The 57671-nt window shown below is 35.1% G+C and carries 53 protein-coding genes, 1 pseudogene and 2 other annotated features (1 of these 56 running past the window's edge); of the genes and pseudogenes, 37 read left to right on the top strand and 17 right to left on the bottom strand.

The window, feature by feature from the left end; all coding sequences use genetic code 11:
* Together COL05_RS13620 and COL05_RS13615 are read right to left on the bottom strand one after the other, a co-directional pair.
* Positions 1-400 carry the start of an MBL fold metallo-hydrolase gene (locus COL05_RS13620; protein ID WP_142337479.1) on the bottom strand. The gene continues 575 nt to the left of window position 1, outside the view, so 400 of the gene's 975 nt are visible here — the first part of the coding sequence; the start codon lies at positions 398-400; the stop codon falls past the left edge of the window.
* Positions 401-500: 100 nt separating this feature from the next.
* Complete coding sequence (locus COL05_RS13615; protein WP_000844978.1) at positions 501-710, bottom strand: DUF3925 family protein; 210 nt, start codon at positions 708-710, stop codon at positions 501-503.
* A gap of 224 nt (positions 711-934) precedes the next feature.
* On the opposite strand from COL05_RS13615, the gene bsaA reads away from it, so the two are divergent.
* Positions 935-1417, top strand: a complete 483-nt coding sequence (gene bsaA / locus COL05_RS13610) for a glutathione peroxidase (RefSeq protein ID WP_098668998.1) — start codon at positions 935-937, stop codon at positions 1415-1417.
* A gap of 83 nt (positions 1418-1500) precedes the next feature.
* Here bsaA and COL05_RS13605 read toward each other — a convergent pair whose 3' ends face one another.
* The 5 genes from COL05_RS13605 to COL05_RS13585 all read right to left on the bottom strand — a co-directional run bounded on the left by COL05_RS13605 (position 1501) and on the right by COL05_RS13585 (position 7275).
* The gene (locus COL05_RS13605; protein WP_098668997.1) at positions 1501-3729 is read right to left on the bottom strand and encodes a transglutaminase TgpA family protein; all 2229 of its coding nucleotides are present in this window, start codon (positions 3727-3729) and stop codon (positions 1501-1503) included.
* A complete protein-coding gene (locus COL05_RS13600) occupies positions 3726-4940 on the bottom strand; it encodes a DUF58 domain-containing protein (RefSeq protein WP_098668996.1) in 1215 nt (404 codons plus the stop codon). The genes COL05_RS13605 and COL05_RS13600 overlap by 4 nt, the downstream gene beginning before the upstream one ends.
* Entirely contained in the window at positions 4940-5902 is a 963-nt protein-coding gene (locus COL05_RS13595; RefSeq protein WP_098668995.1) for an AAA family ATPase, read from the bottom strand. Before COL05_RS13595 ends, COL05_RS13600 begins: the two co-directional genes overlap by 1 nt.
* Before the next feature lie 626 nt (positions 5903-6528).
* A complete protein-coding gene (locus COL05_RS13590; RefSeq protein ID WP_000066138.1) occupies positions 6529-6747 on the bottom strand; it encodes a hypothetical protein in 219 nt (72 codons plus the stop codon).
* 27 nt (positions 6748-6774) lie between these two features.
* On the bottom strand, positions 6775-7275 hold the full coding sequence (locus tag COL05_RS13585) for a hypothetical protein (RefSeq protein WP_098668994.1): 501 nt from the start codon (positions 7273-7275) through the stop codon (positions 6775-6777).
* A gap of 360 nt (positions 7276-7635) precedes the next feature.
* On the opposite strand from COL05_RS13585, the pseudogene COL05_RS13575 reads away from it, so the two are divergent.
* The 8 genes and pseudogenes from COL05_RS13575 to COL05_RS13540 form a co-directional block, all read left to right on the top strand.
* Positions 7636-7954: pseudogene (locus COL05_RS13575) on the top strand (hypothetical protein); the annotation flags it as partial.
* A 409-nt stretch (positions 7955-8363) separates the two neighbouring features.
* Positions 8364-12047, top strand: a complete 3684-nt coding sequence (locus COL05_RS13570) for a nitrate reductase subunit alpha (protein ID WP_098668993.1) — start codon at positions 8364-8366, stop codon at positions 12045-12047.
* A complete protein-coding gene (gene narH, locus COL05_RS13565) occupies positions 12037-13512 on the top strand; it encodes a nitrate reductase subunit beta (protein WP_098668992.1) in 1476 nt (491 codons plus the stop codon). The genes COL05_RS13570 and narH overlap by 11 nt, the downstream gene beginning before the upstream one ends.
* Before the next feature lie 19 nt (positions 13513-13531).
* Positions 13532-14062: a nitrate reductase molybdenum cofactor assembly chaperone gene (gene narJ, locus COL05_RS13560; RefSeq protein WP_098668991.1), complete on the top strand. Its 531-nt coding sequence runs from the start codon at positions 13532-13534 to the stop codon at positions 14060-14062.
* A 17-nt stretch (positions 14063-14079) separates the two neighbouring features.
* Positions 14080-14769, top strand: a complete 690-nt coding sequence (gene narI / locus COL05_RS13555) for a respiratory nitrate reductase subunit gamma (RefSeq protein WP_046197563.1) — start codon at positions 14080-14082, stop codon at positions 14767-14769.
* A gap of 332 nt (positions 14770-15101) precedes the next feature.
* A complete protein-coding gene (locus COL05_RS13550; protein WP_033691642.1) occupies positions 15102-15488 on the top strand; it encodes a GntR family transcriptional regulator in 387 nt (128 codons plus the stop codon).
* Positions 15485-16351: an ABC transporter ATP-binding protein gene (locus COL05_RS13545; protein WP_002194298.1), complete on the top strand. Its 867-nt coding sequence runs from the start codon at positions 15485-15487 to the stop codon at positions 16349-16351. Before COL05_RS13550 ends, COL05_RS13545 begins: the two co-directional genes overlap by 4 nt.
* Positions 16341-16988 (top strand): ABC-2 transporter permease, encoded by a 648-nt coding sequence (locus COL05_RS13540; protein WP_098668990.1) that lies wholly within the window; start codon positions 16341-16343, stop codon positions 16986-16988. The genes COL05_RS13545 and COL05_RS13540 overlap by 11 nt, the downstream gene beginning before the upstream one ends.
* A 368-nt stretch (positions 16989-17356) precedes the next feature.
* Here the strand turns inward: COL05_RS13540 and COL05_RS13535 are convergent, their stop codons facing one another.
* Positions 17357-18049 (bottom strand): Crp/Fnr family transcriptional regulator, encoded by a 693-nt coding sequence (locus tag COL05_RS13535; RefSeq protein ID WP_098668989.1) that lies wholly within the window; start codon positions 18047-18049, stop codon positions 17357-17359.
* A gap of 278 nt (positions 18050-18327) precedes the next feature.
* Between COL05_RS13535 and moaA the strand changes: the two genes are divergently transcribed.
* The 8 genes from moaA to COL05_RS13490 all read left to right on the top strand — a co-directional run bounded on the left by moaA (position 18328) and on the right by COL05_RS13490 (position 25572).
* Positions 18328-19341, top strand: a complete 1014-nt coding sequence (moaA, locus tag COL05_RS13530; protein WP_098668988.1) for a GTP 3',8-cyclase MoaA — start codon at positions 18328-18330, stop codon at positions 19339-19341.
* 17 nt (positions 19342-19358) lie between these two features.
* Complete coding sequence (locus tag COL05_RS13525) at positions 19359-20372, top strand: molybdopterin-synthase adenylyltransferase MoeB (RefSeq protein WP_098668987.1); 1014 nt, start codon at positions 19359-19361, stop codon at positions 20370-20372.
* Positions 20373-20414: 42 nt separating this feature from the next.
* Positions 20415-21704, top strand: coding sequence for a molybdopterin molybdotransferase MoeA (locus tag COL05_RS13520; protein ID WP_098668986.1), 1290 nt, complete (start codon positions 20415-20417; stop codon positions 21702-21704).
* Between the two features lie 44 nt (positions 21705-21748).
* Positions 21749-22219: a molybdenum cofactor biosynthesis protein MoaE gene (locus tag COL05_RS13515; RefSeq protein WP_098668985.1), complete on the top strand. Its 471-nt coding sequence runs from the start codon at positions 21749-21751 to the stop codon at positions 22217-22219.
* Positions 22216-22449 carry a molybdopterin converting factor subunit 1 gene (gene moaD / locus COL05_RS13510; protein WP_098668984.1) on the top strand — a complete coding sequence of 78 codons (234 nt, stop codon included), beginning with the start codon at positions 22216-22218 and terminating at the stop codon, positions 22447-22449. The genes COL05_RS13515 and moaD overlap by 4 nt, the downstream gene beginning before the upstream one ends.
* Before the next feature lie 80 nt (positions 22450-22529).
* Positions 22530-23699, top strand: coding sequence for a nitrate transporter NarK (gene narK / locus COL05_RS13505; protein WP_000841865.1), 1170 nt, complete (start codon positions 22530-22532; stop codon positions 23697-23699).
* Positions 23700-23956: 257 nt separating this feature from the next.
* The gene (locus COL05_RS13500; protein WP_064473971.1) at positions 23957-24154 is read left to right on the top strand and encodes a PspC domain-containing protein; all 198 of its coding nucleotides are present in this window, start codon (positions 23957-23959) and stop codon (positions 24152-24154) included.
* Between the two features lie 500 nt (positions 24155-24654).
* On the top strand, positions 24655-25572 hold the full coding sequence (locus tag COL05_RS13490) for an AEC family transporter (protein ID WP_098668983.1): 918 nt from the start codon (positions 24655-24657) through the stop codon (positions 25570-25572).
* 220 nt (positions 25573-25792) lie between these two features.
* Here the strand turns inward: COL05_RS13490 and COL05_RS13485 are convergent, their stop codons facing one another.
* The 6 genes from COL05_RS13485 to ric all read right to left on the bottom strand — a co-directional run bounded on the left by COL05_RS13485 (position 25793) and on the right by ric (position 32104).
* Positions 25793-26266 carry a precorrin-2 dehydrogenase gene (locus COL05_RS13485; protein ID WP_098668982.1) on the bottom strand — a complete coding sequence of 158 codons (474 nt, stop codon included), beginning with the start codon at positions 26264-26266 and terminating at the stop codon, positions 25793-25795.
* Positions 26259-26969: a sirohydrochlorin chelatase gene (locus COL05_RS13480; protein ID WP_098668981.1), complete on the bottom strand. Its 711-nt coding sequence runs from the start codon at positions 26967-26969 to the stop codon at positions 26259-26261. Before COL05_RS13480 ends, COL05_RS13485 begins: the two co-directional genes overlap by 8 nt.
* The gene (locus COL05_RS13475) at positions 26966-28390 is read right to left on the bottom strand and encodes a uroporphyrin-III C-methyltransferase (RefSeq protein WP_098668980.1); all 1425 of its coding nucleotides are present in this window, start codon (positions 28388-28390) and stop codon (positions 26966-26968) included. The genes COL05_RS13480 and COL05_RS13475 overlap by 4 nt, the downstream gene beginning before the upstream one ends.
* Positions 28391-28448: 58 nt before the next feature.
* Positions 28449-28766 carry a nitrite reductase small subunit NirD gene (gene nirD / locus COL05_RS13470; protein ID WP_087959673.1) on the bottom strand — a complete coding sequence of 106 codons (318 nt, stop codon included), beginning with the start codon at positions 28764-28766 and terminating at the stop codon, positions 28449-28451.
* Between the two features lie 15 nt (positions 28767-28781).
* On the bottom strand, positions 28782-31187 hold the full coding sequence (gene nirB, locus COL05_RS13465) for an NADPH-nitrite reductase large subunit (RefSeq protein ID WP_098668979.1): 2406 nt from the start codon (positions 31185-31187) through the stop codon (positions 28782-28784).
* A 209-nt stretch (positions 31188-31396) separates the two neighbouring features.
* Positions 31397-32104, bottom strand: coding sequence for an iron-sulfur cluster repair di-iron protein (gene ric, locus COL05_RS13460; protein WP_098668978.1), 708 nt, complete (start codon positions 32102-32104; stop codon positions 31397-31399).
* A gap of 256 nt (positions 32105-32360) precedes the next feature.
* Here ric and exsG point away from each other — a divergent pair, with 256 nt between their 5' ends.
* Both exsG and COL05_RS13450 read left to right on the top strand, forming a co-directional pair.
* Positions 32361-32513 carry an exosporium protein ExsG gene (exsG, locus tag COL05_RS13455; RefSeq protein WP_000395678.1) on the top strand — a complete coding sequence of 51 codons (153 nt, stop codon included), beginning with the start codon at positions 32361-32363 and terminating at the stop codon, positions 32511-32513.
* 162 nt (positions 32514-32675) lie between these two features.
* Entirely contained in the window at positions 32676-32885 is a 210-nt protein-coding gene (locus COL05_RS13450) for a hypothetical protein (protein WP_142337477.1), read from the top strand.
* 93 nt (positions 32886-32978) lie between these two features.
* Here COL05_RS13450 and COL05_RS13445 read toward each other — a convergent pair whose 3' ends face one another.
* Positions 32979-33818 (bottom strand): arylamine N-acetyltransferase family protein, encoded by an 840-nt coding sequence (locus COL05_RS13445; RefSeq protein ID WP_098668976.1) that lies wholly within the window; start codon positions 33816-33818, stop codon positions 32979-32981.
* A gap of 549 nt (positions 33819-34367) precedes the next feature.
* On the opposite strand from COL05_RS13445, the gene COL05_RS13440 reads away from it, so the two are divergent.
* A complete protein-coding gene (locus tag COL05_RS13440) occupies positions 34368-35969 on the top strand; it encodes an esterase/lipase family protein (protein WP_098668975.1) in 1602 nt (533 codons plus the stop codon).
* A gap of 145 nt (positions 35970-36114) precedes the next feature.
* Here COL05_RS13440 and COL05_RS13435 read toward each other — a convergent pair whose 3' ends face one another.
* Positions 36115-36699, bottom strand: a complete 585-nt coding sequence (locus COL05_RS13435) for a preprotein translocase (RefSeq protein WP_098668974.1) — start codon at positions 36697-36699, stop codon at positions 36115-36117.
* Between the two features lie 97 nt (positions 36700-36796).
* On the opposite strand from COL05_RS13435, the gene COL05_RS31870 reads away from it, so the two are divergent.
* Positions 36797-36928, top strand: a complete 132-nt coding sequence (locus tag COL05_RS31870; protein WP_257152569.1) for a hypothetical protein — start codon at positions 36797-36799, stop codon at positions 36926-36928.
* Positions 36929-37181: 253 nt separating this feature from the next.
* Positions 37182-37454 carry a stage V sporulation protein SpoVS gene (gene spoVS / locus COL05_RS13430; RefSeq protein WP_000427792.1) on the top strand — a complete coding sequence of 91 codons (273 nt, stop codon included), beginning with the start codon at positions 37182-37184 and terminating at the stop codon, positions 37452-37454.
* Positions 37455-37572: 118 nt separating this feature from the next.
* On the opposite strand, the gene COL05_RS13425 is transcribed toward spoVS, so the two are convergent.
* Positions 37573-38403, bottom strand: a complete 831-nt coding sequence (locus COL05_RS13425; RefSeq protein WP_098668973.1) for a hypothetical protein — start codon at positions 38401-38403, stop codon at positions 37573-37575.
* Between the two features lie 109 nt (positions 38404-38512).
* Here COL05_RS13425 and COL05_RS13420 point away from each other — a divergent pair, with 109 nt between their 5' ends.
* The 15 genes from COL05_RS13420 to ileS all read left to right on the top strand — a co-directional run bounded on the left by COL05_RS13420 (position 38513) and on the right by ileS (position 57558).
* Positions 38513-39160: an HD domain-containing protein gene (locus COL05_RS13420; RefSeq protein WP_098668972.1), complete on the top strand. Its 648-nt coding sequence runs from the start codon at positions 38513-38515 to the stop codon at positions 39158-39160.
* Positions 39157-41052 carry an ABC-F family ATP-binding cassette domain-containing protein gene (locus tag COL05_RS13415; protein WP_098668971.1) on the top strand — a complete coding sequence of 632 codons (1896 nt, stop codon included), beginning with the start codon at positions 39157-39159 and terminating at the stop codon, positions 41050-41052. The genes COL05_RS13420 and COL05_RS13415 overlap by 4 nt, the downstream gene beginning before the upstream one ends.
* Positions 41053-41127: 75 nt before the next feature.
* Positions 41128-41859, top strand: coding sequence for a Bax inhibitor-1/YccA family protein (locus COL05_RS13410; protein WP_001260642.1), 732 nt, complete (start codon positions 41128-41130; stop codon positions 41857-41859).
* 106 nt (positions 41860-41965) lie between these two features.
* A complete protein-coding gene (locus COL05_RS13405) occupies positions 41966-42220 on the top strand; it encodes a DUF4318 domain-containing protein (RefSeq protein WP_098668970.1) in 255 nt (84 codons plus the stop codon).
* 159 nt (positions 42221-42379) lie between these two features.
* Positions 42380-42715 carry a single-stranded DNA-binding protein gene (locus COL05_RS13400; protein WP_098668969.1) on the top strand — a complete coding sequence of 112 codons (336 nt, stop codon included), beginning with the start codon at positions 42380-42382 and terminating at the stop codon, positions 42713-42715.
* Positions 42716-42847: 132 nt separating this feature from the next.
* Positions 42848-43975 (top strand): conserved virulence factor C family protein, encoded by a 1128-nt coding sequence (locus COL05_RS13395; RefSeq protein ID WP_000692577.1) that lies wholly within the window; start codon positions 42848-42850, stop codon positions 43973-43975.
* 3 nt (positions 43976-43978) lie between these two features.
* Positions 43979-44362, top strand: a complete 384-nt coding sequence (locus COL05_RS13390) for a thiol-disulfide oxidoreductase DCC family protein (RefSeq protein WP_098668968.1) — start codon at positions 43979-43981, stop codon at positions 44360-44362.
* 83 nt (positions 44363-44445) lie between these two features.
* Positions 44446-44880, top strand: a complete 435-nt coding sequence (locus COL05_RS13385; protein WP_098387880.1) for a BrxA/BrxB family bacilliredoxin — start codon at positions 44446-44448, stop codon at positions 44878-44880.
* A 49-nt stretch (positions 44881-44929) separates the two neighbouring features.
* The gene (locus tag COL05_RS13380; RefSeq protein ID WP_098668967.1) at positions 44930-45706 is read left to right on the top strand and encodes a class I SAM-dependent methyltransferase; all 777 of its coding nucleotides are present in this window, start codon (positions 44930-44932) and stop codon (positions 45704-45706) included.
* Between the two features lie 40 nt (positions 45707-45746).
* Positions 45747-45961 (top strand) — a binding site (T-box leader).
* A gap of 44 nt (positions 45962-46005) precedes the next feature.
* Positions 46006-47694: an arginine--tRNA ligase gene (gene argS, locus COL05_RS13375; protein WP_098668966.1), complete on the top strand. Its 1689-nt coding sequence runs from the start codon at positions 46006-46008 to the stop codon at positions 47692-47694.
* Positions 47695-47865: 171 nt separating this feature from the next.
* Positions 47866-48195: a DUF2085 domain-containing protein gene (locus COL05_RS13370; RefSeq protein WP_062821093.1), complete on the top strand. Its 330-nt coding sequence runs from the start codon at positions 47866-47868 to the stop codon at positions 48193-48195.
* Between the two features lie 29 nt (positions 48196-48224).
* A complete protein-coding gene (locus COL05_RS13365; RefSeq protein ID WP_098668965.1) occupies positions 48225-48443 on the top strand; it encodes a hypothetical protein in 219 nt (72 codons plus the stop codon).
* A gap of 223 nt (positions 48444-48666) precedes the next feature.
* Positions 48667-49545, top strand: a complete 879-nt coding sequence (locus tag COL05_RS13360; RefSeq protein WP_098668964.1) for a class I SAM-dependent methyltransferase — start codon at positions 48667-48669, stop codon at positions 49543-49545.
* A 318-nt stretch (positions 49546-49863) separates the two neighbouring features.
* A complete protein-coding gene (locus COL05_RS13355; RefSeq protein ID WP_098668963.1) occupies positions 49864-54066 on the top strand; it encodes a bacteriocin-processing peptidase family protein in 4203 nt (1400 codons plus the stop codon).
* A 97-nt stretch (positions 54067-54163) separates the two neighbouring features.
* Positions 54164-54403: a binding site (T-box leader), on the top strand.
* Between the two features lie 53 nt (positions 54404-54456).
* Positions 54457-57558, top strand: a complete 3102-nt coding sequence (gene ileS / locus COL05_RS13350) for an isoleucine--tRNA ligase (RefSeq protein ID WP_098668962.1) — start codon at positions 54457-54459, stop codon at positions 57556-57558.
* The last annotated feature ends 113 nt before the right edge of the window (positions 57559-57671 follow it).

Here is a 57671-nt window from a genome sequence, read left to right as displayed (position 1 = left end):
GTTCTTCTTCTATAGGAAGAATTGGATCAAACAGTTTATCGAAATCTTCTTTGTATACAGCTTTTGCGCCTAAAATGAGTTTTGTTGGATCAATCATATGACGAGCACCGCGAGAATGCACATATAAAGTAGCATTTGGGCACTTTTCCATCATTAAACCAGCAGCCCCGGCGTGATCTAAATGAACGTGTGTAACGATAATGTTTTTTACATCGTTTAAATCAATATGTAATTGTTGTAGGCCGTCTAAAATATACGGAAGAGAAGGGGCTGCACAAGTTTCAATTAAAGTAATATCGTCGTCACCTAATAAAACGTACGTACCTGTTCGTTCATTATGTTGTAAATCGAAATCATCAATAAGATACAGGTGAGAAGATAATTGCTCTACTTTTTTCATCTTTACCACTCCTTATATACGATATGTAACTATTATACGCTAAAAATACAAAAAGGCAGAAAACGAAAGCTCCGTTTTCTGCCTTTTTGTCATATTATTATTATTGCCTTTGTTGTTTATTAATAGACATAACGAACAGTCCAACAATGCCGCCAACTAATGGAAGCATAATTTCTCCTGCTAAATTAAAGTAGGAGCTTAAAAATAAACCATTTACATCGATTACCCAGCCAATCACATACAATAACATCATATATAGTACGAAATAAAACTCGCGATTTGAAATCGTTTCATGTTGTGCAGTTTTCATAATGAACACCATCCTTTTCTTTTATAATGGAATATAAACTGTCACATTTTGTTCACAATTCAATTGTAAAACTTTCCAACATAAGAGTCTAGTAGTTTGTGTCGAATTTTTGAACAGAAATAAAGCGTTATCATTTGTAGGTTTAAGTACGTAATAAGAGCTGTATATTAACGAATGTAGTATAGTATAAACATAGAATGATAGTGAAGATAGGGGGAAGAAGAATGACAGTTTATGATTTTACAGCTAAAACGATAACAGGAGAAGATAAATCGTTAAAAGATTACGAAGGAAAAGCACTTCTTATTGTAAATGTAGCCAGCAAGTGTGGTTTTACACCGCAATATAAAGGATTACAAGAAGTATATGATAAATATAAAGACCAAGGACTAGAAGTACTCGGTTTCCCTTGTAACCAATTCGGAGGACAAGAACCAGGTACAGAAGCAGATATTACTAGTTTTTGTGAATTAAACTACGGTGTAAATTTCCCGATGTTTGCAAAAATTGATGTGAAAGGCGATAAGGCTCATCCTCTGTATACATACATGACAGAACAAGCACCAGGTTTACTAGGTATGAAAGCAGTGAAATGGAACTTTACTAAGTTTTTAATTGGAAAAGACGGGAAAGTAGTAGGGCGTTTTGCGCCGCAAACGAAGCCGGTTGATTTAGAGGTTGAGATTGAGAAGGTACTTGGAGAATAACTAGAAGTTTCACTTTATTAAAAAAAGCCTCAAAGAACAAGGTAGTTCTTTGAGGCTTTTTCTGTGAACTCACATTAACAAGATTAAATCGCTGAATGGAAGTCATTTGATTTTGGCGGAGAAGCTGCTTTTTTCATAAGCGCTTCCCATAAGTGTACTGATTTTTTCCATTCTGCTGCGGCCTGTCCCTTTTGATACATAGCGTTTTCATAACTGAAAGTAAGCTGTTGCATATCATTCGAGTTGTAAAGTGTATCGATGTGGAGAGCATATTCTCGGAATGTTTGACTTTCCCCACGTGGTATACCGATTCGCGCAAATTGTTTCAAAAGTGCGCTGTAAGCCTTGCTATAGACAGCATCATCTTTTCGATATTTATAGAAAAGAATGATAAAAAATGTAATCCATTTCATTCTAGTAGCGAAGAGGGTATAGCCGATGATACTTATTGATATCGTAGAAAGGAATACGTACCACCAAGAAAAATTATTTGTAGAATTTGTAATTTTTTTAGTAGGAGTTTCTTCTGTATCTTCTATTAAACTTTTAAGCTTTGCTTCATTGTTTCTTTGGTGCATTTGCGTGTTTTGAGAGTTAGTTTCTTCGCTATTTTGTATAGTAGGAGCAGGAGTATTATTTGTAAAAGTATAGGGATTCGTAAATCCTTTTGTTGGTTCAAATGGAATCCATCCGTATCCAGGGAAATATACTTCGACCCAAGAGTGTGCGTTATCGTTCGCGATTTTATAAACATCCTCACCTTCAGCACCCACAAGCGTATTATCAAGAGTTCCTTCTGTATAACCTTTTACCCAGCGAGCGGGAATCCCAGCAGAACGAAGTAACACGATCATAGACGTCGAAAAATTATTACAGTAGCCGCTTTTTGTATCGAAAAGAAATTGATCTACATAATCTTGGTTTTTGGCAGGGAACGAGACATTCATTGTTTCATATGCAAAAGAATGGTCGGTAAAGTAGTTTTCAATAGCTAATACTCTATCATATCGGTTGTCTTTATCATTTGTTAGATTAATAGCTAAGTCTTTTACTCGCTGTGGTAATGATTCGGGAAGTTGTGTGTACTTTGTTATGAAATAAGGATTTGTTTCTTGACCTTCATTCGTTTTTACAGCTTTTAAGTTTTCTATGGAAAACTCGGGGACCTCATACGTTACTTTATATGAATGTAAAGTAGTAGAAGAGTCTCCGTCCATCGTATAGATTTTTTCTGAAAATGGATCAACACTGTATGATACATTAGAAGGAGCTTCAACTGATATTAACCCTGCTGGATAGGTAAGGTGAGGATAACTTTTTTGCATGGTAATTGTCGCCTCAGTTGCCTCTGTTTTTGTATTTTGTTCGTACCAGCTCATGACGTCATTTTTATTTTTAAAAGAAATCTTTTTTTGATTTTCAGAAACTTCCCAGCCTTTTCCTGTATAAAAATCTTTCGTTTCGACTCTCCAATATTGTTTGTTTTTTGTTTGTGCTGTGAATACAATTGTAGGATCTGCCTTAAAAGGACCGCCTAATCTCGAGTCATCTAAACCATACCCAATTTTAGAAACTTCTTGTTTCTTACTTGTTTCGGATGTATTGAATTTTAAAAAATCCATTGGGTTTGACCATTGAGGGCCAAATTTTGGAGCAAAGTATGCGATGGTTGCTAACAATACAATAAATATTGTAAGAGGTTTAAGTAATTTTGAGATTTCTCTAGCATAATTTTGTAAGTGTTCCATTTCTTTTATTCGTTCTATGCGAAGAAGACTAAGCATAAAAAAGCCGATGACAACAGTACGAACAATAGCATAGTTTGCATGATATAAATGTAAGTTATGAAAAACAGTGATATAAATAATAGTCAATATAAGAAATAACAACCCACGTTTTTTATGAATCATCCAAAAAGAGATGAAGGCACTCAAAAACCAAAATGATAAAAAAAATAAAAGCGTTGGAAAAACTGGAGAAATATCTAGCAAATTCCCCTGAAATAACAAGGAGGAATTTCGAGAAATATCAGTAAAAAATTTCGTTAGCCAAGATGGATTTATAAAAGTGTTTTTATAATACAGGAAATGAATGATGAATAAAATTGTGAAGATTTTTATTGGAATCTGCCATCTTGTTTGAAAAAAAGAGAGTGTGAAGCAAATCCCTATAAATATTACAAAAATATCTAATCTACCTACGTTTGTAATACCTATAAGAGGCCTTAGCCATTCTAGTAAAAGTAGAAAAGCACATGCATGCATGAAAAATCTAGTCATATCCAATTGCTTTTTTGCCTGTAATGTTATCATTTGCTCACCTCAAAAAACACGTTTGTATACTGGTTTCCATAAACCACATTTACAAATATTTTTCGTTTTTGTAGAGCTTCTAGAATACTAAGTTCTCGATGTGAGAGTTGATTTGCTTTTTCTTTCACGACAAACACCATAAATTTTCTATTTTTTATAGCAGCATAGTCAGCTGTTTTTTGAATATCGGGAGAAAGATCGCTTGTCACGAGTATAATCGTGACGGGCTCATAAATTTTTCTTAATTCCATTTCAACACTCCGGGAGAGCGGGAATGCGCTGTCCGCTTGTACTTTCGCTAAATGACAAAAGATTTGATGTAACTGACTATCTCCATTGTCTAAAGGGAAAAAAGTTCGCTCTTTTCCGAAAGACACGAATGATGCTGGTGAATTTTGTTTCAAGACAGCTCTAACAATAGAGGCAGTAAATGTGACGACTGATTCGAATAGAGGGGATGGGGTTCTGTCCATGAATATCATAATATTATGGCTGCGCTGTTGTTCAAACTCTTTCGTCATAATGTTGTTTGTTCGTGCAGTTGCTTTCCAATCAATCCATGAAAAGCGGTCACCAGGTTTATAGTCTCTCACACCGACAGAAATGGTAGAGTCTTTTGCTAAATTTATATTTGCTGAAAGTGCTCCTTGTTCGAAATGATTTTCCATTGGTCTATACGTTATATCTACATACTGAGGATAGACTAAAAATGTATCTGGAACTGAGAAAGTTATTTCTTTCTCCATCATACCGAATAGATCGCCAGTTTTGACACGTACGCTTGAAAAAGAGTGCTCTCCTCTAGGGATTGTATCAATTGCATATTGAAACGAAATATTTCGTTTTAATCCTGGAAAGAGTATCACTTTATTCATCTTCGTTTGTTTACAATTTGTAAATTGTGATGGCAGTTCATCTTCTATAATTAAATAAAGTAAGGGGAAAGGAAAACTTCTTTTTATTGTAATGGTGCTTAAAAATGGTTCTCCTGCAACATATTCGTCTTGATTTGTTATTCGTTTTACTTCAGCGTTCCGTAAAGCATAGAAGGGGAGTAATAGTGAATAAAGACTAATAGGAATCATACTGTAAAACAAAAACCAACTTACAAATCCTCCTTGAAGCATAGCGTATACAAATGTTAAGACTAGGCATAACGGAATGAGTAATAACTTAGTAAAATGATAGAGTGCTCGTAGTATCCGTTTCATCAAAGGTTCATCTTCCTTTGAGTAGGTACGGTAGTTCGTGCAACGATTTTTGCGATAACTCGTTCTCCTGTAATTCCTTCAAATTTTGCCTCCATTTTTAAAATGAATCTGTGAGCTAACACGTAAGGAGCTAAAAATTTAACATCGTCTGGAATAACATAATTTCTGCCATGGATGAATGCATAAGCTTGTGAAGCTTTCATTAAAGCAATCGAGCCACGTGGACTTGCGCCAAGCTGTATAGAACTATAAGAACGAGTCTGACTAACAAGCTTTACAATGTAATGCTTGATTGCTTTGTCCATGCTTATTTCCCGTACGCTTTGTTGTAAATAAAGTAATTCTTTTATTGTTGTAATTGCTTGTAAATGGGAGAGTGGATTCGTTTTTTCCATCCTGTTTAAAATTTCAAATTCTTCTTCTGGTGTAGGATATCCCATTTTTAGTTTCAATAAGAAACGATCGAGCTGGGCTTCTGGTAAAGGGTATGTTCCTTCATATTCGACCGGATTTTGTGTAGCCATTACAAAGAACGGTTTTGGTAACGGTCTTGTCATACCATCTATTGTAATATTGCCTTCTTCCATACTTTCAAGTAAAGCAGACTGTGTTTTGGGAGATGTACGATTAATTTCATCAGCCAGTATAAAATTCCCCATAATTGGTCCAGGCTTGAACTCAAATTGGAGCTCTTTCGGATTATAAATAGAAACACCTGTTACATCTGATGGCAGTAAATCAGGTGTAAATTGAATGCGCTTGTAATCAGCATCAATAGATTTAGAAAGAGCCCGTACTAACATTGTTTTCCCAACGCCAGGAACATCTTCTAAAAGTACATGACCTTCAGCTAAGAGAGCTGTCAAAGCTAAGATCGTTTCTTTTCGCTTTCCGACCATTAACTTTTCAATATTATTAATTATTTTTTCTATAATAGGATGTAATGAATCAAGCTGGTGCATCGTAATCCTCCTAATATTATTATCATTTTCTAATCTATTTAGTGGAAAATAGGATTTATCTTTCTATTTGCGAGTAGTAAAGATTTCATCTTTAATTCTAAGAATATTCAGATTATTTATTCTGATTACATCTAGTATAATTGTTTCCGTAACTTAGGGCAATATGGTAAATAATGATTTGTAGTTTTCTGTGAAATATGTCTGGATATAAAATAGTATCGTTGGAGAAAATAAATTCCTTATTAAATCAGAGTCATCCTTCGATAACGTTAAGATCCATTGGAATTACTGGAGAACAAATCGAAGACAAATTAAAAACGTTTAAATTATAGTCGGTATAGATACCGGCTGTTTTCTTTAAGGGCGGAGGAGATATTCGGAATTTGTATTTGCCAGGTGCCTGAAACAGCGGCGCAAAATTTTAAATTTCAGGGCTTGAAGTCGAGAGTATACTCGTTGTATTTTGAACTCCTTTCATTTTAAAAAAATAATAACGAAGACTAACGCCTTTTATATTAGTAGTAGCCTTCGTTATCATTTATTATGATATATATTTGTGTTTTATTTTCGTTACACCTTACCTCATTATTTAGATTAAGTATTTAATTTTTTGTAGTTAGTATTTATCATTTATTAATTTTATTAATGATATTATTTATCCCCTCAAATAGTGCATCTTTGACTACTTCAGTATAATTACTATAATTATCATTTTTGTCGATTATTATATCCATGACTTGCTTTAACTTTCCATCAACTATAACTGTTAACCCTTGTAACTTTTCACCAGTCTGCTCATTTTCGAATTCCTCATTTAATATAGTTACTACATCTTTATTACTCATACTATTATCATCCTTATCCCGTTTAAATTATAGTGAAAATAGATTGTTATTAAACTCATCTATCCAATATTTTTCTGATTTAGGTATTAATTTAGTGAAATCTTCATATTTACCATTCCAATCTTTTGGTACATAGTCTTCATATGATGCTGGTTCCGGAAACATTGAATATAGTATTTTATCATCAAAGTTAATTAATAACACCGGACTAAAATCTAATAGATCTTCTCCTGCATGTTTACTTTTAATATTTTCAAGTAGTAAATAATTTAATTCCTCTTTAGTTGTGTTATATTTATTAATCCTTTGTAAAAATACTTCTACATTTTCATTGTCTAATACTTTTATTCCATTTCTTTCTTCAGTTTCTTCATTATCTTCAATGCTTACACCTAAATTTTTATATGCATTGTCTAACTTATTATAATCCAAAAACCATAGTTCTTTATCTGTTACATACCATCTAAATTCATTATTATATATGACGGCTACTATAATGTTTTCTGCATAAAGCGGTTCTAATATCATAATCTACTCCTTTTATTATTACTTTATAGTCCTGCCATTCTTGGCGTATTCTTCTATCCATTCAATCCAAGGTGCTGGCAATTCATAAGAATTTCCTGGCGTTGTTGGGTCAACTATTTTCGGGGCAGTTCCTCCTTGATTTAAAGGAAGAAATAGAGTGTGTATGAGTGAGTAGCTTTCGGTGACGAAAAAACGCAGAGGGATCTACGTGATAAGATTGTAAACATATATCATACGTCTTATGATTTAAATTTATTAGTTAATAGTATGATTAATTACATACTTAGTCACTATTTTGATCACAATTCTATTAAAATACCGCTTTCATCTTCTAGCGAACAATTTGTCTACGATACGTCTTTATTTGATAGATATAAAGAATAAGAGCTAGAAATACTTGGTTTCCCTTGTAATCAATTTGGAGGGCAAGAATCTGGTACGGAAGCTTATATTACAATCTTTTGTGGACTGAACTATGGTGTTCATCCACTGTATACATACATGATGGAACAAGCACCGGTTTTACTTGTCATGAAAGCAGTAAAATGGAAATTTACGAAGTTTTTAATTGGAAGGAATGGGGAAAGTGATAGGACGTTTCGTACCACAGACAAAGCCAGTTAATTTCTATCATATTGCGAATCGCTTCACTATAATTTCATTCGTAGATGACTTTTGAAAGATAATAATTTTCATTGAAAAAAGGAAATGAGTATAACAAACGTATCCTTTGAGCATTCAATATTAGTAGGTGAAATTAGAATAATTAGAAGAAGATGCTGAATAGAACGTGAGAAAAGAGTCTACCAAAAAAGCATAAAAAACTTCTCAATATACTTATAAAGAAAAACGTAGGAGTTTCTCCTACGTTTTTTCTTTTGCAAAATAGTCGATACCTCAAAATACTATTCTCCTAATAATCAAGATTAACCATACATCTTCACAACGGAACAAAAGATCTTCCCTCAAACTGATTTTCTACTGAAATTTTGACAATCTCTTGAACTGTGCGAAATGTCACATCTGTAATTTACAACCTCTCTTATAGTAAGGGTATGTAAGAGAGACGTATTAAAGGAGTGAACAGTATGAAGAAGAAACCTTCAGCACTAATGAGACGTTTAAAATATTTTTCACCAATAGATCGATATAACGATAATCATACACAAGAAACATATGAAGATCGCGAATGGGAAAATGTGTACAGAAAGCGTTGGCAGCATGATAAAGTAATCCGTTCTACACACGGCGTGAACTGTACTGGTTCATGTAGTTGGAATATTTATGTGAAAGACGGAATTGTAACTTGGGAAGGGCAGGAACTTAACTATCCGACTACAGGTCCTGATATGCCTGATTTTGAACCGAGAGGATGTCCACGTGGAGCGAGCTTTTCTTGGTACATTTATAGTCCACTTCGTGTGAAATATCCATATGTACGTGGTGTTCTTTGGAATATGTGGCAAGAAGAGTTGCAAAATAACGAGTCACCATTAGACGCTTGGAAAAGCATTGTGGAAAACCCTGAAAAGGCACGTACGTATAAGCAGGCGCGTGGTAAAGGGGGGTTCATTCGTGCGAATTGGGATGAAGTATTACAACTTGTTTCAGCTTCTTTATTATACACAGTAATGAAATACGGTCCAGACCGAAATGTCGGTTTCTCACCAATTCCAGCAATGTCGATGTTAAGTCATGCTGCAGGTAGCCGCTTTATGCAACTTATGGGTGGACCGATGCTTAGCTTCTATGATTGGTATGCAGATTTACCACCAGCTTCTCCGCAAATTTGGGGCGATCAAACAGATGTACCGGAAAGTAGTGATTGGTATAACTCGGGTTACATTATGACATGGGGTTCAAATGTACCGATGACGAGAACACCAGATGCACACTTTTTAGCAGAGGTTCGATATAAAGGAACGAAAGTTGTTTCTGTCAGTCCTGACTTCGCTGAATCTACAAAGTTTGCGGATGATTGGATTAGTGTAAAACAAGGTACAGATGGTGCACTTGCGATGGCAATGGGGCACGTAATCTTACAAGAATTTTACGTAGATAATCAAGTGGAATACTTCACAAAGTATGCGAAACAATATACTGATTTTCCTTTCTTCGTCACATTGAAACAAAAAGGAGATCAATTCGTTGCTGATCGTTTCTTAAATGCTTCTGATATTGGACGCGAAACGAAGTTAGGAGAATGGAAACCTGTACTTTGGAACGAGAATACGAATGATTTTGCAACACCTCACGGCACAATGGGGTCACGTTGGGATAACGAAAAGAAATGGAACTTACGTTTAGAAGATGAAGAAACAGGTGAAAAGATTGATCCCCGTCTTTCTTTACTTGGAATGGAGGATAGTGTTCAAACTGTACAAATTCCGTACTTCTCTGATGATGGAAACAAAGTATTAGAACGTACAATTCCAGTGAAAAAGGTTATGACAGAAGAGGGAGAAGTATTCGTTACAACTGTATACGACTTAACGTTAGCAAATTACGGTGTGAACCGAGGACTTGGCGGACAAGAGCCGAAAGACTTCAATGATGACGTACCGTTTACACCTGCATGGCAAGAGAAAATGACAGGAGTAAAACGTGAGCTTATTATTCAAATTGCTCGTGAGTTTGCACAAAATGCTGTTGATACGAACGGTCGCTCAATGATTATTGTCGGAGCTGGTATTAACCATTGGTTTAACTCTGATACAATTTATCGCGCAGTTTTAAATCTTGTTCTTCTCGTTGGGGCACAAGGTGTAAACGGCGGGGGGTGGGCGCATTATGTTGGTCAAGAAAAATTACGACCAGCGGAAGGATGGCAAACAATCGCGATGGCGAAAGATTGGCAAGGGCCACCGAAATTACAAAACGGTACATCTTTCTTCTATTTCGTAACAGATCAATGGCGCTATGAAGATACACCAGTTGGACATTTAGCATCACCAGTGGAAGGGAACTCTCGTTATCAACATCACGGTGATTATAACGTTTTAGCGGCGCGACTTGGTTGGTTACCTTCGTATCCGACGTTCGAGAAAAATGGGATTGAATTATATAAAGAAGCTGTTGCTGCTGGTGCAACAACGCAAGAAGAAATCGGAAAATACGTTGCGCAAAAACTAAAAGAAAAAGAACTGAAATTCGCGATTGAAGATCCTGATAATAAAAACAACTTCCCACGCAACTTATTCGTATGGCGTGCAAACTTAATTTCAAGTTCTGGTAAAGGACATGAATATTTCTTAAAACATTTGTTAGGTACAACGAACGGATTAATGAATGATGATAGTGATTCGTTGCGACCAGAAGAAATTAAATGGCATGAAGAAGCACCAGAAGGGAAGCTTGATTTACTCATTAATTTAGATTTCCGTATGGCTGGAACAGCGCTTTATTCTGATATCGTCTTACCTGCTTCAACTTGGTACGAAAAACATGATTTAAGTAGTACAGATATGCATCCATTTGTACATCCATTTAATCCAGCAATCGGTTCACCGTGGGAAGCGCGCTCTGATTGGGATATTTTCACTTCTCTTTCTAAAGCCGTGTCGGATTTAGCGAAGAAAATTAATCTTGAACCAATGAAAGAAGTTGTGGCAACACCACTTCTTCACGATACACCGCAAGAATTAGCTCAACCACTTGGCAAGATTAAAGATTGGAGTAAGGGTGAGTGTGAACCAATCCCGGGTAAAACGATGCCACAAATTCATGTTGTCGAAAGAGATTATAAAACGATTTATGACAAAATGACTGCACTAGGACCAAATGCCGGAAAACAACCGATTGGTACGAAAGGGATTTCTTGGTCGGCGGAAAAGGAATATGAGCAATTAAAGAGCCGGTTAGGAGTCGTTCGAACAGATTCTATCGCGAAAGGTTGTCCAGATATAAAAGAGGCAATTAATGCAGCTGAAGCGGTATTAACGCTTTCTTCTACCACAAACGGTCATATGGCTGTAAAAGCATGGGAAGCACTTGAAAAACAAACGGATTTAAAATTACGTGATTTAGCAGAAGAACGTGAAGAAGAATGCTTCACATTTGAACAAATTACAGCGCAGCCTAAAACAGTAATTACTTCTCCAGCCTTTACAGGTTCTGAAAAAGGTGGACGCCGTTACTCACCATTTACAACAAATGTGGAACGCCTTATCCCGTGGAGAACAATCACTGGACGACAATCTTTCTATTTAGATCATGACATGATGAAAGAATTTGGCGAAGCGATGGCAACATTTAAACCAATTCTGCAACATAAACCGTTCCGTAAATCACGGCCTGAAGTAGAAGGAAAAGAGATTACATTGAACTATTTAACACCGCATAATAAGTGGTCCATTCATAGTATGTATTTCGATTCATTACCGATGTTAACGCTGTTTAGAGGAGGTCCAACCGTTTGGATGAATAAAGAGGATGCTGCAGAAGCAGGCGTTGCGGATAATGATTGGATCGAGTGCTTTAACCGTAACGGTGTTGTTGTAGCACGTGCTGTTGTAACGCATCGTATACCGAGAGGAATGGCGTTTATGCACCATGCACAAGATCGTCATATAAACGTACCTGGTACGAAATTAACAAGTAACCGCGGGGGAACGCATAATAGTCCAACTCGAATTCACGTAAAACCGACGCATATGATTGGTGGATATGGTCAATTGAGTTATGGATTTAACTATTATGGTCCGACGGGGAATCAGCGCGACTTAAACGTAGTAATTCGCAAACTGAAGGAGGTAGATTGGCTTGAAGATTAAAGCACAAGTCGGAATGGTAATGAACCTAGATAAATGCATCGGCTGCCATACTTGTAGCGTAACATGTAAAAACACCTGGACAAATCGTCCAGGTGCTGAATATATGTATTTCAATAACGTAGAAACGAAGCCTGGTATTGGTTATCCGAAGCAATGGGAAGATCAGGAGAAATATAAAGGCGGCTGGGAATTGAAAAATGGTGAAATTCAGCTGAAATCCGGTTCGAAAATGAAGCGTCTTATGAATATTTTCCACAATCCAGATCAACCAACGATTGATGATTACTTTGAACCTTGGAACTATGATTATGAAACGTTAACAAATAGTCCGCAGCGTAAGCATCAGCCAGTTGCTCGTCCGAAATCAGCAATTACAGGTGAATTTATCGATAAAATTGAATGGGGTCCAAACTGGGAAGATGATTTAGCTGGTGGACATATAACAGGATTACAAGATCCGAACGTAAAGAAAATGGAAGAAGAAATTAAAACTGATTTTGAAAATGTCTTTATGATGTATTTACCACGCATATGCGAACATTGTATGAATCCATCTTGTGTATCTTCTTGTCCGTCTGGTGCGATGTATAAACGTGAAGAAGATGGGATTGTTCTTGTCGATCAAAATGCATGTCGTGCATGGAGATTTTGCGTATCTTCTTGTCCATATAAAAAAGTGTATTTTAACTGGCAAACGAATAAAGCTGAAAAGTGCACAATGTGTTTCCCTCGTATTGAAGCAGGTATGCCAACAATTTGTTCGGAAACATGTGTAGGACGTATTCGGTATATTGGGGTAATGCTATATGACGCTGATAAAGTAAAAGAAGCGGCTTCTGTTGAAAATGAAAAAGATTTATATGAATCTCAGCTTACTGTTTTCTTAGATCCAAATGATCCAGAAGTAGCAGCTGAAGCGAAAAAACAAGGGATTCCTGAAGAATGGATTAAAGCGGCACAACAATCACCAATCTATAAAATGATTATTGATTGGAAAATTGCCCTACCTCTTCACCCAGAGTATCGTACAATGCCAATGGTTTGGTATATCCCGCCGCTTAGCCCAATTATGAATATGGTGGAGGGAAGAGGTAGTAACTGGCAAGCAGAAGAGATTTTCCCTGCTATTGATAATATGCGTATTCCAATTCAATATTTAGCGAATTTACTCACTGCAGGAGATGAATCACATATTCGTCTTACATTGAAAAAAATGGCTGTTATGCGAACGCATATGAGAGCACTTCAAATTAATAAAGAACCAAATGAAGCGGTATTAAAAGAACTTGGCTTAACGAAACAGGATGTAGAAGATATGTATCGTCTTCTTGCTATCGCGAAATATAAAGATCGCTTCGTCATTCCGGCATCTCACCGCGAACAAGTGGCAGATTTATATAACGAACAAGGAAGCTGTGGTTTATCCTTCGCAGGTGGCCCAGGTTCTTGTATGACAATTTCTTAAATAATGGAGGCGGAAACATATGAAACAAAGTTTACAAACTGCTTTTTCATATTCTTCATTCCTTCTCTCCTACCCAGAAACCGGGTGGAGAGAAGCTTTAACTGAATTACAAGAAGAGATTGAAGCGATTGAACAGGACGATGTTAAAGCTTCACTTACAGTATTTATAAAACAAGCATTAAATAAAACGGACAATCAACTCATTGATGGTTACGTATATACATTTGATTTTGGTAAAAAGACGAATATGTATCTTACGTATATGAACACCGGTGAACAAAGAGAAAGAGGTATTGAATTACTAGAGCTAAAGCAGCATTATAAAAAATCTGGTTTTAAAGTAACAGATAAAGAACTCCCTGATTATTTACCGCTATTACTAGAGTTTTTTGCAAATGCAAATGAGCAAGATAGTGAACCGATTATGAGTAAATACAAGGAAAACATACAAGCATTACACGTTCAATTAAAAGAAGCGGATAGTATGTATGAACCAATTCTTGCGGCTGTTTTACTCGCTATCGATACATGGGGTGTACAGACAAATTAGAAAGGAGAGTTGTCAAAATGATGGATCAATTTTTATGGGTATTGTTTCCCTATATCATTTTTGCAATCTTTATCGGTGGACATATTTTCAGATACAACTATGATCAATTTGGATGGACATCAAAATCTAGTGAACTATTAGAAAAGAAAATGCTCCGAATCGGAAGTCTATTATTCCATTTTGGGATCATGTTCGTAATTGGCGGTCATGTTATGGGAATTTTAATTCCAGAAGCTGTATACCGTTCAATAGGTATCTCTGAGCATACGTATCACATAATGGCAATTAGTTTCGGACTTCCGGCAGGTGTTGCTTCTATCATCGGTTTAATTATATTAACGTATCGCCGCGTAACAGTAAAACGTATCATTGCAACGAGTACGAAGGGAGATTATATTGCGCTTATATTATTACTAATCGTAATGCTAGCAGGACTTTCTTCAACATTTTTAAACATCGACTCAAAAGGGTTTGATTATCGTACAACAATCGGTCCTTGGTTCCGAAGTCTCTTTATTTTCCAACCGAAAGTTGAGTATATGACGGAAGTGCCAGTATGGTTTAAAATTCATATCATTGCAGGTATGGGGCTATTTGCAGTATGGCCATTTACACGACTTGTACATGTTTTTAGTGCCCCAATTAAATACGTAAGCCGTAGTTATGTAATTTACAGAAGACGTATTCCAAATGAATTGAAAAAATAATACTGGTGTAAATGAACAGGAGTTAGCAGCTAAAACGAAACGAGGTCTCATATGGCAGGCCTCGTTTTTATTCGTATAGGGGAGATTGCTTATGCTCATCAACCTAAGGGTAACAAGAGGAGAGATGTGACTAGATTTCTTTGAAGGTTCTATGACTACAAAAAATATATGTTTCACCAATAAACCTATAAAATAGTTGTTTCTTAAATATTTAATAATTTTGCAGCAACATGTCTTGTTAATTCATTTTTTATAATTTATAATTTTAACTGTGTATGGTGTGTATATTGTATATCATATAACATAACACTTATTGATTGAGAGGTTGTTTAATGAAAATAATTTTAAGTAATGTGTCAAATCAACCTTTATATCAGCAAATAAAGGAACAAATTAAAGAATCAATATTTAACAATGAGTTAAAAGAAGGCGAACAGCTACCATCAATTCGCTTATTGGCCAACGACTTACATGTAAGTGTATTAACTACAAAAAGGGTCTATGCGGAACTAGAAGCAGAAGGTTTTATTATTACTAGGGTTGGCAAAGGAACCTATGTAGCTCCCACAAACCTAGAGTTATTAATGGAATCCAAGCGCCACATGGTAGAAGTCAAACTTGCAGAAGTCTGTCAAATGGCTCGAAGTATAGGAATTCATGCGGATGATCTCCATACAATGATGGACTTAATGTTAGAAGAGGAGGAGAGTGGCAAATGAATGCTGTGCTAGAAGTGAATAAACTAAATAAAGCCTATGGGAATTTTTTGTTAAAAGATGTTACTTTTTCACTAAAAAAAGACTGTATAACAGGTTTTATTGGTACGAATGGTTCTGGAAAAACTACTACAATTAAAGCGATTCTTGGACTCATTTTAAAAGATTCCGGAAATATTAGTTTTTCTGGAAAAGACATGGATAAAAATGAAAGGAAATCTAAAAACAAAATTGGCATTGTGTTAGATGAGGGGTATTTCTATGATGAATTAACATTAAAAGAAATGAAAAATGTGATTGCCCCTTCTTATACTGACTGGGATGAAGCAGTCTTCTTATCTTATATTAAACAATTTAATTTAAATCTAAGACAAAAAATTTCTACTCTATCTAAAGGGATGCGGATGAAATTCGCGGTTGCTTTGGCTTTATCACACCATGCAGACTTACTGATAATGGATGAACCAACAAGTGGGTTGGATCCATTAGTACGGAGTGAATTGATGAATATTCTTTTGGATTTTATGAAGGAACCAGGTAAAAGTGTCTTTTTTTCTACTCATATTACCTCTGATTTAGATAAAATTGCCGATATAATTATTTTAATCGATGATGGGGAAATTTTACTTAATGAGGAAAAAGATATATTAGTAGAGACTCATGCATTAGTAAAAGGTGACAATCGGTTAATTAATGAACAAACTAAATCTCTATTTCTAAATCTGCATCAATCTCAATACGGGTTTGAGGGGATTACTCGTAAAAAAGATGATGTGCATCGCTTAATGCCTGATGTATTAATGGAAAGACCAACTATAGAGAATATTATGCTTTCATACATTGGAGGTAATAATTATGTTAATTAATCTTGTAATGAAAGACTTTATGTTAGTTAAAAAATATTTCTTAATTCTACTCGTTTTTGCAGCTGTCGCTCCTGTTTATGTTTCTTCACAAATACAGTTAAACGATGGCGGTCTTGTGGGGTTTCTTATAACAGTGCTTTTAACAGAGCATATTTTGTTTAGTACGATATCAAAATTCGAGGATCAGTACAAAGGAGCTGCTTTACTTTGTGCAACTCCATACACACGAAATACATTTGTAAAAGCAAAGTATCTCTTTCTCTTTATAATCTTCATTTGTGTCTCCAGCATTCATATTATTACATCAATTATTATGCCATCGGGTATAGAAAAACTCAGCGTAAATGCTCTTGGAATAACACTTTTAATTTTAAGTATTCTATTTGGTATATTACTTCCTATTCAATTTAAATTTGGTTATGACAAAACAAAATTTATATCTTTTTTCACTGTTTTTTTAATACCTTTTGTCGCTCCTACTCTTATAAGAGGAGTTCAATCGATTCACATTGATTTTACAATCACATTTCCATTTCCGCAAATTATTCAAGACTGGATGCTTTGTTTTATTTCACTAGTCATTAATCTTGTCTCAATGATTATATCTCTAAAGATATATGCCAAAAAAGATTTATAAGTAATTTTTAAATATAATAGGGACAATTGTTAAAGGAAATATGTAATACATACGATTCCCTTTCTTTTTAAAATTTAATAACCTTTTTCTTAATTAAGTCAATTTTATGCATATTGAAATAAACTAAGCCTTTGCATCATTAGTTTTTCTAATTATTTTACTAAGCAGAGAATAAAATCCCATTGCCATCAGGTTAAAAAGTGCATTGTTACTTAAAATAATGAGTTGATTTCCTATATATAGCTATGAAAAGGTGAGAATTTCGCTTTTCGAGTATTTCAACATTTTATCTTGATGGCAATGAGGAGATAACTGTTAAATTTACAAAAGAAAATAATATAAAAAAAGATTAGCATCTAAATAAGACGCTAATCAATACTACAAACAGAAGCAGAGCAATCTTCACAAGCAATTTCGCATTTTAAAAATTGTAAATCGTGAATGGTAATCTTTCCTTTATTAATAGAAATTGTACCTTGCTTTTTTAATTCATTTAACATTCGATTTACACTTTCGCGTGAAGTTGCACAGAAATTAGCTAGTTCTTGATTCGTTAACGGTAAATCGATGAGAATGCCATTTTCTTTTAATACACCGTAACTATTTGTCATTCGAATGAGAGTAGAATATAAGGCACCTTTTTTGCCGTGTAAAACTAAATCTCGGAACTTCGTTTGCATTCTTCTTAAATGTTCACTAATCCATTTCATAAATTCAAATACAAGAGCTGGTTTTTGGAGTAATGCTTTTTCTAACGCTTCACGCTTTATAACGCCTACTTCCACATCTTCAAGGCATTTTGAATTTAATAAGTATTTCGCATTGTCCGTGAACAATGTTAATTCTCCAATAATGTCATATTCTGAACAAATTCGAAGTGTTAATTCTTGTCCGTCAGCACTTAGTTTACTAATTTGTACTTTTCCTGAGTGGACGATATAAAGTTCTGTCGCTTCCATACCTTCTTGAAAAATAAAACTTCCCTTTTTTATCTGCATTTTATATTCAACAGATGCAAGTAATTCCTTTAAATCTTGAGATAATGTCATACTGTTTGCCACAGCAATCACCTTTCTTCTTATAAGCAATACATTTCCTATTTTGAGTGTAAGTATGCTGAAAATGCAAGAGCTATTTCAAAATTGATGTAAAATTTCAATGACCGTAAGGAGTAGTGACTGAAGATGTGAACAAAATGCGAACGGATTTGTGAAGAATTTTTGAATGGGGAAAGTAATGTGAGAAAAGTCACATTGAATATGTCGCTTCTTTTTTATAATGAAGGCAAATAAAAAAACGAAAGCTTACTAAGCATTGCAGCAGAAAAGAAGGGATATAGATGCACGAGAAAATGAAAGATTCTTTAGAACGGCCACTTCAAGATTTACGTATTTCAGTTATTGATCGTTGTAATTTTAGGTGCACATACTGTATGCCTGCTGAAGTGTTCGGACCTGATTACGCTTTTTTACAGGAAGAGTTTTTATTATCTTTTGATGAAATAGAGAGACTAGCTAGGTTATTTATAAGTATGGGAGTTGAAAAAATTAGGCTTACTGGCGGTGAACCATTATTGCGTAAAGACTTATCTCAGTTAATAGCAAGGCTTATAAAACTAGAAGGCTTAAAAGACATTGGGCTCACAACAAACGGAATTCATTTAGCAAAACAAGCTAAGGCGCTAAAAGACGCGGGATTAAAGCGTGTAAATATTAGTTTAGATGCGATAGAGGATCACGTTTTCCAAAAAATTAACGGAAGAAATGTAAGTACAAAACCTGTACTGAAAGGAATAGAAGCAGCAAAGGCTACTGGATTAGAAGTAAAGGTAAATATGGTCGTAAAAAAAGGAATGAATGACAGTCAAATTCTTCATATAGCTCGTTATTTTAAAGAACAAGAAATACAGTTACGTTTCATTGAGTTTATGGATGTGGGCAGTACGAACGGATGGAATTTTGAACAAGTTATTACGAAGGAACAGCTAATAGAGAAAATTAATCGTGTGTATCCGATTGAGCCCGTTACACCTCGTTACTTTGGAGAAGTTGCGAAATTGTATCGATATGTAGGGAGCGATGCAGAAGTTGGATTTATTACTTCAGTATCTGAGTCATTTTGTTCTTCTTGTACGAGAGCTCGTATTTCGGCAGACGGTAAGTTTTTTACGTGTCTATTTGGAACGAAAGGAACGGATTTGCGAACGCTTCTTCGAGAAAATATTTCTGATGCATCGCTATTAAAAATTTTACAACATACATGGCGATATAGAACAGATCGATATTCAGATGAAAGAACGGCGGAAAGTACGAATAAACGTCAAAAAGTTGAAATGTCGTACATTGGCGGATAGTGAAAGGAGGATTCCTTATGCAAGAGCGATATTCAAGGCAAGTGTTGTTTTCTAGAATTGGTGAAATGGGACAAAGGAAAATAAGAAAGAAACATGTTCTCTTAATTGGTGCAGGTGCACTAGGGGCTGCGAATGCAGAAGCACTCGCTAGGATGGGGATTGGGAAATTGACAATTGCCGATCGTGACTACGTCGAATGGAGTAATTTACAGCGGCAACAGTTATATACAGAAGAAGATGCAAAGCAATGCAAACCAAAAGCAATTGCAGCAGCAGGACATGTAAGAAAGATTAATTCTGAAGTGGAAATTGTACCAGTTGTAACGGATGTCACAATGCAAGAAATAGAAGAGTTAACAAAAGAAGTGGATCTCATTATAGATGCCACTGACAACTTCGATACGCGCCTACTTATAAATGATATTTCACAAAAAGAAAATATACCTTGGATATACGGTGGATGCATTGGAAGTTACGGTGTAACGTATACAATTCTGCCGGGAAAAACACCATGTTTTCGCTGTCTGATGGATCATCCTATGGGCGGTGCTACATGCGATACAGCCGGAATCATTCAGCCAACTGTACAGATGGTTGTTGCGCATCAAGTTACAGAGGCGATGAAAATATTGGTGGATGATTATGAGTCGCTAAGAGGGACGATGTTATCATTTGATATTTGGAACAATCAATATCTCTCATTAAAAGTAAATAGACAGAAAAAAAGTACATGTCCATCTTGTGGAAAATCACGAACGTATCCTAGTTTAACATTTGAAGAGCGGATGAAAACGGAAGTGTTATGCGGACGGAATACAGTTCAAATCCGTTCAGGAATAAAGAGAGAGCTTAATTTAACCGAAATTCAAAAGCGATTACAAAAAAGTGTACAGGTCAAAAAAACGCCGTACTTACTATCATTTCTAATTGATGAATATCGTTTCGTTTTATTTACAGACGGTAGGGCATTTATTCATGGGACAAATGATGTGAAAATAGCAAAACGATTATACGCCAAATATATAGGATGAACAGAAAGAGCGTTTCTCCTTATTAAAACGAGGTGAAAAAGAATGTTAGATAAACGTATACCAATTCCAGTAGCAGAAGCGGTTGCGCGTGTAATGAAATATGCCCACCAAGGCGAAATAGAAAAGGTTTCTCTTATAGAAAGCTACGGTAGAACGCTTGGAGAAGATGTTATTGCAGATCATGATGTTCCGCATTTTGATCGCTCTCCGTACGACGGATTTGCGATTCGAGCGGAAGACACAAAAGAAGCTAGTAACAGTAATCCCATTCAGTTTGAAGTGATTGGCGAAATTGGAGCCGGGTCTGTTTTTACAGAAGATGTAAAAGCATTTCAAGCTGTCCGTATTATGACAGGAGCCGCAATTCCGAAAGGGTGTAATGCGGTTGTTATGTTGGAGCTAACGGAAGGCTTTGAAGAAAACGAAAAGACTTTTATGGTATTAAAACGCTCTTTCTCTTCTGACGATAATATTTCTTTTAAAGGAGAAGATGTAAAACAAAATAGCATTCTTGTGAAAAAAGGGACTGTTATTAATCCTGGAGTAGCAGCACTTCTTGCTACGTTTGGTTATAGTTCCGTACATGTTGTAAAACAGCCAGTTATTGGAATTGTGACGACAGGTAGTGAACTGCTTGAAGTACATGAACAATTAAAACCAGGAAAGATTCGAAATAGTAATTCCTATATGATTGCTGCTCAAATTGAACGAGCGGGCGGAGTTGTACAGTATTATGGGCAATTTGCTGATGATTTTGAGACGTGCTATAACACTGTAAAAAAAGCGATGAAAGAAGTTGATATTTTAATTACAACTGGTGGCGTTTCGGTAGGAGACTATGACTATTTACCTGCTATTTATGAGAGATTACAAGCTAATGTACTTTTCAATAAAATAGCGATGCGACCAGGAAGTGTGACAACTGTAGCTGAGGTGGAAGGAAAACTATTATTTGGTTTATCTGGTAATCCTTCTGCTTGTTATGTGGGTTGTGAATTATATGTTAGACCAGTCATTCGAACATACTTGCATAGAAAAGATTCACACGTATTTCGTGCTGAGGCGATTTTACAAAAAGACTTTCCAAAAGCAAACCCATTCACTCGTTTTGTGAGAGGAAAAGTGGAAATTGTAAATGGAAAATTGCAAGCGACACCAGTTGGTTTAGATAAATCTAGTGCAATTTCTTCACTTGCAGAGGCGAACGTATTTATTGTCCTGCCGGGAGGAACAAGGGGGTTTGAAGCAGGAATAACTGTTTCAGTACTGTTATTAGAATCAAACGCCGGAAGTGAGTGGCCGTGGGAAGAACCGCTTCGATCGTACAAATAAGAGAAAAATAGATCGCTAACTTATATGAAGATAAGAGGTGCAAGATGACACATCTGTATTATGAAGTAATTGATACACCAATTTCAATTGAGGAAGTTACAAACAAAGTAATTCATCGTGAGTGTGGTGCAGTTACTACTTTCATTGGTACTGTTAGAGAATTTACGAAAGGCCGTCGTACGCTATATTTAGAGTATGTAGCATATAAAACAATGGCAGAAAAACAACTTGAGAGAATTGGCACCGAAGTAGAGGGGAAGTGGCCTGGGACATTTGTCGCCATTACACATCGCATTGGTATATTACAAATTTCTGATCTTGCTGTTGTCGTTGCTGTTTCTACACCACACCGGAAAGCAGCCTATGAGGCGAACGAATATATTATGGAGCGTATAAAACAAATCGTTCCAATTTGGAAGAAAGAGTTTTGGGAAGATGGTGAATCTTGGATTGGTGATCAGTTAGAGAAGTTAGCGTATGAGAATGGCGAACCTGGAAAGGAGATGAAAATATGATTGAAGTACTATTATTTGCACATTTACAAGAAGAAGTAAGCAAACCAGCATTACACATCGATTGTGAAAATATTACAGTTGCTGAACTAAAGAAGGTACTTATTAAGGAATACAACGTAGCGATTTCAAATGAGATTATGGTTGCTATAAATGAAGAGTATGCAAATGAGGATGACATCATTCAAACTGGCGATGTCGTAGCAATGATTCCGTCGGTAAGTGGTGGTTGATTCTTTTCAGCCTAATCATGTTAGGACGTGATTAGGCTGGAGGGAATGAATATAACTATACATACATAGGAGGGAACAGGATGAAAAGTCCTAATTTTCAATTAAGTTTACAAACTTCTAATCTAGTTATCGGTTTTATGGTATGGGTCATTTTATCATCATTAATGCCTTATATTAAAGCGGATATTCCATTAACTGCGGGACAAATTTCTATGGTAACAGCAGTACCGGTTATTTTAGGTTCTGTTCTTCGCATTCCAATTGGTTATTGGACAAATCGTTTCGGAGCAAGAAAATTATTCTTTATTAGTTTTATTCTATTATTATTTCCTGTCTTTTATATTAGTGTTGCCAATTCAATGATGGATTTAATTATTGGTGGTTTATTTGTCGGAATTGGTGGGGCCGTATTCTCCGTAGGTGTAACTTCACTACCGAAATACTTTCCGAAAGAGAGTCACGGTTTTGTAAATGGTATTTACGGTGTCGGTAACGCCGGAACAGCAATTACTTCGTTCTTAGCACCTGTTATCGCAACTTCAGTTGGCTGGAGAACGACAGTACAATGTTATTTAGTTTTACTTGCAGCGTTTGCACTTATGAACTTTTTATTAGGCGATCGTAAGGAGAAAAAGGTGAATACACCATTAATGGAACAAATAAAAGGTGTATATAAAAATGAAAAACTTTGGTTTCTATGTATCTTTTACTTTTTAACATTCGGATCATTCGTCGCATTTACAGTGTACTTACCAAACTTTTTAGTATCTCACTTCGGATTAGAAAAAGTGGATGCAGGTATGCGGACAGCTGGATTCATTGTACTCGCAACAATTATGCGTCCGGTTGGTGGATGGCTCGGTGACAAATTTAACCCATTTAAAATATTAATCTTCGTATTTATCGGTTTAACACTTTCAGGTATTATTTTATCATTTATGCCTAGTATGAATGTGTATACATTTGGTTGCTTATTAGTCGCATTTTGCGCAGGGATTGGTAATGGTACGATCTTCAAACTCGTTCCAATGTACTTCTCTGAACAAGCTGGTATTGTAAATGGACTCGTTTCAGCTTTAGGAGGACTGGGAGGGTTCTTCCCGCCATTAATTTTAACATTACTATTCCAACTAACAGGCCATTATGCAATTGGATTTATGGCATTATCAGAAGTCGCACTTGCTTGTTTAATCATTACAGTGTGGATGTATAGTCAAGAAAAGCTGTTAGTGATGTTAAAAAATCATTAATAAAGAAAAAGAGCCGTCCCGAAGTATTTTGGGATGGTTCTTTTAGTAATAGGCTTCAATATGTTTTTTATTAATATCTTAACAAATGTTCGTTTTCTAAAATAATGTGGTTTTAAAATGAAAAACAGAAGGGTAATGGAATTTTATGTTAAAATATAGATATCAGATGTTATTCAATTAAAGGGCAGGTTAGCTCAGGCACAAAGTTTAAACTAATTTTTAGAAAGCAAATATTTAATTGGATCGGGGTTGTTTAGATGAAAAAGTTATATAAGTCCACTCAAGATAAACAAGTATCAGGTGTGTTAGGTGGCTTAAGTGATAAGTATGGAATTGATGTAAGTATTCTTCGCATAGTAACTGCATTATCAGCTTTTTTTACTAGTGGATTTACAGTGTTACTTTATATAATTGCTGCAATTGTTTTGCCTACAGATAAAGAAATTAAACGATAAATGTATAAAATTAAATCTAATTCCACAATGGGGAACTTTAAAGGAACGAGTAGCTAAAGGTACTTCGCCTCTTACACGTTTCGCGTACTAGAAAGGGAATTTGCCCTTGTCGGAATATATCGAGAACGAAAATAATAACTTTTAAATTAAACGATGACTATTGATCGCTAACGAATCGATAAATAGTCGCTCCTTTCTAAAAGCCGTCTATTAATATGTATAAAAATATATCAATAGCTTGAAATGTTCCGAAATTTAAAAAACATATAAAGGTATCTATAACAAGAAAAAACTGCATATTTTTTAGGCCCAGATTTTTGGGTAAGGCTAATGGATATTGTGAAAAAGTAAACTTAAAATAAAGAATACAGTTTAGGTTGATAAGATAAAATTATGAATTTGTATAAATAATTCATAATTTTCTTTGTGAGTCATGTTTGATATGTTAAAGAAAAGAGAGCGTTTAATCCAACTAAAATATATGTAGAATGAGGTTTTAAATGTTTATTTTCATTATATTAGACGTAATAGTACCAATATTAATATTGATGCTAATTGGTGCAATCTTACAAAGGAAGTTCCAATTTAACTTAAAGCAGCTATCTACACTTATTAATTATTGCTTGATGCCAGCGGCTGTATTTGTGAATATATATGATATTAGTATAGAAACAGGTTTGTTGCTCCAGATCATGTACTATTTAATGCTTTATAGTCTGAGTCTAATGCTAGTAAGTCATTTCATTTCAAAAACATTAAAGTTAGAAAAAGGAGAAAGTGCAGCTCTAAAAAATAGCATTTCGTTAATGAATTCCGGTAATTATGGATTACCAGTAAGTCAATTGATTTTCAGTCACAATCCAGTGGGGATTTCCATTCAGATTTTCATTGTGATTTTCCAGAATCTTTTAACTTACTCATATGGGATATATAACTTACTATCAGAAACAAAAACAATCGGAGGTATTATTCAATCATTTCTAAGACTGCCTGTATTTCATGCGCTCGTACTAGGGATTCTCTTTCAATCGTTTACAATTCAAATACCTAATTCTATCTTTCTACCTCTTAATCAGCTTGCGAATAGTTTTGTTGCCATAGCACTCATATTGCTAGGAGCGCAATTATCCAACATTAACCTTAATTTTTTCCATCGAGTCATAACATGGGCTTTAATTGGAAGGTTATTGATGGGACCATTATTAGCACTTGCCATGATCTACCTACTAAACATTGATGGTATTGTTGCACAATCATTATTTATTGCAAGTTCTTTTCCTACTTCAAGAAATACATCAACTATTGCTATGGAGTATCAAATAGAGCCTGAACTACATGCACAAATCGTTTTATTTTCAACACTTTTCAGCATTATTACAGTAACTGTCGTTATTTATTTATCATATATTTTGTTTTGAATATACGTTTAAAACCGAATGGATTTGAGGCGGTAAATGATGGACGGAAATCCCATCGATATGAGAGGGAAATAGTTTTTGAAATATTAGGTGTTGTTTACAATTGTACTATGTCCGATAATCAAGCAACTTAATTCAAAAAAGAAACCAAAACAAAAAGAACAAACGCTTCTAAAAAACGTTTGTCCAAAGGTAATTCCTATTTTAGCCGAAAAATAGATTATAATTTGTGGGTACGAGAAAGCTTTTTTATAAGATTAGGAAGTATAGATGTTAATTCTTGCTTCAAACGCTTCGTAAACGATGGATCTTTACCTGAAGTTGAAATAGTGACAACATATTCATCATGTCGGATGACGCCAGGGATGTGAAAAGATGATTCTGTACCATCACTTACAACGTTAACCCACTGGAAATCGTGGGCGGCCTGTTTGACCATCAGATTTACAGCATGTTGATTTGTAGCTGCATAAATAAGGTGAGCATCTTTAATATCATCATTAGTAAAGGTTTTTTGCTTCCAAGTAATAAAAGGAAGTTCCTTCATCTCCTCGCAAATTTCTGGGCTGATAACGGTGACAAAAGCGCCTGTATTTTTTAATCCAGACGCTTTTCGATATGCGATTTTACCTCCACCAATAATAACGACCACTTTTTTATTTAAATTAAGCATAAGAGGGTACATGTTATACATACACACATTCCTCCATTCGTCCTAACAATGTTAACTTCATATATGTATCAAACTGAAGACAGTTACAAGTCGTAACGTGATTGTATTTTTTCGTATGCAACTTAATCTTTTGAAGCAACAGTCCGGTAAAGAGAAGGTACGGCATGACATATACATGGGAGGCAGTCGATGTTATAGTCTTCAGCTCAGCAGTAAAAGAGGGTGTTCCTTTCGTTAAAAAGGAACACGATACTGGCATGCCGAGTTTTCGTTCGACAATTGCTCCGATTTGTTGTAACTCATGTATCGGCTGTGTATCACTGCTGCCTCGTCCTACGAGTAAAATACTACTACCTTGTATTGGCATAGCTTCACGTATTTTTTTCACTACAAGTTCCACCATATGTGGATGCGTACTAAAAGGAGGTACAACTGAAAATGTTATTTGTGGACATTTCTTTTGTAGTTGTTCTATTTCAAAAGGAATATCACGTTTATAGTGAGTTGCTGCAAATAATAAAACAGGTACAATCATGATTTCAGTTGCTCCCTCTAGTATCGTTTCTGTAACTGCATCCGAAATGGTAGGTGTTGTTAGTTCTAGAAAAGCTATTTTTTGAATTCTTTCGTTACGTTCTTTCATAACAGATTGAACAAAATGAATGAATTGTTCATTACCTTCTTGCAAGCGACTCCCGTGTCCAACATATACAATTCCTTTCATCGTATCACCAAATCTTTCTTCATAATCATATTTTGTAATTGCTCATCGACATGATGAAAACCAACTTTATTCGCATAGTGTAAAGTTGGAACGTCGGTATACGAGAAAGGAAGAGTAAGGATATCGATAAAGCCAAGTCTTTTTATTTCTGATAAAAATGTATCAATTGAGGCACGTCCTTCAAACACAATACTATCCCATGAGAATTCAGAAAACATCCGAGAATGGACTTCATCGAAGCGATGATCAATTGTATATTCATGAGTCATCATATAGGAGCCAGCACCAATTTTCTCTTGAATAAAAGCAATTCGGTTAATATTTCGTCCTAAATAAACAGTTGTATCGGAAGAGAACTCTGCTTGTTTACTTAGTAGCCCATATCGTATAAGTTTTTCTTGAGTGGCAACGTTCATATGTTGCAGCCCTGCCTGTAAAGAACGAATATCTTTTTGGTGTTTACTACATGATTGCATCAATATTTCTACACTTTTAGCTGAACAAAAAACAAGACGATCAACGTTAAAAATTTCATTGATTTGTTCAAGTGTTAATATGTATTCTACCTTTTTGAAAGTAGGAATTTGATATATTTCTGCACCGTCTTCTTGTAACTTTTGTTTCATTGAACTTGTTTTATTCGTTGCGGATGCAAATAAAACTTTTTTCCCATGTAATGGTTTACGTTCTTTCCAAGCGATTTGATCCCGTAAGGAAACGACATCACCAACAATTGTCATTGAGGGATTGGAAATGTTTTCGTTTTTGACGATAGAAACAATGGTTGAAAGTGTTCCTGTGACAACGCGCTGCTTTCCAGTTGTACCCCATTCAATGACTGCTACTGGCGTATCTTTTTTCTTTCCTGCTTGTAGTAAGTTTTCACAAATTGTAGGTAAGTTTTTTATACCCATGTAGTAGGCAATTGTATCGCTATTGTGAGATGAATTATATTTTCCATAATCGGTTAAAGGACCTTTCGCATGCCCAGTTAGTAAAGTGACGCTATTACTGTAGTTACGGTGGGTGAGGGGGATACCTGCATAGCTACTAGCGGCGATGCTAGATGTAATACCTGGTACAATTTCATATGGAATGTTCGCTGCTGCTAAAGTTTCTGCTTCTTCACCAACCCGGCCAAAAATAGATGGATCTCCACCCTTTAAGCGGACAACGATTTTTCCTTCTTTCGTAAATTGAAGGAGGTGGGCGTTAATCATTTCTTGTCGCATAATATGATTCTTTGGCATCTTTCCGCAATAAATAAGTTCACATGTTTCTTTTGTATAATGAAGAAAGAAAGGGTTTAATAAACGGTCATATAAAACGATATCTGCACGCTTTAAACAATCTATCGCTTTCTTTGTAATAAGCCCTTCATCACCTGGTCCTGCACCAACTAAATATACATATCCGTTCATAATTGCACCTCATCTATTTTTATTTAAAAGGAAGCCAGAGGAGGCTTCCTTTCGTAAATTACATGTATAAATAAATGTCACCATCAATAACTTCTACTTCGTATGTTTGAATACAGCCGTCATCAGGTTTTTGAACTTCACCTGTTATTAGTGAGATTTTCCAATCATGCAGCGGACAAAAGACGAATTCTCCAGATACAATTCCTTCTGCTAACGGTCCGTTTTTATGAGGACAACGATTTTCTACAGCTCGAATATCGCCATTTGAAAGACGGAATAGGGCGATAGACATACCTTTCATTTGCACTTCTTTACCGATTTGAATAGGAAGATCTTCCGCACGCATAACTTTTATTTTTTCTTTCGTTTGTATCATATAGATCACAGCTCCTTATTTCACAGTTTCTACTTCATACATCGCTTTTAATGACTTCGTTTCTAGTGCTTGTCCCCACGCTTCCGTATATGTGCTACGAGCTGTTTGGAAGCGTTCATTTAACGTAGTAACCATACTTGCATCTTGTAGTATTTCTTTTATGTGATCGAAGCCTAATCGTTCTGTCCAGTAGGCAGTACGCTCTCCGTAAATACCAGTTTCACGATAATATTGCATGTAAGCTGTAGCGATGCGAAGGACATCATCTTCAGTAGGGACGATCATTACAAAATCAGCTTCACGTACTTCTGTACCACCATTTCCGCCAATATAAAGTTGGTATCCATTTTCGACACATACAACGCCAAAATCTTTCGTTAATACTTCTGCACAGTTACGTGGACAGCCTGTTACACCCATCTTCATTTTATGTGGTGTATCTACCATTTCTAATGATTGTTCAAGTAGCATACCAAGTCCTAATGAATCTTTCGTACCGAAACGGCAGAAGCGAGAACCAACACAGGATTTGACATTACGAAGCGATTTTGAATACGCATATCCCGAAGTCATATGCAAGTCAGCCCATACGTTAGGTAAATCTTGTTTCTTAATACCATATAAGCCAATTCGGCTCGCGCCTGTAATTTTCACAAGAGGAACATCGTATTTTTTCGCAACTTCAGCAATTTTCATTAAATCATCTGCTGTTGTAACGCCTCCATACATACGTGGAATAACAGAGAATGTACCATCGTGCTGGATGTTACCATTCATTCTTTCATTAACGAAACGAGACGCTTTATCATCTTCATATTCTTCTGGAATCGCCATACGTAAATAGTAGTTCAAAGCAGGGCGGCATTTCGAACAGCCGTCTTCCTGTACAAAACCAAGCACATTTCGTACTTCTTTTGGAGATTTTAAACCTTTCTCGTGAATGGCTGCTACGACTTCATCACGTGATAAAGTCGTACATCCACACATACCAGTAGACTGCGCAGAAGCATCAAAATCATCTCCAAGTGTATGAGATAAAACTTGTTCCACAAGCGGACGGCATTTTCCGCAAGATCCTGCGGCTTTCGTGCATCCTTTTACTTCTTCAAAAGTAGTTAACTCTTGCTCTAAAATGGCATGAACGATTGTATCTTTCGTAACACCATTACATCCACAAATCGTGTCATCCGCACTCATTGTAGCAACGTCAAGTTCACTCTCTTCACTAGCTTTGTGAAGAAGGGAAGCGGCTGTATATTCTTGTATATCTTCTTCTTTCTTTAACATGCTAAAGAGGCGTGTACCATCAGCGGCGTCACCATATAAAACGATACCAACAACTTTATTGTCGCGAATTAATACTTTCTTATAGGAACGTTTACATTCATCAAAGATTGATATTGCTTTCGTCTGATCATCTTCATAAATTTGGCCGGCAGAGAATAAATCACAACCAGCAACTTTTAATTGCGTACCAACGATACTGCCTGTATATCCATTTGTTTGTAAATTTGTTATATGTTTCGCTAATATTGTGCCTTGTTCATAAAGAGGGGCAACAAGTCCATATGCGATACCATCATGTTCTGCACATTCGCCAACTGCATAAATGGATTCATCATTTGTTAGCATATAGTCATTGACTACAATACCTCGGTTGACAATTAGACCAGCATCTCTTGCTATTTTCGTATTTGGTCGTATTCCGACAGCCATTACGATTAAATCACAATCTACAACTTCACCATCTTCAAATTGAATGCCCTCAACACGATCTGTACCAAGAATTTTTACAGTTTTCTTTTCCATTAAAAACTTCATGCCCTGTGCTTCTAAATCTTCACGCAGAAGAGAAGCTGCTTTCGTATCTAGTTGTTGCTCCATTAAGCTAGGCATTAAATGAACAACATGTACGTCCATTCCTAAATCAATTAGACCTCTTGCGGCTTCTAAACCAAGTAATCCACCACCAATGACTACAGCTTTTTTCTTTTCTTTAGCAGTATCAATCATAAATTGTGTATCTTCAATAGTTCGAAATCCTGTTACACCAGGAAGAGTAGAGCCTTCAACGGGTAAAATAAAAGCACTAGAACCTGTTGCGATAATGAGTTTGTCATATGTAACAGTACGATTCTTTTCTGTAATAATAATTTTTTCTTCTCGGTTAATACTTTGAACTCTTTCATTTGTATACAAAGTTATTTCGTTTTCTTCATACCAACTGTATTCATTCATAATGATATCTTGCATATTTGTTTTGCCTTGTAAAACATGAGAGAGCATAATGCGGTTGTAGTTTGGATGCGGTTCATCTCCAAAAATAGTAATCTCATATGAATCACTATCATATTTTAATATTTCTTCCATACAGCGTATGCCAGCCATACCATTTCCGATCATAACTAAACGTTTTTTCATTTTCGTTTCCCCTTTTTTATGTGAAATATTGAACAAAGGATTATATTTCTATTATAGAAAATCAAAAAAGAGGGAGATGTGATATTTATCACACTTTTATAATAATTCATAAATTGTTAAGATTCGAGTTTGTGTGAGGGGGATGTGGATATGTTTTGCAAAATGAAAAAGCAGGACATAAGTATGTATACTCATGTCCTGCACTTGATTTATGCTTTCGTAATGGCACGCGGAAATAAAATATTATTTTCTAAATGAATATGCTCAAATAAATCAGACTCTAGCGCTTCAAGGCGTTGGTAAACAAGTCGATAAGTGCCGCATGCGCCTTCTGGAGGCGTAAAGTCATTTGTTACTTTACGAAGTTCTTTTATAATATTTCCGGCATGATTGTGTTCATTTTCTAGTTCATCTACTACTTTACGTAACTTTGCATAGTTTTCATCGGTTGGATTTTGTTCAAATTCTAAAATTAATGGAAAATCTTCCGTTTCTTCTTTAATTAAATGCTGTTCTAATTCCATTTTAAGTTCATGAAATAGCTTATGAATTTGAGCTAAATGAGGCTGATTCGCTCCATGAACGCGTAAGACTTTCGTCACATATGGACTTAACTGTGGTAACTCTCCATTTAAATAACGATGATGCTTATGAATTATATAATCAATCAATTCACGATAAGAAGCATTTTTCCAATCAATTTCAGATTCATTTAATCGTTTCGTATTACGATAAAGCGTATTTAACTCTGTAAGTACTTCAGAAGCCGATAAATTTCTTTCATGAATTGCATCAATAAGTGGCTTATTACCGCCACAACAAAAATCTATTCTATAAGATTTAAAAAGATCACTAGCCTTCGGAAATTGTGTAACAATCTCACCAACAATAGAAGTTTCAGTAAATATATGTTCCATATGAATGCCTCCATAAAGTTTAAATGTAATATCTAAATTAAGAATAGCGATAAATGAAAAACAACGTGGTGATTGAAATCACTTATTATGTGTCTGATTTGAGAATAATAGGAGTGGTATTTAACAGAGTACATTAATATTTTTAATAGACTGATGAACATTTATTTATATATAGGATAAAATGGATGTATTTCCCATTACCTTTTTAAATGAAATTCATAAAGTATAATATATCGATTGAAAGGAGGAGATTTGAATGGAATTCCAATTGTTGGTGACTTGTATATTACAAGAAGGTAATGCTTTCTTTTTAGTAACGAAAGTAGACGATGTTATTACGTTAAAAGTACCGATTACTGCGGGAGTAGCAGGTTTATTCTTAGCTTTAGGTGTACCAAGATGTTCTTAATTTAAATCTCTACAGTAGAAAGAGGCGGACAAGCCTCTTTCTACTAATACATAATTATTTTATGTAAACTAAAATGTTATTTTAGTAATAGCACATTTAGAATGGACATGCATATACTATAATGTTTTTTAAGCTATGAAAATTAAAGAGGTGCTATTATATATGAAAAGAAGAACATTTGATATTCCAGTTACATTACGAAGAGAGTGGTTTTTAATAGAGTTAGCCCATTTAACGAAAAAATATGGAATTGAAATTGCAACTAGCAAAATGGAAGCTGCACCGTTTTTAAGAGATCAAGTTACGGAAACAAAAATAGGATCAGGCCTCCAATATGATAAATATGATGATGAGTATATCATTGGAAATTAAAGGATACCAGCAAAAAAATTCTTTATAACAAAATATAAAATAAAGCAGATTCTAAATATGGAATCTGCTTTATTATGAAATACTTCTAGTCAACTATCCTCTTTCTAGTGTTTTTCCTACATATTTTTCTTGTGTTATTCCGAAAGATTCACGAAGAATGCGAGCATAATCTTTTGATTCTATTGGTCGTTTATTTTTTGTGCCTTTAAAGGTTTCTGTATAATTTTTATTTGTTAATGATACGTGACCATAATCAGTTAATTTACAAGTAATAGCCCCTTTATTAAAAGGAGATTCTTTATGCTCTACAATCACTTTTTGAATGTTATTCACTTTTTTCTCATCTATTTGATCTAAAGTAAAGGCATAGCCTATTTTCCATTCGTGTGAAGGTTCAGATTGCAAGAAATTTGTAGATTCCCCGTTAGCTCCTTTTCTCATTTCTAAAATGTGTGTACCTTTTCGGGTAGTTCGTTTGCGAATTCGATATTCTCCCGTTTGAGAAGAGATGACTTCTCCGGTAAAAGGGACTGGATGTAAAGGTAGATGAGATGCAAAACCTGCGTCTATAACATAATCTTTATAATTATGATTTAATATGATAATGACATGACCATCATCGGGTTTCCATTTATTATCGTAAAGATCATAAACGGTACCGGCTACTTTATATACTTGAAACCCAAAATCCATTAAAAAGTAATACAATAAGGAGTTTAATTCATAACAAAGACCGCCTCGTTTTTGAATAAGTAACTTTTCTATTAAGTTATTTTTTGAGATGTCTTTAATAGTACCAGCCATAATATCAAGATTTTCATAGGGGAGAATCAATCCCATTTGTAAGAGAATTTCATCTAAATCATCAAATGTTATTTCTTTTGCAGGAATTTTCAGTCGTTTAAAAAACTCCTTTTGTAAATTGGTCATCATAAAGCATTCTCCTTTCTTTTTACAGAAATTTCTTCTGCTCACCGCTAGGTTAGTACTTCTAAAAGTTTAATTCAAGTCTGCGAAAATTATCATAATATATGTTTCTGGAAACCTTATTATCTATTTAGAAATTTCAGTTTAATTTTTAATCGTAGGAAAGTCTTACAGCATAAGTTTCTATTCGTTTGTTTTATATTAAATTAAATAAAAGTACATATCTTCATTAATCTTTTTTTATAACTAGGTGGTAATAAAGTGTTTTTTTACTAAAGTTTTTTCAAGATTTGTATACTTTATATAGACAATAATGATTTAAAGATATTTGGATTTAGTACGGTTAACAATTATTGAGAAACTTTTTTATAGTGTTCTCTCAAAAGGAAGAGATGGAAACAAAGAGAATAACGTGTGTTAAGGAAGAAGGGGTACTAGTAATCTATTGGGAATAGGGAGAAGATTTTGTTTAAGTAAAAAGATTATCTAGTATTAAGAAAGAAGATAAAAAAATTACAAAGAGCACCTTCTTTCAAAAAAAGTGGGGGGAGTAACATGAGATTGATGAGAAGATATGTTGCCTTACTAATTTTATTTTTTATCATGGTTCCAATAATTAGCACAAATGTGCGAGCAGAAGTTGTAAAAGAGATTAAAACAGGTTTTCCAGATCAAGAAGTCTTTACACCTGGAGACTGGTTTTTAGGCCAAAAACCTGCTAATTATAATGAGAATAAACCTCCAATTCTCTTTGTGCAAGGAAGGAATGGGAATGCTGATAGTTGGTATGGTAAGACAGTGTATCACGATATAAATGATATGTATGACTATGCTTTGAAAGCAGGTTATCAAACAGTTTTTATACAATTATATGATGCTGCTGGAAAAGGGTCAGCTAGTCAGTGGGACAACGGAAAATTGTTAGCACAAAAATTAGAAGAAATATATAATCATTTCGGTAAAAAAGTTAATATTGTAGCACATAGTAAAGGCGGTATTGATACACAGGCTGCATTAGTAGGATATGGTGCAAATCGATTTGTCGGAAATGTTATTACGCTTGCGACGCCACATCATGGATCAAACTTAGCTGATTTATCATATAGTTGGTGGGCGGGATGGCTTGCTTCTATATTAGGTCAAAAAGATGATGGTACGTATTCATTACAAATGGGGGAAATGGCAAAATTTCGTTCAACGATTGATAATAATCCAGCAGCTAAATTAAACCGTTACTATACCGCTACTGGGACTAGCTGGGGACCAGTATTTTCTGCGTTATCTATGGGCGGGTTATATTTGTCATCATACGGTTCAAATGATGGACTAGTAAATGAATGGAGTGCTAAGTTACCGTATGGAACTCATTTATTTACAGATTCCAGATTTGATCATGATAACATACGAAAAGGATCTGCTGTTTTCTCGCGAATTGAACCATATTTACGTACATCAAATGTAGCCGTACCAGCTTTAGTAGCATCCAGCACTAGTTCAAATGAAAATATAGAACAATTTAATACAACTTCAAATCAAAACATTTTAGGAGGAGAATTGCCACAAAATCAGTGGATAGAGCAAACTGTTACAGTTGATAAAAAAGCGGAAGGAATCGTTTCTATATTAACTGCTTCTTCTAATGTAGAAGTACAAATGATATCTCCAAAAGGAAAAATGTATACAAATAAAGATAGCGTTATAACTACTGGCGAAGGTGAATCTTTCTTTAATGGTGCGACAATTAGAACATTTAAATTTGATAAAATGGATGTAGGAGAATGGAAAGTTAAAATGATGGCGAAGCAGTCGAAAGATGCATATTTAGTTGTAAGCGATTACGAGACTGATGCGCCATTTATTCTCCAAATGCCTACAAAAGTTAAAGCGAATAAATCTGAGTATAAACTGAAAAAATCACCTGTGGCACCTGAAATGAAAGGGAATCTATCTATAACGGTAAGAGTCGTGAATAAAGGAGGAAAACTAGTCTCTGAATATAGTGAATTACAAAATGTTAATAACAATACATTTACGGGTGCTTTGAAGGACATAAAGCAACCAGGAGTATATAACGTTACGATGGATATAAAAGGGATGAATAAAGAAGGGCAACCTTATAGTCGTACAATTGTTAAGTCAGTTTATGTGGAGAAATAAAAAGGAATGAGAAGCTTTTAATATAAAAAGTACCGAACTTTTTCAGTAGAAGAGTTCGGTACTTTTTTCATGTTTACTAGATTAACAGAAAAGCATTATTCAATAAAAAAGATGCTGAAATAGCATCTGAATGAGAAGGTGATTATTAACTTAGTTTTATAACTGTTAATTCAACTGAATTAATACCATTATCACAAGTTGCAATACTTTGACGATTAAAACCACTATTATTTTTCAGTTGAAGAGTTGAGTTAGCTGGAACTGTAACAATCGTTTCGCCTGCAAGTTGAAGGCATTCGTTATTTGATGAAGTATTCATTTGAAAAGCAAAGTCACCTTGACTATTAGCAAGTGGATTGTCGTTTAGAAATATAGTCATGACTGGAATATGTGGAAAGACAGGATTTACAGTAGTGTTAATTGTTGAAATGAAAGAAACTCTATAATCACCAGCTTGACTAATTTGTATAGTAGTAGGATTTAGTAAGGAAACGCCTCCTACTATAGGACCAACGTGATTAAATGGAAAAGGATCTCCAAAAGGAACAGTTATAAACTCTGTTTGCCAAAAAGTGCCGTATGCCGGACAACTTTTTTTATGTGAATGGTCGCAGGAACATTTTTTATATGAACTAGAAGAGGAATTGCAAGAGCATTTTTTATATGAACTGGAAGAAGAGTTGCAGGAACATTTTTTATTGGAACTTGAAGAATGATAGTATGAACCCAATATATTACCTCCTATTATGAATGAAGTGTATACTCATAGTATTTTATGCTTGTCCTATATGAAAGGTGATAGATATAGAAAATAAAGTGCTAATACGATGAAATATAGTAATAGAATAGAAGCTGTAACCATTTTTGAAAAAGAAAAGGTTAATGATATGGTGAAAATATTAGAGGGATTTCTTGGGGAATTGAAGCGTGGGGTGAATGCTTATATTAATTATATCTGAAACAGTAAAACCAGTATCCTCAGTTGCAATGATATGATCGTTAAAGTGATATCTTTTTATTTGAATGTTTTTTATATTAGATTTTTAGTTATCCTTCTTTATTTACGTAGTAAGGCAGGAAGAAGACGAAAAGTATCGAATGAATGTACATATGTAGCATTGTTTGCTTTTGGTGTGAATAGTATTAAAAGATACGTTGAAATATTTTAAACGGTAACAAAAGAGCGATTAAATAATAGAGGGAGCAACTTACATGGAAAATATATTAAAGGTATCTTCAAAATCAAAACCAAATTCAGTGGCAGGTGCAATTGCAGGTGTACTAAGAACAAGTGGTAATGTAGAAATTCAAGCGATTGGGGCGGGTTCTTTAAATCAGGCAATTAAAGCAATTGCGATCGCAAGAGGGTTTGTTGCTCCAAGTGGTATTGACTTAGCTTTTGTTCCGGCATTTCAAGAGGTTACTATTAATGATCAAGAGAGAACGGCGATTAAATTAATTATAGGTCCTAGAAAGAGAAGGTAACTGCAGTAATTCAGTATTGAAATGATATTTAATATAACAAACAAAAAGTGTCACAAATGCTTATAACCTACGCATTTGTGACACTTTTTTTGTTTTATTTAAAATGAAATGGATAACCTTAAAACTGCTCATTCTTCTCCCAAGATTCCACAATATAATGTGCAATCGTTGGGTTGAATCCTTTCCCAACTAAAAACATAATCGCCGCAACTTCTGTTAAAGCGTGTTTGTGTGATGTATGTTTTGCTTCATTTAAACCGTAATCTACCCAAGGTTTTACGAAATCTAGTACAGGTTTCTTTAAAGGTAAAAACTGTGTACCGACAACTTGTTGAATTTGTTGTTGTGTTGGTTCTGTAATCGGTCCAGGCGGTAAGATTTGCGGTTGTGTAATATCAAGTGTTGGTCCAGGCGGTAAAATTTGTGGTTGCGTAGGATCAAGTGTTGGTGGTTTAGGTGGTGAAACACGCGCGTCGTAGTTTGGTTGGTACATTTGCGGCTGATATTGTGGTTGTTGAGGCTGAGTTGTGTATGGATTTTGTTGAAATTGTTGTTCTTGATTGTGCGGTGCTACATATGGATTTTGAGGGTATTCATAATTTGGACGTGTGTCGTATGCGTTTTGTTGATATTCAGTTTCTTGATTTTGCGTTATTGCATATGGATTTTGTTGAAATTGTTGTTCTTGATTTTGCGTTATTGCATATGGATTTTGTTGAAATTGTTGTTCTTGATTTTGTGGTACTGCATATGGATTTTGAGGATATTCATAATTTGGACGTGTGTCGTATGCGTTTTGTTGATAATTTGCTTCTTGATTTTGTGGTGTTGTGTATGGATTTTGTTCATATTGTTGTTCTTGTTCCTCATATTGTTCTTCATACCGTTCTTCCTGTTGCTGAGGATAAAATGGTTGTTGTGGGTAAGGCGGTTGATTATTATAGAACATGTTTATTCCTCCTTCATGATGATGCCTACCACCCAGTGTATGGGCGGACAAGAAAATATGTGATGAAAAAATGCGGGCGTGTTACAATAAGTAACTGGGTGAAGATAAAATGACAAAACAAGAAAAGATTCAAAAAACAATTACTTTTGTAAAACATATTTTAGAAAAAGATGCGAGTGGGCATGATTGGTATCATATTGAGCGCGTACATAAACTGGCGATTTCTTTATCCGAGCAAGAAGGAGGAAATCGTTTTATAGTTGAAATGGCAGCATTACTTCACGATGTGGCTGATGAGAAGTTAAATGAAAGTGAAGAAGCAGGAATGAAAAAAGTTTCTGATTGGTTAGAAGAGTTACATGTGGAAGAAGAGGAAAGTAAACATGTTCTTCATATCATCGCCAATATGTCTTATAAAGGTGGTCATGGCGGTAAAGTAGAGTCACTTGAAGGGAAGATTGTTCAAGATGCGGATCGCTTAGATGCACTTGGTGCAATTGGAATAGCTCGCACATTTGCGTATGGTGGAGCGAAAGGGAGATTAATGTATGATCCAACTATTCCGCCTCGTGAAGTGATGACGAAAGATGAATATAGAAAAAATAATGATCCATCTTTAAACCATTTCTATGAAAAACTTTTGAAACTAAAAGACTTAATGAATACGAGCGCAGCAAAACAAGAGGCGGAAGTTCGTCATCGTTATATGGAACAGTTTATTGAACAATTTATGAAAGAGTGGAATGCACAAATATGAAAATGTTAACTGTGGAAAATTTATCAAAATCATATGGAGAAAAACCGTTATTTGATGGATTATCATTTAGTATTGCAGAAGGACAACGTGCCGGAATTATCGGAGTAAACGGTACTGGTAAATCAACTTTATTAAAAATTATTGCAGGGGCTGAAATTGCTGATACAGGTGATATGACTCATTCACGTGGGTATACAATTAGTTATTTATCACAGCAACCGGAGTTTGATGAGCAATTAACAGTATTAGAGCAAGTCTTCCATGGTGATACACCTTTAATTCGTCTTCTTCGTGACTATGAAAAGGCACTATTACATATCGAAAAAGATCCAAGCAATGAAAAAGTACAGGAACAATTATTTGCAGTGCAACAACGTATGGATGCGATGAGTGCGTGGGAAGCAAATGCGAACGCAAAATCGTTATTAACGAAATTAGGAATTACTGATTTCACAGCAATTGTTGGAAATTTATCTGGTGGACAGAAAAAACGTATTGCGATGGCACAATGTTTTATTGAAACACCAGATCTATTAATTTTAGATGAGCCTACGAACCATCTTGACCATGAGACAGTTGAGTGGTTAGAGGAATATTTAGCACGATATACAGGTGCAGTATTACTTGTAACCCATGATCGTTACTTCTTAGATCGTGTGACGAATCGTATTTTTGAATTAGATAATGGAAAACTGTATAGTTATGAAGGAAATTACAGTACGTTTTTAGAAGCGAAAGCACTTCGTGAAGAACAAGAACTTGCGCAGGAATCAAAACGTCAAAACTTATATCGCCGCGAACTAGCATGGATTCGCCGTGGTGCAAAAGCTCGTTCGACTAAACAAAAGGCACGTATTCAACGTTTTGAAGAGTTAAAAGGTCAAGAAGGACCAGCTGCAAAACAGTCAGTTGATATCGCGCTTAGCGGTAGCCGTCTTGGGAAAAAAGTACTAGAGTTAAAAGATGTAACGAAAAAATTCGGCGATAAAACTGTATTAAACAACTTTAATCATATTGTGAAACCAGGCGATCGTATCGGAATTATTGGAGCTAATGGTAGCGGTAAATCTTCGTTATTAAATATGCTTGCAGGTAAAATATCTCCTGATAGTGGTGAAATTGAAGTTGGGCAAACAGTGAAAATCGCTTATTATACGCAAGAAAATGAAGAGATGAATTTAAATCAACGTATGATTGAATACATTAAAGAGATCGCGGAAGTCATTCATACGACAGACGGAAAAGTAATTGGTGCGTCTCAAATGTTAGAACGTTTCTTATTCCCACCACATTCACATGGTACACCGCTTGGCAAATTATCTGGTGGCGAGAGAAGACGTTTATACTTATTACGTATATTAATGGGAGAACCGAACGTACTATTACTGGATGAGCCTACGAATGATCTAGATACACAAACATTAACGGTGTTAGAAGATTATTTAGAAGATTTCCCAGGTGTCGTTTTAACTGTGTCGCATGACCGTTACTTCTTAGATAAAGTAGTAGATGAATTGTTCATCTTTACGGGAGAAGGAGAAGTGCGCGAATTTCTAGGTAGTTATACGGATTACTTAGAAATGGAAAAAACGAGAGAACTTATAGAGAAAGCGGAAGTGCAAAAAGAGAAAAAAGTGGTAGAAGAAGCACCGAAGCAACAACGTAAGCGTAAACTCTCATATAACGAACAGCGCGAATGGGAAACAATTGAAGATACAATTGCAGAACTTGAAGAAAAACTTGAGTCAATTGGAGAAGAGCTTGCAAATGTTGGTTCTGATTTCACAAAGGCACAAGAATTATCTGAAGCACAGCAAAAAACAGAAGAAGAGCTAGAAAAAACGATGGAAAGATGGAGTGAACTATCGGACATTGTTGAAGGATTAAAATAAAAACAAGCTGCATATATTGAAAAGTAAAGAGAAAAACTTTACACTATTGGTAGAACCTATTTTAGGAGGGAAAAAATGAGAACATCTAATCCAATGTTGAAAAAAGAGGCATTCCGTAAAGAAGGAGCAAGTGCTTCTGCGATGACTATTGGCGGAACAGTAGGCAAAACGTTTATTATGCTTATCTTGCTACTTGCAACGTCTGTCTATTCATACATACAGATGATAGAGGGTACGATGAAGATGCCAGTATTAATTGGTGCTTTAATCGTTGCAGCAATCATCGCATTTGCATCTATGTTCTTCCCGCGTATTTCACCTTTTGGTGCACCAATCTATGCGGCGGTAGAAGGGGTTGTATTAGGTAGTATTTCAGCTGTTTATACAATGAAGTTTGGCGATTCTATCGTTTTAAACGCTGTATTACTAACAATCTCAATTCTATTTGCAATGTTAGTGTTATATGCAACCCGCGTAGTAAAAGTAACGGATAAATTCCGTACAGGCGTGATGGCAGCGACACTTGGAATTATGGTTATGTACTTAGTCGTATTTCTACTAAACATGTTTGGTGTAACGGTTCCGTACATTCACCAAGGTGGGACAATCGGTATTATTATTAGTGCAGTTGTTATCGTAGTTGCTGCATTAAACTTATTACTAGATTTCGATTTAATCGAAAATGGTGTACGTAGTCAAGCTCCGAAATATATGGAGTGGTACACTGCAATGGGACTAATGCTTACATTAGTTTGGTTATACTTAGAAATTCTTCGTTTCGTTTCTTACTTTACGAAAAATGACTAATAAAAAAATCCTGCATGAAAAATGCAGGATTTTTTTATTTTTAAAGATAAATTGATGATGTGGTATAATATGGATGTTGGTAACCTTAAATTGAAGGGGATGGAATATGATGAAAGAGAAGAAAGGGATTATGAAAAAGCTATTTTCTAAAAGTTTTTTCATAGAACTAGATGATGCTTTAACGTATCCATCATCAGAAGTTATTACTTCAGCAATAGAGGGATATGCGGCTGAATGTAATGAAAGACTAAAATTTGAGAGTAAAGTTAAACCGATTACTTTTTACTTAGAAAATGTAATGTACCGCGTTGAGATAAAGATGGCTCGTGGTGGATATTACATTTCATGCAGTGAAGTATAAATTTTGAAACCTTACATGTTTAAAATATGTAAGGTTTCTTTTTTTCTTTTATAGCATAAAAAAATAATCTTTTTTACTTTAAAATATATTATTTTACGCTTTTTACCCTTCATATATTTTTATTTACAATGAAGAAAAATATGTGAGGTGGTATAACTTATGATGAATCGAGTTGTATTAATCGGTAGATTGACAAAGGAGCCAGAATTATACTACACAAAGCAAGGCGTCGCGTATGCACGAGTATGTGTTGCGGTGAATAGAGGTTTTCGAAATAGTTTAGGTGAGCAGCAAGTAGATTTTATTAATTGCGTTGTATGGAGAAGGTCAGCTGAGAATGTAACTGAATATTGTAAGAAAGGTTCACTCGTTGGAATTACCGGACGTATTCATACGAGGAATTACGAGGATGATCAAGGAAAGAGAATATATATAACGGAAGTTGTGATTGAAAATATTACATTTTTGGAGAAAAGGCGGGAGGGGGCATCATAATAAGATGGGACTTGAGGAAATTAAAGTATGATGGTGGAAAGAAATCAGCAAAATAAAGCATCCGAGTAGGAGTATAGAGTGGTAACATGTTACAATACAGCTAAGAACATGCAATAAAGGAGAGTTTTTTACGTGAAGATTAAAGCAATTGAACCGACGCCAAGTCCAAATACAATGAAAGTTATTTTGAATGAAGTATTACCATCAGGAGCACGTAATAATTATACAAATGAAAATAAAGAACAAGCACCAATGCAAGTGCAAGAAATTTTGAAAATTGAAGGCATTAAAGGTGTATATCATGTAGCCGACTTTTTAGCAGTGGAGCGAAATGCGAAGTATGACTGGAAAGTTTTATTACAACAAGTTCGTGCTGTTTTCGGCGAAGAAGTAGTAGAAGAAAGTGAAGAACAACAACTTGCTCATTTTGGGGAAGTAAAAGTGTTTGTTCAAATGTTCTTTACAATTCCAATGCAAGTAAAGTTAACAGATGGAACAACAGAAGAACGTGTTGGTTTACCAGATCGTTTTAAAGAATCAATTATGAAAGTGCAAATGTCTGCACCAAACGTTGTAAAAGAGCGCAAATGGGTGGAACAAAGTACACGTTACGGAAACTTTGAAGAAATCGGGAAAGAAGTAGTCGAAGAGATTGTTGCTGCTTATTCAGAAGAACGTGTAAATGAAACGGTTAAAGAATTATTAAACCAGGCAGGTGCTGTTGAAGTAACGATTCAAAAACGTGAGCCATATAAAGTAACAGAAGAGATGATGAAAGATGCTGACTGGAAAAAACGTTTTGCAGCATTAGAACAAATGGATCCTACTGAAGAAGATATTCCAGTGTTGAAGATGGCGTTAGATGATGAAAAAGTTTCGATCCGCCGTTTAGCAACAGCGTATTTAGGTATGGTAAAAGGTGATGAAGTATTGCCTTTATTATATAAAGCATTATTAGATCGTTCTGTAAGTGTTCGACGTACAGCGGGTGATTGCTTATCAGATGTAGGTGATCCAGCTGCGATGTTCGTTATGATTAAATCTCTGAAGGATTCAAGTAAATTAGTACGCTGGCGTGCAGCTATGTTCTTATTTGAACTTGGAGATGAAAGTGCGATTCCGGCTTTAAAAGCAGCGCAAGATGATCCAGAGTTTGAAGTAGCGATGCAAGCGCGTCTAGCATTAGAGCGTATTGAAGGCGGAGAAGAAGCAAAAGGTTCTGTATGGAAACAAATGACGGAGTCTCGTAAAGGGGAATAATGTATGATTGTTTTCTATGATAGTTGGTGTCCGATGTGTACGGCGGTTGCAGAACGTACGAAAAAATTAGATAAAAAGGGTAAAATGAACTTTGTTTCATTTCGAGATGAAGATGTAGTTGAGAAGTATGAACTTTCTCAAGAACTACAAAGCAAGATGGAACAAAGATTGTATATTTTAAAAAATAATAAGTGGTATGACGGAATTGATAGCATACATGTATTAGCAAAGGCCGTTCCATCTTACTGGTTTGCTGTTCCTTTTATAAAACTATCTATCGTACTCGGATTTGGAAGTAAAGTATACGATTATATCGCTAACAATAGAACACTTGTCCCAGTTGGACATTGCCGCGGTGGGGTTTGTGAAATCCCTACAAAAAAATGAAATCATCGTTATCTTTCTTTTGCACCTATTAATAGAGCGTGATATGATGAATTTGGAATGAAAGTTGAAGGAGAGATTACAAGATGTCAAATGCTTATGAAGAATACATGCGCCAAATGGTAATCCCAATGCGTCAAGAATTAGTGCGTTCTGGATTTGAAGAGTTAACTACAGAGGAAGCTGTAACAGAATTTATGGAAAACGCAACAGGTACAACTTTAGTAGTTGTAAACTCAGTTTGTGGATGTGCAGCTGGATTAGCACGTCCATCAGCAGGTCAAGCGGTTGTTCGTGCTGAAAAACAACCTGATCATCTTGTAACTGTATTCGCAGGTCAAGATAAAGATGCTACTGCAAAAATGCGTGAATACTTCGGAGAAATTCCTCCATCTTCACCATCTATGGCATTATTAAAAGGAAAAGAAGTTGTTCACTTCATTCACCGTCATGAAATTGAAGGTGCAACTATGGACGAAATTATTACGAACTTAGAACAAGCTTTCGAAAAGAATTGCTAAAGAAGGGGGAGAGTAAATCTCCCTCTTTTCTTTATATAGAGGTGAAAGAATGATAGTAACAACAGCAGGAAGAACGAATAAAGAAATGACAGATTATGCAAAGCAGGTAGCCACAGAATTAAATCGTTCATTCGTTAAACGTAATGATATACCGGTACATAAACTGCATGAGCAGTATGAACAAGATGTACTTGTCGTAGGCAAAAATCGATTAGCTATTTACCCAAAAGGAACGGAAGAGTCGTTTTTCTTTCACCCAAACTCAGCGATGTTTCGTGTGAAAAGATTAATGCGCGGAGAACACGACCCGTTTGTACAAGCCACGCAATTAGAGAGCGGAATGACAGTGTTAGATTGTACACTCGGTATGGCATCAGATAGTATTGTAGCTAGTTATATTGTTGGTAAAAGCGGAAAAGTAACGGGACTTGAAGGCAATGAGTATATGGCTTATATTATGGAAAATGGTTTGAAAACATGGTCTTCATCTGTTTCTGAAATTGATGAGGCAATGAAACGAATCGATGTGAAGCAAACGGAGCATTACGCATTTTTAACACAATGTGAAGACAATAGTTATGATGTTGTGTACCTTGATCCGATGTTTGAAGAAACTGTTATAGAATCAGATGGAATAAAAGGATTAAAACACTTCGCTTTGTACCATGATATTACTGACGAAACAATTGCAGAAGCGAAGCGTGTGGCGAGAAAGCGTGTCGTTCTGAAAGATCATTTCCGCAGTTCTAGATTTGAAAAACATAATTTTCACGTATATAAAAGAAAAAGTGCTAAGTTTCACTTTGGTGTAATTGCCCCTTGCTAATTGTTTGAAAAGATGTATAATAAGCAATAATTAATTAAATATACTGTCTGTGATGAAGAGAGTAGTCTTTTTTAGAAGGAAAGCGAGCTAGGGATGGTGTGAGCCTAGTGCGGAAGAAAAAGATGAAGCGCACTTCGGAGATGCTTCTTGAACGAATAGTAGAGTAAGCCGAGGCCCCCTGTCCTCGTTATAAACGGGAAAGTGGTTCATAATGAACAACAAGGGTGGTACCACGGGTTTAAACTCGTCTCTTTTTAGAGACGAGTTTTTTGTGTTTAAAAAAATAAGGAGGTTGTAGTATGGAGTATAAAAACCAGTTTGTAGCAAGTTTATCTAATATTTTTACGAATGAATTAACGCAAAACCAAATTTTAGATTTAATCGAAACGCCGAAACAAGATGAATTCGGAGATGCAGCATTTCCATGCTTTTCACTTGCAAAACAATATAAAAAATCACCAGCTATTATCGCAAAGGAAGTTGCGGAGAAATTAAGTGATCCATTCTTTACGAAAGTAGAGGCTGTTGGTCCTTACGTAAATGTATTTTTTAATCGTGAAACTGTAAGTGATGCAGTGTTAAAAACAATTTTAGCGGAGAAAGAAAAGTACGGCCAAAATCACTTTGGATGTGAAAAGACTGTAGTTATCGATTATTCCTCTCCGAATATTGCGAAACCTTTTTCAATGGGACATTTACGTTCTACAATGATTGGAAATTCACTGAAACATATCGCTGAAAAATGTGGTTATGAAGTTGTAGGAATTAATTATATTGGAGACTGGGGCACACAGTTTGGAAAGTTAATTACCGCTTATAAAAAATGGGGAAATGAAGCAGTAGTGAAAGAGGATCCAATACGTGAACTGTTTAAGTTATATGTGCAATTCCATGAAGAGGTAAAAGACGATGAAGAATTAGAAGAAGATGGACGCGCTTGGTTTAAGAAGTTAGAAGAAGGTGATGAAGAAGCTGTTGAGCTTTGGAATTGGTTCCGTCACGAATCTTTAAAAGAATTTTCTCGCATTTATGAACTTCTCGGTGTTGAATTCACTAATTTTCAAGGGGAAGCTTTTAATAATAATTTGATGGAAGATTTTATTGAGATTTTAGAAGAACATGATTTGCTTGAAGAGTCAGAAGGCGCGTTAGTCGTTAATTTAGAAGAAGAGGGAATGCCGCCTTGCTTAATTAGAAAATCCGACGGTGCAACGATTTACGCAACACGTGACTTAACGGCAGCGTTATATCGTCAAAACACATATGCATTTGATAAAGCGCTATATGTAGTTGGCCCAGAACAAAGTTTACATTTTAATCAATTTTTCACTGTATTAAAAAAGCTTGGCTACAATTGGGTTGACGGCATGGAACATGTACCGTTTGGGTTCATTTTAAAAGACGGTAAGAAAATGTCGACACGTAAAGGAAGAGTTATTTTACTCGAAGAAGTACTTGAAGAAGCAATAGACCTTGCAAAACAAAATATTGAAGAGAAAAATCCAAATTTAAAACAGAAAGAAGAAGTAGCAAAGCAAGTCGGTGTTGGCGCAATTATCTTCCATGATTTAAAAAACGAGCGTATGCATAATATCGAATTTTCATTAGAAAATATGCTGAAATTTGAAGGAGAAACAGGACCGTATGTACAGTACACACATGCACGTGCTTGCTCTATTTTAAGAAAAGAAAGTGTAGAATTTGAAACGTGTACATTTGCATTAAAAGATGATCATAGCTGGAGCGTCGTAAAATTATTGAATAAATTCCCTCAAATAATTGAAGCAGCCTTCAACAAAAATGAGCCATCAATCATTTCAAAATATGTATTGGATGTAGCACAATCGTTTAATAAATATTACGGTAATGTTCGTATATTAGAAGAGAGCGAAGAGAAAGACAGCAGACTTGCATTAGTGTATGCTGTGACGGTTGTATTAAAAGAGGGATTACGTTTACTTGGGGTGGAGGCACCTGAGGAGATGTAAAATAAAGCTATAGTAAAAAAAGACAAATTAGGAGATCATTAACCTAATTTGTCTTTTTTTATTTTGCCGACTAAACCTTGAAACTATAAGAAGTTATATGTTACGAAGTGTAACAACTCTATAATTATGTTGTGAAATCAATTAAAATATTTGTAGAGAGGATGATCTGTATTGATTCGAGGTTTTATTTTGCATATTCCTTGTCATAGAATACCAGAAAGGAGTTTTCTTAAACTACAAAAATACATACCTTTATGTGCACGATGCACAGGTATGCTTATTGGTTTCTGTATGTTTCCAATTTACTTTTTAATAACACCTTCGTTTAGTCTCTCATTATTGCTATCCTTTTTTGCTCAAATTCCATTATTAATCGATGGATTCAGCCAAAAGTGGAAATGGCGAAGCAGCACAAATTTGTTAAGAGTAACTACCGGCTTATTAAGCGGAAATGGTATGGGACTATTTATTGCATCTAGTATTATATGGATTATATCTTAAACCACATATTAACGGAGGTAAATACTTACATGTTCTGGATTTACATAATTCTAATTTTTATATCAGGTGGAAGTGGAATTGGTTGTATCATTTATGAAAAATATATAGAAGCAACAATAGCTTTTGTTATTTGCATATTATTTATGGTACTACTATATTTTTATTTGAAAAGAAGCAAAAAAAAGAGAAATTTAGATTGTGACGTAATAGATTGTACTGATTGCTCGGATTGTGATTGTACTAACTAATCTTCTGTTTATTTCAATATTATTATAAAAGGATTGTGTATCGTTTCAGGTATGTAATCCTTTTTACTTTTTCAAGATTAATTTGTTGAATAGGCGGAGGGTAAAGCGCATGTGCAATATAACGTTTTAATTAGAGCTCAATAGCGCTAAAATTTTTAGAAACATAGGAATCCGTTTATCAAATGGAGAACTATAGTTTTGTATATAAAAGGAGGCGTAGGTTTTGGAAGAGTATGATTGGAACAGCAAACTAATATATTTAAAAAACACAAGAGATTTATATTACAACGACGATTATGTAAGTTTTTTAGTAAATACAGTTTGGAAGATTACTAAGCCAGTACATATTGTTGATTTCGGTTGTGGATATGGTTATTTAGGCTTAGTATTAATGCCGTTACTTCCAGGAGGTTCAAAGTATACAGGTATTGATAGTGGAGAAACATTACTTGCTGAAGCGAGAGAGTTGTTTCGTTTACTTCCATATGAGATAGAATTTCTTGAGGGAGATGCTACAGAAATTGAATTGAACGATACATATGATATAGCAATTTGTCATGCCTTCTTATTACATATGAGTTCACCAAAAACAATGCTACAAAAAATGATGCATTTAGTTAAAAGTGGAGGGAAAATAATTTGTTTTGAGCCACATTGGATATCAAATATGTCTTCATACTTTTTAGATGGAGAGAATCAATCGGAAATTATTAGGTTAGGCACTTTGCAGAAGTTATTTGAAAGTGACACGCAGAGAAGCGGAAAAGATGGAAGTATTGGTATGAAAATACCGATGTATTTAAGTGAACTAGGCGTAAAAAATATTCAATGTAGAGTAAGTGATAAAGTGAACTTTTTAGATTCTAATATGCATCATAATGATAAAGAAAAGTTGTATCACTCATTAAAAGAAGAGGGAATTGCAGGAGATCCAGGTGATAAACAGCGATTTATAGAGCTTTTAATGGCTAGAGGATTAATATATGATGATGCGCTAGCTCAATATGAAGCTGAACTCAAATTTTTTAGAGCATTTCATCTACATTCCTCTTTAGTATATGCTCCGAATATGAAAATTACATTTGGTGACGTAGAATGTTGAAAGATAGCTGTTTGTCGAATTATATAATTTTTTGTCAATGAGTCGATATCTACCGTATAATCGCTGATATATTTGAATTATCGCCGATATAATTTCATGTGCTGATTTCAGTTTCAAAAAGATAAGGTCCGCATGTAACGTTATTCCATTTAATCAAACAAAATATGGAGAAAAATAATCATTTTTACTATATTTTGTTATAAATTCGAATAATATTAAATAATACTATCCATTATAGGAGATTTTAGTTGAATACCTACAATATGATGTGTAAAATCTAAGCAAGTAGCAGTGCAAAAAATTATTCGAGGTGAATACATGCTAGATTTTAAGCAGTTAGATGCTTGTTTAAAAGACAAGAGATTTATAGATGGATTACAGGAAATAAATAATGAAATTTCATATATAAAAGAAAAGAATACTTTTTCTTATTTGAAGAGTTGGCTTGCTAGTGTTCCTTCACATAAGGAGTTTGATATATTAATACGTCTTACTGATGAAGGGCTTATGCACCAATACAGTTCATTCCTCATTCGCTACGCTTATAAAAAATTCCCAAATATGAGAACGCTCTCTTTATATTGTGATGAGTTAATTGATGAGCGGAAAATACTTGAAGTAGAACAATTGTTAAAAGACTCATTAGAAGAGGTAAATAAAGAAGAGATAGACGTTGATCTTTTAGCGAAAACATATTTTACATTAGTACGATGTTTGTTGGAAATGAAACGAAATGAAGAAGCCCTTTTTTATATGAAAAAGGCAGAGGAGTACAGTGAACGTGCCGTATTTGATAAATGGGGCTACGTGTATATGCATACAGGTGAATGGGAGAAAGCAGAAGAACAATTTATAGCTGGTATGCAGCATAAAGATTGTGAAGAGTTATCTACCTATTTATTATCACAGTTATATGCGAATAAAGGAGAACAAAAACGTGCATTACAGCTAATTAATGATGCGATTGTAAAGTTCCCACAAGTACCATATTTCCATTTTGAAAAGGTGAAATATTTATTAGATTTAGGGAAGTATGAAGAAATGTTAGCGGTAATAGATAACATAAATAATCAGCTTCCTTATCATGCGTATAAAACTTACTTCGTACATTTACGTGCAGAAGCTCTTTACAAAATGAATAAACTTGTAGATTTACAACAATTATTAAAAGAAGAAAAAAGTTTAAAAGGGTCTTTATATCATAATTTAGAAAAAAATCCAGATGGCAAAAAGGTTCACTTACCGATAGTTCCGATTGTACAAAAGGATAATTATTGTGTGCCGACAAGTTTAGAAATGATGTTGCAGTTATGGGGAGAAACACGTACACAAGATGAGATAGCAGAGTTTATTTTTGATATGACAGGCTCGAAGTTTTCAGATACTGTTTCTTATTTAGAAGAATTAGGTTATGAATATCGTTATTTTAAAGGGAATGTAGAAAATTATAAGAGACTGTTAGATCAGGGGATTCCCGTTTTATTAAGTATAGATATTGAGCATGCTTCACATGTACAAGTACTAGCTGGATATGATGAGACATTGCAAGCTTTTTATGTTCAAGATCCGAACTTTATCGAACCAGTTATTGTGGAATATAGTAAGTTGCAAGAAAAATATCGTTATACAGGGTGTTTAGCGATTACGTTTGTTCCGAAAGAAAAAAAGGAACTACTATCATTTTTAAATGAAGAAGAACATCATTATTTTAAATCTATTTTTTCTTTAACAGATCATTTGGATGAACAAGATAAAGAGGGGATTCATGACTTAGTAAAGTTTTTAAAAGGAACGAGTGATAATCCGAATACGTGGTTATATACGGTTAAGCACTTAGATGTTGAAGTAGATAAAGAGTTTATTATATCTTGTATTGAAAAGTTAATGGAGAAGTTTCCTAACTCAGATTTTGTTAAATTACATGCTGCACAGTGCTTTATTCGCCTTGAAGAGTTAGAAAAAGCTGGGCACATGCTTGCGAGTGTTGAGAAGAAAAATAATCGTGCCTTATATCATTTAATAAACGGAAGGTATGTTTTTGAGCAGGAAAGTTATATAGAAGCAATTTCAAGTTTTCGTTCCTCGTTACAATTAGACGCGGATCAGCCAATTGCATGGAGTTTTCTCGCTTTATCGTATATGTATATCGATCAGTCTGAAAAGGCGTTGCAGTTTTCTCAAGTAGCTTTAGAGCGTAGCCCGGAACGATTCACTTTAACGAATCATGGATTAATATTAATAGATTTAGAAAGATATGAAGAAGCGTATGAAATCTTTAATGATTTGTTAAAAGAATACAAAAATGAAGCACATGTATGGTATGAGCGAGCGAGATGTGCGCATCATTTAGGGGAATTATATTTAGCAATAAAAGGGCTTAAAATAGCAATTCATTTGGATAGTAATGCACCTTATATTTATACAAAACTTGCGGAAATATACGAATCTGATTTGAAGGATGAAGAAAGTACGAAAGAAGTTTTATTAAAAGGTATTGAGAAGTGTGATGATAAGGCACCTCTATACGTAAAACTTGGTGATTACCATTTCCAAAATGATAGTCTGGAAGAAGCAGAAACATTGTATACTCGTGCTTTGGAAGAAAATCATGATGATGTTTATTCTCACTTCGGACTTACGCAAGTTTATATGGCAAGAGAACAATATAAGGAAGCGAAAGAATATATTCTCAGTATTGAAAAACAAATTGAAAAGAGCCAAGATTTCCTTATGAACGCGGGAATGGTTTTATGGGATGCTGAGGTTGAACTTGGTGGAAGTGAAGAAGGATTTAAAGTAGCATTGTCTAAGTTAGAGAGTGGTATAAAGCAGAGCGAATATAATGTAGCAAGTGCGTTAGATGAATATGTGAATCGAATTAAAGGAACCGTATTTGTACAACGAGGAGTAGCATTCTTAAGAACGTTACAAAAAGAAAGAAATGACGTAAGTGAATATGACTGTTATACAGGTATTTTATATGAATCGATTGGACAGTACGGCCAGGCAATGAAAAGATATAATAAGGCGATAGAACAAAAAGAAACGGCATTACCGTATTACCGAATTGGTGAAACACTTATGGCATTAGGACAATTGACGGAAGCAAAACAAGCGTATGAAACATGTTTAGAGCTTGATGGGAATTTCGTTGGTGTACATTTACAGCTTGCGGAAATATACGAAAAAGAAGAAAACCGTTTTAAAGAACAAAGTCATATGGTTCAGGCGATGAAAGAAGAACCGTTGCACATTAATATGGAATATTTGGCACAGCTTTCGGTAGAAATGAATCTTCAGGAAGAATTGCTGACTGAACTAGAACAATTAGCGGACGAAGTACCTGAAATATGGCGATTAGATGCGATTGCATATGTGTATGGAGCGATGGATGAAATAGATAAAGAACAAGAACAGATTGAATATGCGCTACAATTAGATGGTGAGCATACAGAAGTTTTATATCATTATGCAAAAGTACTAGTGAAAAATAGAAATGCAAAAGCAATTGAAGTTGCGATGAAAGTGATACAAAAAGATGTAAATAATGAACGTATATTTGATGTATATGTAAAAGCGATAGAACAATATAAGAAATGGTCTAACATACGAGATTTTCTTCATAAACTAAAAGTGAAAAAAGCTGAAAGAAGTATGGCATTTATGTATGCAGCATCTGCGGTGACGGAAAGATGGATTGAACGTCAACAAAATGAGCAGCCGAAGAAATCCATAATTACGAGAGCTTTTTATCGCATGAAAAACCGCGCGAAAGAAATTTCGATTATTACTACAATCATTGATTTATATGAAATCTCATTAAAGTTAAATCAAAAAAATAGTATGGCAGCACAGCGATTTGCACTATTTTACGAGAATGTGGCGATGTATAAAGAGGCGATAGATGTATTGCAAACATCATTAGAAAGTAAATGGGATTACGATGTAGCGAAGCAACTTGTAAATCTTTTCATAGAGTGTGAGGAAGAAGATAGGTTACGGGATGCTTCAGAATTAACGAAGCAAATGGTTCGAGAGTTACCAGATGATTATGATACGCTTCTTTTACAAGCACAAGTATTCCTTAAAATGGGAGAAGAAAGAAAAGCAGAAAAGATTACTTTACAATTAACGGAGCAAACACCGTTTGTAAGTAGAGCGTTTCTTGCTTTAGGAGAAATATATCAAAGTCAAGAACGGTTTGAAGAGGCAATTCACGTATTAGAAAATGCTTCTATACATCATCCGAATGAAACAGCAATTCTTCTTTCTTTAGCATCTTCTTATCATGGTGCCGGCCAAACAATAAAGGCAGAGAAAATAGCAAATGAAGCATTGGAAATTGATGAGAGTGATTTGTTAGCGAGATACGATCGTGCTTGTTATTTAGCACAGTTAAACAGAAATGAAGAGGCGAGGAAAGAGCTTAAAATTGTACTTCGTGAGGATGAGTCAGGATTTTTTGCTGAACTTATCGAGGATAATGAAAATTTAGCAGTATTGCAAGAATTTGAAAAGTAATTGTATAAGAAGAGCGAAAAAGGAAATAAAAAAAATATATTTTGAATTAGTTGACAATTTATCACCTAATGGCATAAAATAACTTTTAACAAAGTATACAAATCTGAAGACGAGAAAGAGTAAAATAGTGTACTGTTCCCCAGAGAGCCGGTATGTTGCTGAAAGCCGGTGTGCAGACGTTATTTGAAAATCATCTCCGAGGAGCCGAGGCTGAAAGAGAGTAAGCCCGGACGGATGTCTACCGTTACAAAGAACACGTATGATAGTACGTTGCTAAGTGCTATTAGCGAAGAGCTAATAGAATTAGGGTGGTAACGCGGTTAAACCCGTCCCTACTTCGTAGGGACGGGTTTTTTGTGTGCTTTAAAATATTCAAAGGAGTGATTGTAGATGAAGAAAGTAGATGTAAAAGAGTCAGCTGTAGGGAGAGAAACACGCATTCGTAAGCAGTGGAACGAGCAAAGTATTTTCGAGCAATCAATTCAGAATCGAGAAGGCGCACAATCTTTTGTTTTTTATGAAGGGCCACCAACGGCGAATGGATTACCACATGTAGGTCATGCACTTGGACGGACAATTAAAGATGTAGTAGCAAGATATAAAACGATGGCTGGTTATAAAGTGTTAAGAAAAGCGGGATGGGATACACACGGTTTACCTGTAGAATTAGGTGTTGAGAAACAACTTGGTATTTCTGGTAAACATGAAATCGAAGAGTATGGAATTGAACCATTTATTAAAAAGTGTAAAGAGAGTGTATTCACATATGAGAAGCAGTGGCGTGAATTCACTGAAAGCATCGGTTACTGGGTAGATATGGATGATCCATACGTTACGTTAGAGAATCCATATATCGAAAGTGTATGGCATATTCTAGGAACGATTCATGAAAAAGGTTTATTGTATAAAGGACATAGAGTTTCACCATACTGCCCAAGCTGTCAAACTTCACTAAGTTCACATGAGGTTGCACAAGGGTATAAAACAGTAAAAGATTTAAGTGCAACGGTTAAGTTCAAAGTGAAAGATAGTGAAAATGAGTATTTCCTAGGTTGGACAACGACACCTTGGACACTTCCAGCAAATGTTGCGCTCGCTGTACATCCAAGTATGGAATACGTGAAAGCGAAACAAGAAGGTTATGTATACATTGTTGCGAAAGAACGTGTACAAGATGTATTAAAAGAAGACTATGAAGTATTATCTGTTCATAAAGGCGAAGAATTAGTAAATACATCTTATATGCCGCCATTTCCAATGAAGGAAGTTACAAATGGTTACCGAGTTATCGCAGCGGATTTTGTTACAGCAGACAGTGGTACAGGACTCGTTCATATCGCTCCAGCATACGGGGAGGACGATTATAGAGTCGTGCAAAGTGAAGGATTGTCATTCTTGCATGTTGTAGATGAGAAAGGCGAGTATACAGAAGCAGTACCATTTTTGAAAGGGAAGTTTGTAAAAGATTGTGACGTGGATATCGTTCGTTATTTAGCGCAGGAAGGTTTACTATATCATAAAGAAAAGTATGAACATAGCTATCCACATTGCTGGCGCTGTGATTCACCACTTCTTTATTATGCAGGAGAGAGTTGGTTAATCCGAACGACTGCAATTAAGGATACATTTTTACAAAATAATGATTCTGTTACTTGGTATCCAGATCATATGAAACATGGCCGCTTCGGTAAGTTCTTAGAAAATATGGTGGACTGGAATATTAGTCGAAATAGATATTGGGGAACACCATTAAACGTATGGGAATGTAAAAGTTGCGATCATCAATTTGTACCGAAAAGCATTGATGATTTAAGAAAGCATAGTACGAAAGAAACACCTGAAGATTTAGAATTGCATAAGCCATATGTAGATGAAGTGCAAGTTGGCTGCGAAAAATGCGGAAGTGCGATGAATCGTACACCAGAAGTAATTGATGTTTGGTTTGATAGTGGTTCCATGCCATTTGCGCAATATCATTATCCATTTGAAAATAAAGAGTTATTTGAAGAACAGTTTCCAGCAGATGTAATTGCAGAAGGTATTGATCAAACACGTGGCTGGTTTTATAGCTTATTAGCAGTATCAGCACTATATACAGGAAAAGTGCCTTATAAACGAGTGTTATCACTAGGGCATGTATTAGACGAAGAAGGACAGAAAATGTCTAAAAGTAAAGGGAATGCACTAGATCCAGTTGATTTAGTAAATCAGTTTGGTGCAGATGCTTTAAGATGGGCGCTACTTGTTGACAGTGCTCCGTGGAATGCGAAACGTTTTTCTGAAAGAACAGTACTGGAAGCAAAATCTAAGTTTATAGATACATTAGTCAATGTGTATAGCTTCTATGTTTTATATGCAAATTTAGATGAGTATAATCCAAAAGAAACGTATGATGTAAAGCGGACGAAATTGGATGAATGGGTATTATCAAGATTGCATAGTACAACGAAAAAAGTGAGAACTGCACTTGATGATTATCAATTTACGAATGCAGCTCGTGAAATCGCGACGCTTGTAGATGAAGTAAGTAACTGGTACGTAAGACGATCACGTAATCGTTTCTGGGAATCTGGTATGAATGCTGAAAAAGCAGCTGCGTATGAGACACTTCATGAAGTGCTTGTGACAATTAGTAAATTAATTGCACCGTTTACACCGTTTGTCGCTGAAGATATTCATTTAAATTTAACTGGAAATAGCGTTCATTTAGAGGATTATCCAGTTGTAAATGGATTACTACTTCAGCCGAAATTAGAAGCGGAAATGGATGCAGTTTTACAAGTTGTTGAACTGGGAAGAAGTAACCGTAATCAGCATTCTTTAAAAGTAAAACAGCCGTTAGCAGAACTTGTATTACTAGCACATAATGAAAATGATATGGATTGGGAATCTTATCGTGATATCGTCATGGATGAGTTAAATGTGAAGGCATTCCATGTTGAGCTTGATGAAACAAAGTATACGTCTTATCAATTAAAGCTGAACTTTAAAATGGCTGGGCCGAAGTTTGGTAAAAGTGTGAATGCAGTAAATGGTTGGTTAAAACAACTGTCACAAGAAGAAGTACAAAACTTTGTATCCACAGGAAGAGCAGTTTACAAAGCTACATCAGGAGAAGAAGTAGTGGTAACAGCTGAAGATGTAGTAGTAGAGAAAGTTGCAAAATCAGGATTTTCTAATACGACTAACGGACAATATACAGTTATGTTAGATACGAATGTAACGGAAGAATTGTTACAAGAAGGAGTAGCACGTGAATTTATTCGAGCGGTTCAAGAATATCGTAAGCAACTAAATTTACCGGTTAATTTACGAGTCGATGTTATTCTTGATACAGAGGAAGAACTAAAGCGAACATTAACGAACCATAAAGATTTATTGGAAGAAAATTTACTCGTTAAGAGATTTGAATTTGGTCATTTAACGAATGAAGACGAGGAATTATCTTTAGGTGAGACAAAAGTCCGTATTAAATTAAGCGCGGCTCAATAAAGAAAAAGGAAGTTGGAATGATTCCAACTTCCTTTTTGTATGATGGAAATTTATCCCGCTTTAATGGGTAGTAAGACCCCCACCTCAAAATGCAGCGAAAGCAAAGAATTTAG

It is taken from the genome of Bacillus sp. AFS059628 (genome assembly GCF_002571225.1).
GTDB lineage: Bacteria > Bacillota > Bacilli > Bacillales > Bacillaceae_G > Bacillus_A.
The sequence above is the reverse complement of the archived record's forward strand: the minus strand, read 5'-3'. Positions and strand labels throughout refer to the sequence as shown.

Excerpts from the sequence above, each read along its gene's own strand:
- COL05_RS13355 (WP_098668963.1), top strand. The coding sequence starts at position 49,864 with ATGCTAGATTTTAAGCAGTTAGATGCTTGTTTAAAAGACAAGAGATTT.
- narK (WP_000841865.1), top strand. The coding sequence starts at position 22,530 with ATGAAAAGTCCTAATTTTCAATTAAGTTTACAAACTTCTAATCTAGTT.
- COL05_RS13420 (WP_098668972.1), top strand. The coding sequence starts at position 38,513 with ATGACAAAACAAGAAAAGATTCAAAAAACAATTACTTTTGTAAAACAT.
- COL05_RS13445 (WP_098668976.1), bottom strand. The coding sequence starts at position 33,818 with ATGATGACCAATTTACAAAAGGAGTTTTTTAAACGACTGAAAATTCCT.
- COL05_RS13400 (WP_098668969.1), top strand. The coding sequence starts at position 42,380 with ATGATGAATCGAGTTGTATTAATCGGTAGATTGACAAAGGAGCCAGAA.
- exsG (WP_000395678.1), top strand. The coding sequence starts at position 32,361 with ATGGAATTCCAATTGTTGGTGACTTGTATATTACAAGAAGGTAATGCT.
- COL05_RS13490 (WP_098668983.1), top strand. The coding sequence starts at position 24,655 with ATGTTTATTTTCATTATATTAGACGTAATAGTACCAATATTAATATTG.
- COL05_RS13425 (WP_098668973.1), bottom strand. The coding sequence starts at position 38,403 with ATGTTCTATAATAATCAACCGCCTTACCCACAACAACCATTTTATCCT.
- COL05_RS13615 (WP_000844978.1), bottom strand. The coding sequence starts at position 710 with ATGAAAACTGCACAACATGAAACGATTTCAAATCGCGAGTTTTATTTC.
- COL05_RS13590 (WP_000066138.1), bottom strand. The coding sequence starts at position 6,747 with ATGAGTAATAAAGATGTAGTAACTATATTAAATGAGGAATTCGAAAAT.
- COL05_RS13415 (WP_098668971.1), top strand. The coding sequence starts at position 39,157 with ATGAAAATGTTAACTGTGGAAAATTTATCAAAATCATATGGAGAAAAA.
- narI (WP_046197563.1), top strand. The coding sequence starts at position 14,080 with ATGATGGATCAATTTTTATGGGTATTGTTTCCCTATATCATTTTTGCA.
- COL05_RS13605 (WP_098668997.1), bottom strand. The coding sequence starts at position 3,729 with ATGATAACATTACAGGCAAAAAAGCAATTGGATATGACTAGATTTTTC.
- COL05_RS13570 (WP_098668993.1), top strand. The coding sequence starts at position 8,364 with ATGAAGAAGAAACCTTCAGCACTAATGAGACGTTTAAAATATTTTTCA.
- COL05_RS13540 (WP_098668990.1), top strand. The coding sequence starts at position 16,341 with ATGTTAATTAATCTTGTAATGAAAGACTTTATGTTAGTTAAAAAATAT.
- argS (WP_098668966.1), top strand. The coding sequence starts at position 46,006 with ATGGAGTATAAAAACCAGTTTGTAGCAAGTTTATCTAATATTTTTACG.
- COL05_RS13385 (WP_098387880.1), top strand. The coding sequence starts at position 44,446 with ATGTCAAATGCTTATGAAGAATACATGCGCCAAATGGTAATCCCAATG.
- COL05_RS31870 (WP_257152569.1), top strand. The coding sequence starts at position 36,797 with ATGAAATATAGTAATAGAATAGAAGCTGTAACCATTTTTGAAAAAGAA.
- moaA (WP_098668988.1), top strand. The coding sequence starts at position 18,328 with ATGCACGAGAAAATGAAAGATTCTTTAGAACGGCCACTTCAAGATTTA.
- COL05_RS13380 (WP_098668967.1), top strand. The coding sequence starts at position 44,930 with ATGATAGTAACAACAGCAGGAAGAACGAATAAAGAAATGACAGATTAT.
- COL05_RS13450 (WP_142337477.1), top strand. The coding sequence starts at position 32,676 with ATGAAAAGAAGAACATTTGATATTCCAGTTACATTACGAAGAGAGTGG.
- nirD (WP_087959673.1), bottom strand. The coding sequence starts at position 28,766 with ATGATACAAACGAAAGAAAAAATAAAAGTTATGCGTGCGGAAGATCTT.
- COL05_RS13410 (WP_001260642.1), top strand. The coding sequence starts at position 41,128 with ATGAGAACATCTAATCCAATGTTGAAAAAAGAGGCATTCCGTAAAGAA.
- COL05_RS13485 (WP_098668982.1), bottom strand. The coding sequence starts at position 26,266 with ATGTATAACATGTACCCTCTTATGCTTAATTTAAATAAAAAAGTGGTC.
- COL05_RS13475 (WP_098668980.1), bottom strand. The coding sequence starts at position 28,390 with ATGAACGGATATGTATATTTAGTTGGTGCAGGACCAGGTGATGAAGGG.
- moaD (WP_098668984.1), top strand. The coding sequence starts at position 22,216 with ATGATTGAAGTACTATTATTTGCACATTTACAAGAAGAAGTAAGCAAA.
- COL05_RS13390 (WP_098668968.1), top strand. The coding sequence starts at position 43,979 with ATGATTGTTTTCTATGATAGTTGGTGTCCGATGTGTACGGCGGTTGCA.
- COL05_RS13585 (WP_098668994.1), bottom strand. The coding sequence starts at position 7,275 with ATGATATTAGAACCGCTTTATGCAGAAAACATTATAGTAGCCGTCATA.
- COL05_RS13480 (WP_098668981.1), bottom strand. The coding sequence starts at position 26,969 with ATGAAAGGAATTGTATATGTTGGACACGGGAGTCGCTTGCAAGAAGGT.
- bsaA (WP_098668998.1), top strand. The coding sequence starts at position 935 with ATGACAGTTTATGATTTTACAGCTAAAACGATAACAGGAGAAGATAAA.
- COL05_RS13545 (WP_002194298.1), top strand. The coding sequence starts at position 15,485 with ATGAATGCTGTGCTAGAAGTGAATAAACTAAATAAAGCCTATGGGAAT.
- COL05_RS13520 (WP_098668986.1), top strand. The coding sequence starts at position 20,415 with ATGTTAGATAAACGTATACCAATTCCAGTAGCAGAAGCGGTTGCGCGT.
- COL05_RS13525 (WP_098668987.1), top strand. The coding sequence starts at position 19,359 with ATGCAAGAGCGATATTCAAGGCAAGTGTTGTTTTCTAGAATTGGTGAA.
- ileS (WP_098668962.1), top strand. The coding sequence starts at position 54,457 with ATGAAGAAAGTAGATGTAAAAGAGTCAGCTGTAGGGAGAGAAACACGC.
- COL05_RS13515 (WP_098668985.1), top strand. The coding sequence starts at position 21,749 with ATGACACATCTGTATTATGAAGTAATTGATACACCAATTTCAATTGAG.
- COL05_RS13440 (WP_098668975.1), top strand. The coding sequence starts at position 34,368 with ATGAGATTGATGAGAAGATATGTTGCCTTACTAATTTTATTTTTTATC.
- COL05_RS13500 (WP_064473971.1), top strand. The coding sequence starts at position 23,957 with ATGAAAAAGTTATATAAGTCCACTCAAGATAAACAAGTATCAGGTGTG.
- COL05_RS13405 (WP_098668970.1), top strand. The coding sequence starts at position 41,966 with ATGATGAAAGAGAAGAAAGGGATTATGAAAAAGCTATTTTCTAAAAGT.
- COL05_RS13600 (WP_098668996.1), bottom strand. The coding sequence starts at position 4,940 with ATGAAACGGATACTACGAGCACTCTATCATTTTACTAAGTTATTACTC.
- spoVS (WP_000427792.1), top strand. The coding sequence starts at position 37,182 with ATGGAAAATATATTAAAGGTATCTTCAAAATCAAAACCAAATTCAGTG.
- nirB (WP_098668979.1), bottom strand. The coding sequence starts at position 31,187 with ATGAAAAAACGTTTAGTTATGATCGGAAATGGTATGGCTGGCATACGC.
- COL05_RS13365 (WP_098668965.1), top strand. The coding sequence starts at position 48,225 with ATGTTCTGGATTTACATAATTCTAATTTTTATATCAGGTGGAAGTGGA.
- COL05_RS13550 (WP_033691642.1), top strand. The coding sequence starts at position 15,102 with ATGAAAATAATTTTAAGTAATGTGTCAAATCAACCTTTATATCAGCAA.
- narJ (WP_098668991.1), top strand. The coding sequence starts at position 13,532 with ATGAAACAAAGTTTACAAACTGCTTTTTCATATTCTTCATTCCTTCTC.
- COL05_RS13595 (WP_098668995.1), bottom strand. The coding sequence starts at position 5,902 with ATGCACCAGCTTGATTCATTACATCCTATTATAGAAAAAATAATTAAT.
- ric (WP_098668978.1), bottom strand. The coding sequence starts at position 32,104 with ATGGAACATATATTTACTGAAACTTCTATTGTTGGTGAGATTGTTACA.